Source organism: Agrobacterium sp. ST15.13.015 (assembly GCF_027871645.1).
Taxonomy (GTDB): Bacteria; Pseudomonadota; Alphaproteobacteria; order Rhizobiales; family Rhizobiaceae; genus Agrobacterium; species Agrobacterium leguminum.
Genome location: NZ_JAQAHF010000010.1, coordinates 1 through 56,966, shown reverse-complemented (window position 1 = coordinate 56,966; position 56,966 = coordinate 1). Strand labels below are relative to the sequence as shown.

Sequence of the window (56,966 nt, the reverse complement as noted above, 5' to 3'; positions counted from 1 at the left end):
TCGCTTCCTCCTCGTCGGCGACGATGCGCACTTCCTTCAGGTCGATGCCGGACATGGTGAGGACATCCGCGAGGTGGCCGATATTCTTGTCCTTGGTGCGGCCCGAAAGCAGTTCGTCGCCAATGGCAAGCATGGCGGCGGTCACGACGGATTGGGCGGAGGAGGGATTGGACATGGTTGCACTCGTCATCTGTTTCACCCGACGTTAACGCCGCGCCAGCGCGAATGCAAAGCGGTTTTGAAGAAACGCAAAAGGGGGATTGGTTGACGATGGCTCCGGGCGTTCACTCATCGTGAACAGTGCGTATGCCAATCCCCGGCTGGCGGCAGACCGATCCGTCCGCTACCTTTTTGTCATACGTTTTTTACGGGTCAAAGCCGATTATCATTGAGTTTTTAAAGAAGCTTGTCGCCGGTTCGCCGGAAACAGTTCCAGCAAAGGAAACGAAGAGAATGACGAAGGTTCTGGTACTTTATTACTCCTCTTACGGCCATATCGAGAAAATGGCCTATGCCGTTGCCGAGGGCGTGAAGTCCACCGGCGCAGAAGCCGTGGTGAAGCGCGTTCCCGAACTCGTTCCGGAAGAAGTTGCAAAGTCTTCCCATTTCAAGCTGGATCAGCCGGCTCCGGTGGCGACGGTGGACGAGCTGGCGGATTACGACGCCATCATCGTCGGCGCCGGCACGCGTTTCGGCACGGTCGCCTCGCAGATGCGCAATTTCTGGGACCAGACCGGCGGTCTGTGGTTCAGCGGCAAGCTGGTCGGCAAGGTCGGTTCAGCCTTCACCTCTTCCGCCACCCAGCATGGCGGTCAGGAATCTACCATCCTCGGTTTCATCCCCACCTTCCTGCACCATGGCATGGCGGTCGTCGGTCTGCCCTATGCTTTCCAGGGCCAGATGGGCGTCGATGAAATCAAGGGCGGCTCGCCCTATGGCGCCTCCACCATCACCGATGGCGACGGCTCGCGCCAGCCTTCCGAAATCGAACTGGAAGCCGCCCGTTTCCAGGGCGCGCATGTGGCGAAACTCGCCGCCAAGCTTTCAGCCTGATTGGATGATCTGTTGAAAAAAATGCGGCTCACAAGGCCGCATTTTTTAATACCGGAACGTCACGTCGCCGGTCGTGTCGAAGAAGAATTTTTGCCGTGGCTCAGATCGGTAGGTTGACCATGAAAAGGCAGCTTGCGACCACGAAGCCGAGCATCGAGATTTCGAGAAAACCGTTCAATCCGTCACGCATTCCGATCCTCCTCCTGTTGGGTGAAAAGAGAACGATCAGAGTTTATCGCGGTTCCATAACGAAAGAATGAAATTCAGGAAATTCCAATGTCCACTCGCCCCGTCTTCCGGCGGAGAGGATTTTGGCGCTTCACCCGGTGACGACGAAGGCCACCACGAGGTGGCCGAGAAGGCCGATCGCCAGGCAGGAGAGGAGAAAAATGAACAGGGCTTTTTTCATGTTTCCGGAAGTTTCCATCTGTTGCGATCCATCCCACGTCTTATCCTGAAAAGCTGACGCCGCAGGCGGCATTTTTTAGTCGACGGCCAGCTGGTGTTCCGCCGTCAGGCCTTGATATCGAGGCCGGCTTCGATTGCGGCTGCGATGAACGCCTTGCGCGCATCCTCGGGCTTTTTCCGGCCGGCATCGACGGCGGCGCAGATCAGCAGCGCCCTGTCCAGCGCATCGCCGTCTTCGATCGGCCAATCCTCGATCAGCGCCCAGGAGGCCGCCTGCGTGGTGTCGATGCTCGTATAGTCGCCCGGCGTTTCGAACGCGATCAGGACGGGTTTTTGCCAGCGCGTATTCATCGCCTATCCATTATGGTTGTTGCGCCCGGCTCTAAACCAAGCGGTCAGGATGCGCAATCCCGTTCCCGGCCCGTTTCGCGCCGTTGCGGTGCGGTCAGTCGTCGCGCCCGAACAACCATTCGAGGATGATGCGGCGGTCGATGAGTTCCAGCGAGCGGTCCGGCGCGATGCGGTAGGTTTCCACCGCCCGCGTGCTGCCGTCGATGCGGAATTCGTGGGTGAAGGTACTGCCGATCGGCGATTTCGTCAGTTTGGTGCGCGGCTGGCCCCTGTAGATGATGCTGCCGGGAATGGGTTCGACATAGGGCGCGGGGCCGACATAGGCGGCCGGTCCGGCCGTGGTGCATCCGGCAAGCGCCAGTGTAAGCGCGATAGCGGCCGATGATACGAGCGTTTTCATCCTGTCCTCCGAAGTGCGTCCGTGAAAACGATGTCGAGGCGCGGCGGTTCCCGGAGGGCAGGGGGCCGGAGACGATTTCCCCGACTATTTGCTCTTCGGATTCTGAATGTCGCGCGCGACCCAGCGAAAGAAAAAGTAGACGAGGAGGCCGAAGATGAAAAGCGGGATGAGGTTCGCAAAACCGGACATATGATTCTCGTTTCTCCCTCCCGGTCCGGGGTCTAGCCGGAGTGAAACCGGCAAGGCAAGGGGAACGAGAACACAGTCGGTAAAATATCCGTGTGCCTGCAAAGGAGAATTCGAGGAGCGTGGGGAGGGGCGGGAGAGATCTGGCGCACTGCCAGTGATGCCAGATCTCTCCGTCTCCCGCCAGTTTCAGGGTACGGGGGACTGGCGCTAATATGACGGACAACTGCCGATAGACATAGGCCGAGAAATTACCTCGAATAAATCGCTGCTTTGGTCGATCCCGGTGAAGGCCGGCCTGCCGCGGGCCTTCAGGGGCTTTTTGCGGCGATATAATTAGCCAGGGAATTACTTTCCCGAGACGGAGCAGCCAAGGCCGCATTCCCGAACTTCCAGTGTAACCCGTTGAAACGGAAGAGGATGCCTGTCCACCGTTATGCTGCCGGCTATACAGGAAGGGGAACTTTTTGCGCGTTTTATCGTTCAAACAGGCAGGACACATGCCAATAGTGGAGGGTTATACATGCTCGGCACCATCCTCGTCATCCTGCTCATTCTTTTCCTGATCGGCGCACTGCCAAGCTGGGGTTACCATAATTATGGTTATGGCCCGTCAGGCGGTCTCGGACTGGTTCTGGTCATCGTCCTGATCCTCGTTCTGCTTGGGCGGATCTGACCGGCTGGTACAGGAAATGCAGCATTGCCCGCAACGGCGCAAACGTGCCGGATGCGGGCTTTGTTTCTTCTGAAATATTAGGCAGATACAAAAAGCTTCGGAATCTTAAGTGCTTAAGCGGCTTGCCTTAGCGGTGTGCCGGTCCGATCCGAAAAAACACCACATTCGGAACGAACCCTCTTGCGCCCATAATGGATTCGTTCTAAATGCCCGCCATCGCTTGATTGATAAGCGTGTGAGGCCTCGTGGCGGAGTGGTGACGCAGAGGACTGCAAATCCTTGTACCCCGGTTCAATTCCGGGCGAGGCCTCCAAAAATTTCCACGAACGCAATGTTTTTTCGATATTTGACCCCGCTTCGCGGTCATTTGCTGTTCCGGAAATCTCCACTGTTTCGCTTTTTCCCACACATCCGGCTTAGCGCGCTTGAAAGCGTGCGCTTGGGCAATTATGAGATTATCCAAAGGCGAGGGGGAGCCCCTGCCGTTTTGAGCTTTTGGAGCCGAGGCTTCCCGACCGGCATCCGTGAAATTGAGGCGATACGATATGATGGATTTCGAAACCGCACGCGCCAATATGGTCGACAGCCAGTTGCGCACGACCGACGTGACGTCGCATTCCGTGCTGAAGGCGTTTTTGAGCGTGCCGCGCGAGGCATTCGTGCCGGCGGGCGTGCGGCAGATTGCCTATGTGGACGAGGACCTGCAGATCTGTCCCGCCCGCGATGGCCGTCCGGCCCGTTATGTCATGAAGACCTCGCCGCTGGCGAAGCTATTGCAGCTTTCGGCCGTGTCGAAGGAGGACGTGGTGCTGGAAGTCGGCGGCGGTGCAGGTTATGCAGCCGCCATCCTTTCGCAGCTTGCCGGTTCGGTGGTTTCGCTTGAAAGCGATGAGGCGCTGGCCGCACAGGCGACCGAGACGCTCGCCTCGCTCGGATATGACAATGTCGCCGTCGTAACCGGCGACCTCGAAAAGGGCTATGCGGGTGAAGCGCCCTATGACCTCATTTTCATCAACGGCTCGGTTGAGGAAGTGCCGGCGGCACTGACCGACCAGCTGCGTGACGGCGGCCGTCTGGTTGTCGTCGTCGGATATGGCGGCGCCGCGAAGGCCACCGTCTATCGCCGCGATGGCAACAGCACATCGGCCGCCACTTTCTTCAATGCTTCGGTCAAGCCGCTGCCGGGTTTTGCCAAGGCGGCCGAATTCGTTTTCTGATCGGCAAACGATCATCTTCTTTCTGACGCCGGGGTGGAGTTTCCGCCCCGGCGTTTTTATGTTCGGTTTGCCGGCGGAGCGCTTCCTTTCGGGTGGTTCTCACAAAGCTGTGCATCATCACGAAACTTGTCGAATCAGTGATTTAGTTCCTCGCTATGCTGACCTAAACTAAGGGTGATTCGGGGTGTGCGTATTTCTGCCCCGCATGATCCTGTGACAGGGACGGCGAAATGCTCAGGCGCTTGGCCGGCCATGTTTCAGAGCATCGGTGTGACGATCGATTTCGGTTGTCGAAAACGCGATGTGAAAATTGAACAGGTCAAGGAGCGCTCATCCGGTGTCCGAGGGATGCGGCAAGGGTGCTCGAAGAGTGGAAACCGGGGATTGATATGGCTCAGCCAAGCGTAGCGCGTGAACCGTCCATGGAAGAGATTCTGGCGTCTATCCGCCGGATCATCGAAAGCAACGAGACCGGACCTGCCGGTGCGTTTTCCGGGCAGTTGCCGCCGGTCTATGACGATGAAGACGAGGCTGCGAGAGAAGCAGCCTTCGTGGCGGAGCCCATCAGCCCGCCGGCGCGCGTTCCCCCCGCCGCAAACCAGGCTTTTGGCGCACGGCCTGCGCAGGATTTTTCGCCGATTTCTGAAGGGCCCATGGCTGAACGGCAGGAAAGCGCCGCCGAGAAGACCATGTCGCTTGCAGATGTCGCTGCCCGTGTACGTGCCGCCGCAGACCGTAACGCCGCCATGGGGCCGCAGGCTTTCGCCGCGCAGGCCCAGCGTGGCGCGGCCGAGACCGCGACGTCGGCTGCTGCCCCGACCGTATCGCAGCCTTTGTCCGCGCCGTCTTCCGAACGCGCCGCAACGCAGCGCCCGACGGATGTTCGGCCGCTGATGGCGGCTGCGGCCGCCGCGAGCGTGAGCGAGCAGCCGGCATCCAGCGTGAACGAGCAGCCGGTATCTTTTGCCGCCGAGGATCGCGCTGCCGCTGCCGCCATCGAAAGCGCGTCTTCGGCCGAAAACCGCTTCGATCAGCTTTCGCTGCGCGGCGCCCTCGAAACGCCGCTGACAGCGGAACGTTTCGACATAGCGGTGCTGGAACCTGTCGTTGAGAAACCGGGATTCGATCTGGCCGAGCCACAGGCAAAAGACGAGGCGGGTGTTGAGGGCGGTCTGTCGCTCAATCTTCTTTCCGCCGCTGCCGGTGCGCAGATCGCCCGTTCGTTCAGCGAGCTTGCAGAGGTTTTCGACGGTGTCGAGCGGCGCTCTATCGAGGATATGGCCGCCGAAATGCTGCGCCCGATGCTGCAGGATTGGCTGGAAGACAATCTGCCGACACTCGTGGAGCGTCTGGTGCGCGAGGAAATCGAGCGCGTGGCGCGCGGTTCGCGCCGCTAAGTTCCGCTCCGGCCGCATGTGCGATTGCGGCGGATGCGACGAAACAGGGGCCGCTCCGGCATCGGGGCGGCTTTTTTGTTGAAGATGAAGGTGTTATGGGGTCATAGTCACCCGTGGGTCCGCTCAATGGTTGGCTCGCGGGCGGGTTTCTGTTGACTCTCTCCCGTCCATCCTTATTTAAAAAAATCCACACAAGAACTCTAAAATTCAGGTCAGGAAATGCTCGAAAAGACCTACGATTCCGCATCCGTCGAACCGAAGATCGCCAAAGCCTGGGACGAGGCTAACGCTTTTCGTGCCGGCGCCAACGCCAAGCCGGGCGCGGAAACCTTCACCATCGTCATCCCGCCGCCGAATGTGACCGGCTCCCTGCATATGGGCCACGCGCTCAACAACACGCTGCAGGATATTCTGGTCCGCTTCGAGCGCATGCGCGGCAAGGACGTGCTGTGGCAGCCGGGCATGGACCATGCCGGCATCGCCACGCAGATGGTCGTCGAGCGCAAGCTGATGGAACAGCAGCTTCCGGGCCGCCGCGATATGGGCCGTGAGGCTTTCGTGGAAAAGGTCTGGGAGTGGAAGGCCGAATCCGGCGGTCTCATTTTCAACCAGCTGAAACGCCTTGGTGCCTCCTGTGACTGGTCGCGTGAGCGCTTCACCATGGATGAGGGGCTGTCGCAGGCGGTTCTCGAAGTTTTCGTCACGCTCTACAAGCAGGGCCTGATCTATAAGGACAAGCGCCTCGTCAACTGGGACCCGAAGCTGCAGACGGCGATTTCCGACATGGAAGTCGAACAGATCGAGGTGAAGGGCAACCTTTGGCACTTCCGTTATCCGCTGGAAAAGGGTGTCACCTATCAATATCCGGTCGCTTTCGACGAGGAGGGGAAGCCCACCGAGTTCGAAACGCGCGACTATATCGTCGTCGCCACGACGCGGCCCGAAACCATGCTCGGCGATACCGGCGTTGCGGTGAACCCGAAGGATGAACGGTACAAGGGCATCATCGGCAAGCATGTCATCCTGCCGATCGTCGGCCGCAAAATCCCGATCGTCGCCGATGACTATGCTGACCCGACAGCCGGCACGGGCGCGGTTAAGATCACGCCTGCGCATGACTTCAACGATTTCGAAGTCGGCAAGCGCTGCGGCCTGCGCGCCATCAACATCATGAATATCGACGGCACGATCTCCATCAAGGAAAACGAGGATTTCCTCGAGGGTCTCAGCCATCCCGCGGCGCTGCATGGCGCATGGGATCGTCTGGAAGGGCAGGACCGCTTTACCGCCCGCAAGATCATCGTCGAAATCTTCGAGGAAGCCGGCCTGCTCGACAAGATCGAGCCGCACAAGCACGTGGTGCCGCATGGCGACCGTGGCGGTGTGCCGATTGAGCCGCGCCTGACCGACCAGTGGTGGGTGGACAACAAGACGCTGGCCCAGCCGGCGATTGCCTCCGTTCGCGAAGGCCGCACCAATTTCGTGCCGAAGAACTGGGAAAACACCTACTTCCAGTGGATGGAGAACATCCAGCCCTGGTGTATCTCGCGGCAATTGTGGTGGGGTCACCAGATCCCGGCATGGTATGGCCCGGACGGACAGGTCTTCGTTGAGAAGACCGAAGAAGAGGCGCTTCAGGCGGCCATCCAGCACTACATCGCCCATGAAGGTCCGTGGAAGGCCTGGGTCGAGGAGAAGCTTGAGAACTTCAAGCCGGGTGAAATCCTGACCCGCGACGAAGACGTGCTCGACACCTGGTTCTCGTCGGCGCTCTGGCCGTTCTCGACGCTTGGCTGGCCCGAGCAGACACCGGAACTGGCGCGCTATTATCCGACCAACGTGCTGGTGACCGGTTTCGACATCATCCCGTTCTGGGTGGTGCGGATGATGCAGATGGGTCTGCATTTCATGAAGGACGATGCCGGCAACCCGGTCGAGCCTTTCAGCACGGTCTATATCCACGCGCTGGTTCGCGACAAGAACGGCCAGAAGATGTCGAAGTCCAAGGGCAACGTCATCGATCCGCTGGAACTGATCGACGAATATGGTGCGGATGCGCTGCGTTTCACGCTTGCCATCATGGCGGCGCAGGGCCGTGACGTGAAGCTCGATCCGGCGCGTATCGCCGGTTATCGCAACTTCGGCACCAAGCTCTGGAATGCGACGCGTTTTGCAGAGATGAACGGCGTGAAGCGCGATCCGCATTTCCTCGCCGAAACCGCGTCTCTGACCATCAATCGCTGGATTCTGACCGAGCTTGCCAATACGGCGCGCGACGTGACGGCGGCGCTTGAGAACTTCCGCTTCAACGATGCCTCCGGCATTCTTTACCGTTTCGTCTGGAACCAGTTCTGCGACTGGTATCTGGAACTGCTGAAGCCTGTCTTCAGCGGCGAAGACGAAAAGGCCAAGAGGGAATCGCAGGCCTGCGCGGCCTATGTTCTGGACGAGATCTACAAGCTCCTGCATCCCTTCATGCCCTTCATGACGGAAGAGCTGTGGGCGCATACGGCGGGCGAGGGTGAGGAGCGGGATAATCTGCTTTGCCTGACCGACTGGCCGGTGCCGGAATTCCGCGACGATGCCGCGGCGGCCGAAATCAACTGGCTGATCGATCTCGTCTCCGGCATTCGCTCCGCGCGCGCCGAGATGAATGTGCCGCCGGGCGCCACCGCTTCGCTGGTCGTTGTCGGCGCCAATACCTCCACCGAAGCGCGGCTCGACCGCCACGCCGCCGCCATCCGGCGCCTGGCGCGGGCGGATGAAATCCGCGCCGCCGATGTCGCACCGAAGGGCTCCGCGCAGATCATCGTCGGTGAGGCCACGGTCTGCCTGCCGCTCGGCAAGCTCATCGATCTGGCCGCCGAGGAAGCCCGTCTCGAAAAGGCGATCGGCAAGGTGGATGCGGAAATGGAACGCATCGACAAGAAGCTGTCGAACGAAAAATTCGTGGCCAATGCCGATCCGGAAGTGGTCGCCGCCGAGCGCGAGCGCAAGGCAGAGCTGGAAGTGCAGCTTGCAAGCCTGAGAACGGCGCTCACGCGGGTCAGCGAAGCGGGTTAATAGCTGCCTCCGGCTCTCTTCTGAAAACAAAACGCCCCGTTCGAAACGGGGCGTTTTTGTTTCTATGTAACAATTCGTATCGATTGATTGCTGCACTGCAACGGCGAATCATGGGCAGCCGAAAGAGCGATTATTTCACGCCATGCCCGGCCAAAAACCTCTGAAACAGCCAAAAAATCCAACAAAAACGGCCTGATAAGCGCGTTTCCTCGGGAAACCCGTGAGTGTGGTTATTTGGCGACAATTCCCGCCTCAAGTGGGAATTTGTTTCATTTTATGTCTGATTGCTTCAATTGGATTAGAAAAATAACCTAAAATGATTATGCAAGGGGATCGACATGAAATTCTTACGTAAAAAATGGAGAAGTGTCGCAGAACTGTGCCAGAGTGCGGCAGATTGTCATTTGCTGCGAAGCGCTTCACTCTTTTGATGATCACATTGCCTTGATTGGGGAGAGAGATGGCAAAAACTGCAATTTTTCGCGGCGCGGTATGTTTCGCAGTCAGCATCGCGGCGGTAACGCCCTCACTGGCCGGCGGCCTTGAGCGCGGCGGTTACAATATCGACCTGCTGTTCGATCCGTCCGATTATGTTCTCGACAGTTCTGCAACCTTCGTCGCGCCGCAGCGCAAGGTGGAAAATGCCCGGGACAATCCGCTGAAGAGCGGCCCGCTGCCTGCGGCCTGGTCAAGGAGCGCAGATGACTCTGAAAACTTCTGGTCGACCCGGATCGGCGCCAAAGCGGCAATCGGTGATTTCGGCGACTGCATGTTCGACTATTCGCAGCCCTGGGGCGCGCATCTTAATCCCGGTATCTGGCAGGGATCGAGCTACAATATCGAAACCAAGGTCAAGTCGCACAATTACGCCACCACCTGCCGGGTGAAGTTCGATCTTGGCAAGGGCGACTTCTCGATTATAGGCGGTGGTTTCTATCAGGAACTCAGCGGTTATAAATACCGTCAGGTTCTCGGGCCGGCCGTTCTGGGCCTCAATCCGGCCTGGTCCAGCTTCAGCGGCGTTGGCAAACTTGAGATGGAAGGTGACGGCTGGGGCTGGCGCGCCGGCATGGCATATGAGATTCCCGAGATCGCCTTCCGTGCAAGCCTCGTTTACAACAGCGCCGTTGATCACGACCTGACCGGTTTCGCCGACGTCAGGGCGATCCCGCAGACGCCGCCGTCCATTTCTCCGACGCTTGCGAAATACGGTGGCAAGCTCGTGCCGATCTATGGCTCTGTTTCCATGCCTGACAGTATCGAACTCAAGGTGCAATCTGGTATCGCGCCGGACTGGCTTGCTTTCGGTTCCGTGAAGTGGACGGACTGGAGCCAGATTCAGGTCATTCCTTTCTGCGCGGTCGGCACGTCGCCGTGCGTTCCGAGCGGAGCTGACACGCTCAACACGCTTGACCTGTTTTATCGCGACGGCTGGACGATTTCGGGTGGCGTCGGTCACAAGTTCAACGAACAGTGGAGCGGTGCTGTGAGCCTGACCTGGGATCGCGGTACGTCGACTGTCATCGGCACCCAGACCGACACCTGGACACTGGGCACGCAGATCGTCTACTCCCCGAACAAGAACATCGAGTTCAAGATTGCCGGCGCTCTCGGCCTCCTGACCTCCGGTAGCTCGTCCATCAATGGCGGACCGTGCGGTGCAGGCTTCACCTGCGGCAACGAGGCGGGCTACGACTTCGGCAACGACCTCGTCGCAGCCATCTCGACCGGTGTGAAGGTCAAGTTCTGACGTCATCCTTCCGTAGATGCTAAAATAAAGGTCCGGTTTACCAACCGGGCCTTTTTTCATGCGCGACTATGATTCCTGCTCGATAAAATTTTCTAGCCCGAAAGTTTTGTGACGATTTGGCAACACTTTTCTGCAAGCGTGTGGGCGCGTTGGAATGTGAGCATATCTGTCCATTTCCCGCCACAAACAAGGTGCTTGGCTTATGTTTAGAGGCGCGGGAATGAAAGAACATGCAGGCGTTTGATGTGGGCCTGCGGAGTTGCAGAAAGTGAAAACGGGTTTGGATTCAGCGTTTAAGCAAGTAATACGGGAATTTCGCCCGGCTTTCTTGTCTGGCGCTGACCGGCGGATGACGGAATGCCGTTATGTTGCCGGAAATTATGCCTATATCTGTCTCACTGGAAAATTAGGGCAATTGCCGCAAGAGACCACCGGTGGTGCGCTGGAAAGTGCTGCCGGAAAGACGCAGTGTGTTCGAAAAATCGCGACCCGGCGGGGTTCGGCTTTGCAGTATTCCGCAAGTATTGGCTATATGCCGGGAAGAGTTGAGAGAAGTTCGCTGAAATGCTGAAATGTGAAGCCAACGTTTTAAAGCCGCTCCTCATGGGCATGTTGCTTGCGTCGCTCGCAATGCCTGCTGCGGCTTTTGACATCAATGCGGGCGTGACCAAGGAATCCGGCCCCTTCGACCTGTTCAAGTTCGGCTTCAAGGCCTACAAGAACGGCAACAAGGGTGAAGCCGTCGAGGCCTATCGCTACGCGGCTGAAAAGGGCCATACCGGCTCGCGCTGGGCGCTTGCCAATATGTATGCCTATGGCGATGGCGTCGCCAAAAACGACTTCGAAGCTTTCAAGATCTACAGCGAAATCGCCAATCAGGGCGTGGAGCCGGGTTCGGAAGATACCGGCTTTTTCGTCAATGCGCTGCTTTCCCTTGCGGATTATTACCGTCACGGCATTCCCGGCAGCCCGGTGAAGATGGACCTGTCGCAGGCCCGCCAGCTTTATTTCCAGGTTGCTTCCACCTTTGGCGTCGCTGAGGCGCAGTTCCGTCTGGCTGAGATGATTCTCGCCGGCGAGGGCGGCCGCGCCGATGTGCAGCAGGCCAAGAAGTGGCTCAACCAGGCCCGCAAGCACGGCCATGCCGGCGCCATGTCGATTTTCGGCAACCTGATCTTCCAGGAAGGCCAGACGACGCAGGGGCTGGCCTTCATGACGGCGGCGCTCGACAAGTGCACGGCAGCGGACTGCACCTGGATACAGAACCTGCAGGAGCAGGCTTTTTCGCTCGCCGGTGAGAACGATCGCCGCGCCGCCATCGCCATGGCGCAGAACATGCAGTTCAACGATCCGGATTGAGGGTGCTGATCGGGGTGGTTTTATCCACCCGCCAGGAGTGGCTCAGCCGACCGGACTGAAATCGAAATAACCGCAGACCGGCACATGGTCGGACGGTTTTTCCCAGGCTCGCACATGTTTTTCGATGCTGACGGATTGCAGCCTGTCGGCCGCTTCCGCCGACAGCATCAGATGATCGATGCGGATGCCATTGTTTTTCGGCCATGCCCCGGCCTGATAATCCCAGAAGGAATAAAGTCCTGCTTCATCCGTCGTCGCACGCGCGGCATCGGTGAAACCCAGATTCTCCAGCTTGCGGAAGGCCGCACGTGTTTTCGGCAGGAACAATGCGTCGCCTTCCCACACGCGTGGGTCGTGGCAATCGAAGGGCTCGGGAATGACGTTGTAGTCGCCCGCGAGGATCAGCGGCTCCTCGAGCGCAAGGCGATCTTCGGCAAAATGCCGCAGCCGTTCCATCCAGGCAAGCTTATAGGGATATTTCACCGGATCGTCCGGCGGATTGCCGTTCGGTAGGTAAAGCGAGCAGACGCGGATGGCACCGCCATCGACGGAAAACACGCCTTCGATGAAACGCGCCTGTTCATCGGCATCGTCACCCGGCAGGCCGCGATTGACCTCGTCGGGCTTGACCTTCGACAGCAGGGCGACGCCGTTGAAGCCCTTCTGGCCATGGGTCTCTACGTGATAGCCGAGCGCCTCCAGCTCCAGCCGGGGAAAACCCTCGTCGACCGATTTGATTTCCTGAAGGCAGACGATGTCGGGCGAGGAATCCTTCAGCCACTGGCACAGGTTTTCGATACGCGCCTTGACGCCATTGATGTTCCAGGTGGCAATCTTCATCGGAGTTTCCCTTTTGCGGAGGTACTTTTACCCGATGGAAAAGCGAATGCCACCGTTTTTGAAAAACGGTGGCGAGGATGTGGTGGATAGAATCGTCAGATCGAGAAGCTGGTGCCACAGCCGCAGCTTGCCACAGCGTTCGGGTTCTTGATCTGGAAGGACTGGCCGAGCAGATTGTCGACGAAGTCGATTTCTGAGCCCGCCATATAGACAACTGACAGGCTGTCGATCAGCACCTTGGCGTCGCCGCGGGCAATCACGATGTCGTCATCGGCTTTGTCTTCGGCCAGATCGAACTTGTAGGAGAAGCCCGAGCAGCCGCCGCCTTCCACCGAGACGCGCAGCGCCTGTTTGCCGGTTTCGGCCGCGACGATCTGGGCGATTCGCTTCGCCGCAGCTTCAGAAAGGGTAATGTCGCTGTTTTCCATGTCGTTTCTCCTGCCGGGGTCAAGAACCGGAGAGCAATAATCTCGTTGTCACCATTATAAACCGGTCAAATTAACGGTCTATAGCCTGTGTGAAGGCGGTCTGCGCGGCGATGATGCTTTGCGCCGACCTCTGCGATAGGTATGAAGGGTGAATGAAAAGGTCAATGGCCGAGACCAAAAGGAAGTCCCGGCTGGAGAAGACAACAGGTGGATGCATGATCATAGACCAGCGCGCATTGGGTTTCGGAAGCGGCGAGAGGGCGGTTTTCGCCTCGGATCCATGGACCACGCGCGGGCGTCTTTTTCCCGAAACCGGAAGCCTGACGCGCTCGGAGTTCCAGCGCGACCGCGACCGCATCGTCCACACGACAGCCTTTCGCCGCCTGAAGCACAAGACGCAGGTGTTCATCAGCCCTGATGGCGACCATTATCGCACGCGGCTTACCCACACCATCGAGGTGGCGCAGATTGCCCGGGCGCTCGCCCGCGCGCTGAAGCTGGACGAGGATCTCGCCGAAGGCGTCGCGCTGGTGCATGATTTCGGCCACACGCCTTTCGGGCATACCGGCGAGGATGCGCTGGATGCGGTGCTGCTGCCCTATGGCGGCTTTGATCATAACGCCCAGTCGCTGCGCATCGTCACCAAGCTGGAGCGCCGTTATGCCGAATATGACGGCATCAACCTGACCTGGGAGACGCTCGAAGGGCTGGTCAAGCACAATGGACCGCTGGTGAATGCGAAGGGCGAGGGGATCAAGGGACCGGTTCCGCTGCCCATCCTCGAATATTGCGAGCTGCAGGATCTGGAAATCGGCAGCTATGCCAGTCTCGAGGCGCAGGTGGCGGCGATTGCCGATGACATCGCCTATAATACCCACGACATCGATGACGGGTTGCGCGCCGGTTATCTCACCTTCGAGATGCTGGAGGAGGTGCCGTTCCTCGGCGGCCTGATGGCCGAGGTGCGGGCGAAATATCCGGTCCTCGACAAGGAGCGTTTCGCCAATGAGATCATGCGTCGGCAGATCACCCATATGGTGGAAGACGTGATTGGCGTTGCGCAGCAGAATCTCGCCCGTCTGAAGCCGAAGAGTGCGGCGGATATCCGCGCTGCCGATTTCACCGTTGCGACCTTCTCGCCGGAAATGGCCGAGACCGACCGGCAGATCAAGAAACTGCTGTTCGGCCATATCTACCGGCATCCGGAAATCATGCGCATCCGCGCCGGCGCCACACAGATCGTCACCGATCTTTTCCACCGTTATATGGAAACGCCGGCGGAAATGCAGAGCCACTACTGGGTGGACAGCATTTCCGGCATGAGCGTGGCCGCAAAAGCCCGGCATGTGGGCGACTATCTGGCCGGCATGACCGACAGTTATGCACTGCGCGCCCACCAGCGGCTGTTTGACCACACCCCCGATTTGCGATAGGGCAGCGGGCGATCGCGAAGCCGACCCGGTTAAACGGCCGGATATAAACAGAAGCCCTTCGCGCAGGTTGGAACGATGAACATTTTTGCTGATTTCGATACCAGGATCAAAAACGCGCTCGAGACCCTCGATCTCGTGAAAGAGAACCGCGAAAAGGTCGATTTCAGTCGAATTACCGTCGAATCCCCGCGCGATCTGAGCCACGGCGATGTCGCAACCAATGCCGCCATGGTGCTGGCGAAGCCGCTCGGCACCAATCCGCGCGCGCTGGCCGAACTCATCGTGCCGGCTCTTCAGGCCGATGGCGATGTGGACAGCGTCAATGTCGCGGGTCCGGGCTTCATCAATCTCAAGGTTTCGGTCGGTTACTGGCAGCGTCTTCTCGCCGACATGATCGCGCAGGGCGTCGATTTCGGCCGCTCCACCATCGGTGCGGGCCAGAAAATTAACGTCGAATATGTTTCCGCCAATCCGACAGGCCCGATGCATGTCGGCCATTGCCGTGGCGCCGTCGTCGGCGACACGCTGGCGAACCTGCTCGCTTTTGCCGGTTATGGCGTTACCAAGGAATATTACATCAACGATGCCGGCTCGCAGATCGATGTGCTGGCCCGTTCGGTGTTCCTGCGTTACCGCGAGGCGCTCGGCGAAGATATCGGCACCATTCCGTCCGGCCTTTATCCCGGCGACTATCTCGTTCCCGTTGGCCAGGCGCTGGCGGATGAATATGGCATCAAGCTGCGCGCCATGCCCGAGGAAAAGTGGATGCCGATCGTCAAGGACAACGCGATCGACGCGATGATGGCGATGATCCGCGAGGATCTGGCGCTGCTCAACGTCCGGCACGACGTGTTCTTCTCGGAGCGCATGCTGCATGAGGGCAATGGCGGTCCGATCCTCTCGGCCATCAACGATCTCACCTTCAAGGGCCATGTCTACAAGGGCACCCTGCCGCCGCCGAAGGGCGAATTGCCGGAAGACTGGGAAGACCGCGAACAGACGCTGTTCCGCTCCACCGAGGTGGGCGACGACATGGACCGTGCGCTGATGAAGTCGGACGGTTCCTACACCTATTTCGCCGCCGACGTCGCTTATTTCAAGAACAAGTTCGACCGTGGTTTTTCCGAGATGATCTATGTGCTCGGCGCCGACCATGGCGGTTACGTGAAGCGGCTGGAAGCGGTTGCGCGCGCCGTCTCCGAAGGCAAGTCGAAACTGACGGTGCTTCTGTGCCAGCTCGTCAAGCTGTTCCGTGACGGCGAGCCAGTGAAGATGTCGAAGCGCTCCGGCGACTTCGTCACGCTGCGCGATGTTGTCGACGAAGTGGGTCGCGATCCGGTGCGATTCATGATGCTTTATCGGAAGAATTCCGAGCCGCTGGACTTTGATTTCGCGAAAGTGACCGAACAATCTAAGGATAATCCGGTTTTTTACGTGCAATATGCACATGCCCGTTCGATGTCGATCTTTCGGCAGGCGCAGGAAGCGTTTCCGGGGCTTTCTCCTTCAGCTGAGGAGATGGCGGCGTCCGTTGCTTTGATTAGCGATATCAATGAGTTGCAACTTGTTGCGAAGCTTGCGGAATATCCGCGCCTGATCGAATCGGCGGCCCTTTCGCACGAGCCGCACCGGCTTGCTTTTTACCTCTACGATCTCGCCAGTTCCTTCCATGGACACTGGAACAAGGGTAAAGACCAGCCGGAATTACGTTTTATTAACGATAAAAACCGAGAATTGAGCATTGCCAGACTTGGGCTGGTGAATGCTGTCGCAAATGTTTTGAGGTCCGGCCTTACGCTTTTAGGAGCGGACGCACCTGCTGAAATGCGATAACATATCACCATTATTTGCTCACAATACGCTGGCAAGAGCTGCAATGCGTAGATGGTGGAACACGTAATGGTCGAAAAAAATGTCGCGTATAACCGGGACGCCCGGTCCGAAGGGTTCGCTGACAACGATCCTCTGGCAGAACTGGCGCGTATCGTCGGCTTCGAAGATCGTCCTTCGCATGCGGGTTCCGAGGCTGCGCCGCGCGCCGCTTCGCCGGTGACCCGCCGCGAACCGGAATTCAACCTCGAGGACGAGCTTCTGCGGGAGTTCGAGGTTTACGACGCACCGCACGCCGATCCGGTCGTTCTTGATCCGGCAAACGATGTCCGTGCGGGCATCCACCCCAAAGATTTCATGCAGCGTGTCGAATCGGTTTTCGCCCGCCGCGAGCCCGAGCTTGCGCCGGCGGATGAACCCGCGCCGGTGGCCGCATCCGCACCGGAGGCGATCGAAGAGCCGCTTCCGGAAGTCGATCAGGCCTATATTCACAACTACGTCGAAACGACCACGCAGGACATTCGTGCGGATTTCCGCGACGATGCCTCCGCGGTGGCGGAAGTTTTCGATGTGCATTCGCGCCAGTCGCGTCCCGCCGAGCCGATGGTTTACCAGCCCGTCGCCCAGCAGGTGGCATGGGAAGAACCGCAGGCCGCAGAACCCGCAGAGCCGGAATGGCACACGATGCCGGAGCTTCCGGCCGATGTTTCGAGCAACATTCACGCCGATGTTCATTCCTATGCGCCGGAGCCGCAGGCTTTCGATCTCGCCGATGAGGTGGAAATAGCTGTCGCCGAGGAGGCGCCCGCACCGGTTTCCGTGCGTCCGCCATCGCATGGCGGCCGTTCTTCGCTGGAATTTTCCAGCCTGCGGCTGCCGCTCGCCAACTTCGGCGCGCGCCGGGATGTTTCGGCCGCCGATCCGAAGCGGGTCGAATCGCGTTCCGAGCAGCAGCCTGCCGCAGCCCGTATCGAGCCGCAGGTCGAAGCCGCGCCTGCCGTTGTGCAGGCGGAAGAGACCGCGCCGTCCTTTATGCCTCCGGTCGCCGAGACCTTTGCGCCTGCCGCAGAGCCTCTGGCGTTCGAGGCTGCCGGGAAGCCGGTAGCGAAACATCTCTCGCCGATGGACGAGCTGATTTACGACGTCGCGAAATATTCCATTCCCGGTCGCGGCGAAACACCGCTGGTGCAGGACGTTCCCGCTGCGCAGGCCGCGAAGGTGGAGCCGCCCGTGGTTGCCGCCGCGCCGGTGAAGGCAGCGCCGATTGTCGCTGCCGCGCCCGCAGCACCCGCTGAAGAACTTGATTTCACGGATTTCGCCGGCTTCAACGATGATGATTTCGAGCTTGCGCTCGACGATCTCGATCTTGATCTGGACCTGTCTGAAATTGCCGAGGCGGAAGTTGCGCCTGCGCCCGCACCGCAGCCCGTTCGTCAGCCGCCAGCCGCTCCGGTTGCCGCTGCTGCCGTTGCGCCGCAGCCGGTGAGGGAACAGCCAGCACCTCAGCCGCGCCCGGCTCCCGTTGCCGTTGTCGCACCCGTGGCCGCTGCTGCGGTTCAGCCGCGTCCGGCCGCCGCAGCACCGCAGCCGGCCGCGCCGCAGACGCTGGAAAGCCTGCCTTTCGATCCTTCGCAGATCGGCGAGACGGAAGAGCATCCGGAAAACATCATCGAGATGGACGTGCCGGAACTGCCGGTCGGGGTTTTCGAACCCAAGCCGACCGCGCGCCGCCACGAGGAAGATCTCGATATCGATACCGAGCTTGCGACGCTGTTTGCGCCTGCGGTTGCCGGCGGTCTCGACCGTCATAAGCACGCGGAAAACCGTGGCGCCGCCCAGGTGCGTCCCGCGCAGGCTCCGGAAGAGGCCGATGAATTCGAACGGGCGCTGGAAGAGGATTTCCGCCGCTCCATGCAGGAGGCTGCGGCTTCCCGTGGCAGCGCCCAGCGCGATGCCGAAAACACCTATGTCGACCATCAGGCGGCCTATCGTGAGGAAGATGAACGCGGCGGTCGCCGCTGGATCATGCCGGTTGCCGCTGCAATCGGTCTGGTGCTGATCGGTGGCGGCGTTTACGCGCTGGTCTCCGGCGGTTCGTCCAGCACCGGTTCCAATGGCGCGCCGGTCATCATCTCCGCCGATAACGATCCGATGAAGGTCGTTCCGGAAAATCCGGGCGGTCGCGTTGTGCCGAACCAGGACAAGGCGGTTTATGACCGCGTGGCCGGCGGCAGCGCCGCCGATCCGAAGCAGCCGGCGCTGATTTCCAGCAACGAGCAGCCGGTGGATGTGGTTCAGCGCACGCTGATCCCCGAACAGTTGCCGCTGGAAGGCGAAAACGACGCGGATGTGGAAGCCGCCAGCACGCCGGTTGGCGAAACGGAAGATCCGCGCCTGCTTTCGCCAGAAGAAAAGGCCGCGCAGACCGAAGGTTCGGCTGCAACCGGCGTTTCGCCGCGCAAGGTCCGCACCATGATCGTCAAGCCTGACGGCACGCTGGTTGCCCAGGAAGTCGAGGTACCGGCAGCCCAGCCGCCGAAGGCCGACAAGGTCGAGGAGCTTGCAGCACCGCAGACCGCAAAGCCGGGTGAGGGCGCGCCCGCCGTCATCGCCGCATCGCGGGTACCGGTTGCGCCGGAACAGGCTCAGCCGCAGGCCAACACGCCTGCCGCCGCCGCCAAGCCGGCAGCGCAGTCGGCAGCACCGCTTCCTGCGGCGCGTCCGTCTTCACAGCCCGCCAATGTGGTGGCAACGGTGACCAACCAGGGCAATGTCCGCCCTGCGACCGCTCCTGCGCAGCCGCAGGCCGCGCAGCAGCAGACGGCAGCCGCGACGCCTGCAGCGACCAGCACGCCGTCTGCCGGTGGCTATTACATCCAGATCGCCTCGCTGCCGAGCCAGGCGGAAGCCCAGAAGTCCTACCAGAACATGTCGGCCAAGTTCGGCTCGGTCATCGGTGGACGCGGCGTCGACATCAAGGCCGCCGAAATCGCCGGCAAGGGCACGTTCTACCGCGTCCGCATCCCGGCGGGCGACAAGAACGAAGCCGTGGCGCTGTGCGAAAAGTTCCGCTCGGCCGGCGGTAGCTGCCTCGTGGCGCGGTGATAGAGACGCCGGGGGTATAGTACCCCGGCGCTGTTGTCTAACGACAGTGACGGAGCACCTAACCTCCGTCATGCCGGACTTGATCCGGCATCCAGCCACGGCGCGTCTGCGCCGTGAGAGGAGTCTTTCGCGATCAAGGACTTGATCGCGCTGGACCCCGGCTCGGAGGCCGAGGTGACGGACGGTAAACGTCGCCGCCCCGGCATTGGCCGAGGATCAGGCAAAGTTCTTCCCATCTATTCTGTAACAGGCGTGACACCATGACCGATTGCAAAGCTATGATCCTCGGATGCAGCGGGCTTGCGCTGACTGCCGACGAGATTGCCCTTTACCGCGATGAGCAGCCCTGGGGCTTCATCCTGTTCGGGCGCAATATTGGCGAGCCGCAGCAGATCACCGATCTCGTCGCCGCCATGCGCGATGCTGTCGGGCGGCCAGATGCGCCGGTGCTGATCGATCAGGAGGGCGGGCGCGTGCAGCGTATCAAGCCGCCGATCCTGCAGGCCTATCCAAACGCCCGCATTCTCGGTGAAATCTATGAGCGTGACCGGGGGGCGGGTCTGCGCGCCGCCTGGCTGATGTCGCGCCTGCACGCGTTTGACCTGATGAAATTCGGCATAAATGTCGATTGCCTGCCGGTGCTTGATGTGCCGGTGGAAGGCGCCAGTAATGTCATCGGTAATCGCGCTTATGGCTACACGCCGACAATGGTGGCCGAGATGGGGCAGGCGGCGGCCGACGGGCTGAAGGCGGGCGGCATGCTGCCTGTCATGAAACATATGCCGGGCCATGGCCGCGGCATGGTGGATTCGCACCATGAACTGCCGGTCGTCGATGTGCCGCTCGATGAGCTGGACGCCCACGATTTCGTACCGTTCCGGGCGCTGAACCGCGAATTGATGGCGATGAGCGCGCATCTGGTGTTCAACGCCATCGACCGCGAGCGGCCGGCGACGACCTCGCCGAAGGTGATCGAGGAAATCATTCGCGGCCGCATCGGCTTTGACGGCCTGCTGATGTCCGACGACAGTTCCATGAATGCGCTGAAGGGCACGCTCGGTGAAAGAGCTGCGAATATTGTTGCGGGCGGCTGCGATATAGTCTTGCATTGCAACGGTGTGATGGGTGAAATGCTTCAGGTCGTGAAGGAGGTTCCCGTTCTTTCCGGCCGTTCGCTGGAACGGGTGCAGGCCGTGGAAGCGGGTTTCCCCGTTGCGGACCCTTCCGATGAAGCGGAGCTGAGAGCCGAATTCAACGCCATGTGGGCCGTTTCCTGACAGTCGGGCGGCGGCCCGTTACTCGGGACGACAGGCCGGACGCCCGGCGGATGGAACAATGGCCGCAGACAAGTCTCGCAATTCGACACCGATGGACAAGCTCTGGCAGGATGTGACGCCGGAGCGGTTGACGGGCGAGGCCGGGCTGGTCATCGATGTCGCGGGTTTCGAAGGCCCGCTCGATTTGCTGCTGCATCTTGCCCGCACGCAGAAGGTCGATCTTTCGCGCATTTCGGTGCTGGCGCTTGCCGAACAATATCTGCAATTCGTGGAAAGCGCGCGCCGCGTGCGTATCGAGCTTGCGGCCGATTATCTCGTGATGGCGGCGTGGCTCGCCTTCCTCAAATCCAAGCTCCTCATTCCGCAGCAATCGAAGGATGACGGTCCCTCGGGCGAGGAAATGGCCGCGACGCTGGCGTTCCGGCTGAAACGCCTGGAGGCGATGCGCGAGGCGGCGGAACGCCTCGTCAACCGCGCCCAGCTCGGCCGCGATGTTTTTGCCCGTGGCGCGCCGGAGCATATTCCCCATATCAACCGCTCGGCCTATGAGGCGAACCTCTACGATCTCCTGAGCGCCTATGCCAATCTGCGGCAGCGGCAGGCGATTACCCAGGTCACGATTGAAAAGCGGCAGGTCTGGTCGCTTGTCGAGGCGCGTGAGCTTCTGACCCATCTCCTCGGCGATGTCGGAGAATGGACCGTGCTCGATCAATATCTGCTGCAATATGTGCCTGATCCCGCCATGCGGGTGACGGCGATAGCCAGCGCCTTTGCCGCTTCGCTGGAGCTGGTGCGCGAGGGCTCGCTGCAAATCCGGCAGGAGGGCGCTTTCCAGCCCATTTATATGCGTAAGGGTGGACGAGACGACCGTGCGGTGAATGCCGAAAGGACTGACAATGATGAATGACGATGAGACCGCCGAGGCCACCATCGCGGCTGACGGGGCCGAGCCCGAACCCACGGTATTTTCCGAGCGCCAGTTGAAGGAGGCCGAGCGGATCGCCGAGGCCTTGGTCTTTGCCTCGTCCGAGCCGGTTTCCGTGGCCTTCATCGCCGAGCGCCTGCCGCGCGGCATGGATGTCGTCGCCATTCTGCAGCATCTCAAGGTTCTTTATGCGGAGCGGGGCGTCAATCTCGTGCAGGTGGGTGGGCAGTGGGCTTTTCGCACAGCCGGCGATCTTTCCTTCGTCATCCGCGCCGAGGAAAAGGAGCCGAAGAAGCTGTCGCGCGCGGCGCTGGAAGTTCTGGCGATTATCGCATATCATCAACCGGTGACACGCGCCGAAATCGAGGAAATTCGCGGCGTTCAGACCTCGCGCGGCACGCTTGACGTGCTGATGGAGGCGGGCTGGGTGAGGTTCCGTGGCCGCAGGCGCACACCCGGCAGGCCGGTGACGATCGGCACCACGGTGGAGTTTCTCGACCATTTCGGCCTTGAGGAATTGCGCGATCTGCCGGGCCTCGAGGAGCTGAAGGGGGCAGGGCTGCTTTCGGGCCGCATTCCCTCCAATTTCGGCGTTCCTCTGCCGATGATGAGCGACGAATTGCGTGAGGACGAAGACCCGATCACGCAGCTCGATCTCGAGGAACTGGGCCTGCTTGCGCCGGGCGGCGGTGATGGCGACGACTGATATCGCCATCCTGTTGGCAGGGCCACGAAAACTTTATGCGCACTCGCTGTTGAAGCGACGATTTGTCGTTTGAAAAAGCCTTTCAAACGTCTTACATCGTCTGAAAGCGAAATTCAGGAGTTTCAGTTATGGGTTCTTTTAGTGTGTGGCATTGGCTCATCGTGCTGGTGATCGTTCTCGTCCTCTTCGGACGCGGCAAGATCCCGGAATTGATGGGCGATGTCGCAAAGGGCATCAAGAGCTTCAAGAAGGGCATGGCTGACGAAGACCAGACGCCGCCGCCGGCCGATGCCAACACGAAGACCGTCGACCACAAGGCTGACGAGATCAAGTAAGCGGCCTGTCGCCGCTTGGTGTGGGACTGGCGCTAGAGCGTCGTGCGTTCTTTCGGACGCAAAAGGACGCTCTACCACTTGTATGTTGCGCATCGTTCCGGTCGAAAATCGATTCCGATTTTTGGGGCCGATGCGCTAGGGTCTCGGGAGCATATTGATGTTAGATATCGGCTGGAGCGAGCTTCTGGTGATTGCGGTCGTGTTGATCGTGGTCGTCGGGCCGAAGGACTTGCCGCCCATGATCCGCGCTTTCGGCAAGACGATGGCCGGCCTTCGCAAGATGGCGGGGGATTTCCGCACCCAGTTCGACGAGGCCCTCAAAGAGGCCGACATGGACGATGTGCGCCAGACCATCTCCGATGTCCGCAATCTCAACCCCACCAACTCGCTGCGCGATGCGATGAACCCGCTTCGCCAGCTTGGCAATGAGATCAAATCCGATCTGCAGAAGGCGACCACCCCGCCGGACGGTCTGTCTTCCACCCCTGCGCCCGTCACAAGCGAGCCGGTTGCGCCGCTGGTGAGCGTGCCCGAGCCGGAGATGAAGCTGCCGGATGTGCCGCCTGTTGTCGCCGCATCCGCCGCGCCGGTCGCCGCAGCCGTCGCTGCGGAGGAGAAGCCGAAGCGCGCACGGGCGAAATCGATTGCGACGGTGGAGGCGGAAGCGGTTGCCGCCAAGCCCAAACGCGCCGCCCGCAGCAAGGCCGCAGCGGCAACGCCCGAAACCGCCCCGGCGACGAAAACCGCCGCGAAAGCCAGTGAGCCTGCCGTTTCGAAGCCCGCTGTTTCCAATCCCACCGTGAAGGCCGTCGCCAAAAAGGCGGCCGTCAGGAAGTCGGCCGCAGACAAGGCGGTTGTGGCCGAGACCAAGCCGGCGAAAACGGCAAAAACCAAGGCCGCAAAGCCCAAAAAGGATGAAGCATGAGCGGGGATATCGAGGACAAGCCGCAGCCGCTTATCGAGCATCTCATGGAGTTGCGCACGCGGCTGATCTGGGCGCTCGGCGCGTTCTTCGTCGCCTTCATCGCCTGTTTCGCCGTTGCCAAGCACCTGTTCAACCTGCTCGTCATTCCTTACAAATGGGCGGTTCTGTGGGCGGGCCTCGATGTCACGAAATCGTCGCTGATCTACACCGCGCCGCAGGAATTCTTCTTCACGCAGATCAAGGTCGCCATGTTCGGCGCGATGGTGATCTCGTTTCCGGTGGTCGCCTCGCAGCTCTATAAATTCGTGGCGCCCGGTCTCTATAAGAACGAACGGGCGGCTTTCCTGCCGTTCCTCATCGCGTCGCCGATCCTTTTCCTCATCGGTGCGGCGCTCGTCTATTTCTTCTTCACGCCCATGGTCATGTGGTTCTTCCTCGCCATGCAGCAATTGCCCGAGGACGGCGAGGTGGCGATTTCGCTGATGCCGAAGGTATCGGAATATCTCAGCCTCATCATGACGCTGGTTCTCTCCTTCGGTCTGGTGTTCCAGCTGCCTGTCGTGACCACGCTTCTGGCGCGCGTTGGGCTTTTGACCAGCGACTGGCTGCGGGAAAAGCGTAAGTTCGCGATCGTCCTCGCCTTCGTGGTCGCCGCCGTGCTGACGCCGCCGGATCCCATGTCCCAGATCGGTCTTGCGCTGCCTGCGATCATTCTCTACGAGATTTCCATCTACATGGCTCGACTCGTGGAGAGGAAACGTGCGGCAGAATCCGCAAGCACGGAGCTGGAGGAGACCTGACATTCTTGAAGGTCTCGCCGCTCACGACATTTCCTCGCGCCGGGCTTATGCCCGGCGTTTTGCTGTAAAACGCGACGATGCAACAACGGTCTGGAACGACGATGCACGACATTAAATGGATACGCGAAAACCCCGAAGCTTTCGATGCGGCGCTTGCGCGCCGAGGTGCTGAGCCCGCCGCCAGCGGCCTGATCGCGCTCGATGAAAAGCGCCGTTCCGTCATCCAGTCCCTGCAGGATATGCAGTCGCGCCGCAATGCCGCCTCCAAGGAAATCGGCGCCGCCATGGCGCAGAAGAACATGGAGCTTGCAGAAAAGCTTAAAGCCGAAGTCGCCGATCTCAAGGAAAACATGCCGCGCGCGGAGGAGGAGGACCGTCAGGTCACCGCCGAGCTCAACGATGCCCTGTCGCGTCTGCCCAACATGCCCTTTGACGACGTGCCCGACGGCAATGACGAGCATGACAATGTGGTGGCCCGTGTGGTCGGCCAGAAGCCCGGCTGGAACCACGAGGCCAGGGAACACTTCGATATCGGCGAAGCGCTCGGCTATATGGATTTCGAGCGCGCCGCCAAGCTTTCCGGTGCACGTTTTACCGTGCTGACCAGCCAGCTCGCGCGTCTGGAACGGGCGCTCGGCCAGTTCATGATAGACCTGCACACGGGCGAACACGGTTATACCGAGGTGTCCTCGCCGTTGATGGTGCGCGACGAGGCGATGTTCGGCACCGGCCAATTGCCGAAATTCACCGAAGACCTGTTCAGGACCACGGATGGCCGCTGGCTGATCCCGACAGCGGAAGTGACGCTGACCAATCTCGTCTCCGGCGAAATTCTCGACCAGGAAAAGCTGCCGCTGCGCTTCACGGCGCTGACGCCGTCCTTCCGTTCGGAAGCGGGCTCGGCCGGTCGCGACACGCGCGGCATGCTGCGCCAGCACCAGTTCTGGAAGTGCGAGCTCGTCTCCATTACCGATGCGGAAAGCGCCGTTGCCGAACATGAGCGCATGACGGCCTGCGCCGAGGAAGTGCTGAAGCGCCTTGGCCTGCATTTCCGCACCATGACGCTCTGCACCGGCGATATGGGCTTCAGCGCCCGCAAGACCTACGATCTGGAAGTGTGGCTGCCCGGGCAGAACACCTATCGCGAAATTTCGTCCTGCTCGGTCTGCGGCGATTTCCAGGCGCGGCGCATGAATGCGCGTTATCGCGGCAAGGACGACAAGGCGACGAAGTTCGTGCACACGCTGAACGGCTCCGGCACGGCTGTCGGCCGCTGCCTGATCGCGGTTCTCGAAAATTATCTGAACGAGGACGGTTCCGTCACAATTCCAGACGTGCTGCTGCCCTATATGGGCGGTCTGAAGCGCATCGAGAAAGCGGCCTGATTGTTCGTCTTCTAAGGGCGCGGCCGTCATTCCGGCCTTGAGCCGGAATCCAGCCAGCCCAAGTCCTTGGGCTGAAAAAGACTCTTCCCGCCGCGCAGACGCGCGTCGACTGGATTCCGGCTCAAGGCCGGAATGACGGTCGTGGGGGTGCTTCTGTGAGAGAAATCATTGTGTCCTCATAGTGGGATACAGCAGCGGAGAGAGAAACATGCGGATTTTGCTGACCAATGACGACGGTATCCACGCCGAAGGTCTGGCGGTGCTGGAGCGTATCGCCCGCACGCTGTCCGACGATGTCTGGATCGTCGCGCCGGAGACCGACCAGAGCGGTCTTGCGCACTCGCTGACCCTGTCCGAACCGCTACGTCTGCGAAAAGTTTCCGACAAGCATTTCGCGCTGCGCGGCACGCCGACCGATTGCGTCATCATGGGCATTCGCGAAGTCCTGCCGGAAAAGCCCGATCTCGTGCTCTCCGGCGTCAATGCCGGCGCCAATATGGCCGATGACGTGACCTATTCCGGCACCATTGCCGGCGCCATCGAAGGCACGCTGCAGGGCGTGCGCTCCTTTGCGCTCAGCCAGGCCTTTAGCCACGTCGACGGCCGCGTCGTGCCGTGGGAAGTGGCCGAGACTTATGCGCCGGACCTCCTGCGCAAGCTGATGAATGTGGAACTGCCCGATGGCACCTTCCTCAATCTCAATTTCCCCAATTGTGCTCCCAAGGATGTGCAGGGCGTTTCCGTGACCGGACAGGGCAAGCTCGATTTCGGCCTGACCGTGGAAGAACGTCAGGATGGCCGCGGTTTTCCCTATTACTGGCTGCGCTTCGGCGAGCGTCTCGGCACCTTCCGCGAAGGCACCGATATCCACGCTTTGAAACATGGCAAGATTTCCGTCACGCCGCTTAAGCTTGACCTGACGGACTACACGGTGAAGGATCGGGTTGCGCAAGCACTTGGATTCGGAGTCGCCGATTGAAATCCGCAATGGTCGAAAAGGAAGGTTTTGCCGCTCTCGTTCTCCGCTTAAGGGGCGAGGGGATTTCCGATCTCGACCTTCTGACGGCGGTCGAGCAGACGCCGCGCTCCAAATTCGTGCCGCCGCAATTTGCGGCGGACGCCTATTCCAGCCGCACGATTCCGATCGACTGCGGCGCCTTCATGGAAGGCGCCGACATGGCGGTGAAAATCCTTGCCCGGCTGCAACTGAAACCCGGCCAGCGCGTGCTGGAAATCGGCACGGGCAGCGGTTTCATGACCGCGATCATCGCTCGCCGGGTAGAGCGCGTCTTTTCGCTGGAGCGTTACAAGACGCTGGTGCAGCAGGCGCAGAACTGTCTAGACGATCTTTCCATCCGCAATGTCGTCATCCGCCAGGCGGATGGCAGCAACGGTCTGGTGGGCGAGGGCACCTTCGACCGAATCGTTTCCACCGCCGCCTTCACCACCATGCCCCGCTTCTTTGCCGAGCAGATCGTTTCGGGCGGCATGATGATCGCGCCGATCATTCTCGAAGACGAGCGTTGCGTGATGACGCGCTTCTCCAAGACTGGCAGCCGCTTCGAGAAGGAAGAGCTGTTCGAGGCGCCTTACCTGCCGCTCAGCACTCATATTGCGCGTCATTTGTGACAAAATGAAAATTTTGGCGACATTCTATTTTTGTCTCCTAATGTTCTGAATTGCCGCAACTATCTGATTTTCAATATCATTATTGTATCAACATGACGCATCCGGTTTTCGTCATGGTTATCGAAGTGTCAAAAAAGCGCTGAACGGCTTAACGTTTTAACGGCGTGGTAACACTAACGCGCTTTAATCATAAACATCGACGCATGGTTTTCCCCACCTCGGGAAATGGGCCTTGCAAGAAGTGAAATTTGTGCCGGATCGGTCTCGATGCGGCGGGTTGGCGTCAGTGTAGATCGAGTCATGCGTATGAGACATTCGTCTAAAATCGGAAAATCAGTCGCAAAAATGTTCGCAGCGGCATTGCTGGCAAGCGTCGCAACGGGCTGTAGCTCGGATGCAACGCGGTTCAGCGGCCTCTTTTCCAGTGGACCGGATCAGATGACCACGGCGTCAATTCCTGCCCGTCAGGGCGGCGGTGCTTACGGGCAGGCCCCGGTTCCGCAGGGCGACATGAATGGCGGTTACGCCTCTGCCGCGCCGCAGGGTGGCTATGCCAACCAGAACATGGCGGGCAATTCCTATCCGCAATCGGGTGGTTATGGCGGCGTTCAGCCTTCCACGGCCCGCTCGGCTTCGGCCTCTCCGGTGCAGCGTTCCGAGCTGTCGGCGCCGACGGCCGTGGCAAGCCGCGATCCGTCGACCCGCAACGAAGCCATGGCCCAGCCTTTCCCGTCCGCTCAGCCCAAGGCCGCGCCGTCGCTTGCTGCGCCCGCCCGGCAGGCTGCCGCTCCCGTCGCCGACAATCTGACGACCGCAACCGTTCGTTCCGACAAGAACGGCTGGCACACCGATGGCGCTTCCTCCGTAACCCTGCGTCCCGGCGAAAGCATCGCGACCCTCTCCAACCGCTACGGCGTTCCGGAAAAGGAACTGCTGCGCGTCAACGGTCTGAAGACCGCTTCCGCCGCGCAGGCCGGCCAGTCGATCCTCATTCCGAAGTTCGGTCAGGTCCGCAATGCCGCCAAGGAAGCGGCCGGCGATATCGCTCTCAACCGCAATGGCGACCAGCCGACGCCGCTGCGTAGTCCTGAAGGGAACGTGGCCGTGCTGCCGTCGCAGGCCGCCGCCCGCGACAAGGTTTCCTCCGAAACCGGCAAGCTGACGCCTCCCGGCGGCAAGCCGCTGCCGCCCACCGGTGGCTACAAGGTTCAGCCGGGCGACAGCCTGGCGAAGATCGCCCGCGAAAACGGCGTGTCGGTCGCTGCCCTCAAGGCGGCAAACGGTCTCAGCAACGAAAGCATCCGCGTCGGCCAGACGCTCACCATGCCCGGCGCTTCAACGGATGCCATCAAGACGGCTTCCGTTCCCGCCAAGGAAGCGGCCAAGCCGGTCGAAACCGCATCGGCCAAGCCTGAGCCCTACAAGGCACCGGCTGCTGCCGCGGCTCCGGCTGCGCCTGCCACACCGGCCACCGCCAGTGTCAGCGACATCGAGAAAAAGGCCGACATGGCTTCCGTCGCACCGGAATCCACGGGCATCGGCAAATATCGCTGGCCGGTTCGCGGCGCGGTCATCAACAATTTCGGCGATAATGTCGAAGGCAGCCGCAACGATGGCATCAACATCTCCGTTCCGGAAGGCACGCCGATCAAGGCCGCCGAAAACGGCGTGGTCATCTATGCGGGCAACGGCCTGAAGCAGCTCGGCAACACGGTTCTCGTCCGCCATGACGACGGCAAGGTCACCGTTTACGGCAACGCCGCCAATCTCGACGTGCAGCGCGGACAGAAGGTTCAGCGCGGCCAGACCATCGCCACATCGGGCATGACCGGCAGCGCCAAGCGTCCGCAGGTTCACTTCGAAGTTCGCAAGGATGCGACGCCGGTGAACCCCTCCAGTTTCCTTGAATAGGTATTGCGTCTCAAGGAATGATGAAGCCGGGTGAAGAGCCCGGCTTTTTCATTTTTGGGGTGATGCGTGCGGAAAAGGTGCTGGAATGGGTGTGTCGGGCTTGGTGGGTATTGGTTTCTCGCGGTTTTCTCCTCCGTCTTGCCGGACCCGATCCGGCATCCAGTCGCCGCGCGTCTGCGCGGCGGAATGAGTCTCCTCAGCCCAAGGACTTGGGCTGGCTGGATACCGGCTCAAGGCCGGTATGACGGATGTGGGGATGCAGCCCAAGTCACGTCGAGCCGCTACGTGTCTAACCCCTGACCAGACCCACCGTCCTCTCGATGAAATCGGCAATGGCGCCGGTATCGTCGAGATCGAAAACCGGCAGCGCCGTGTCTGTCACCGCGTGATCGGCGGCAATGGCGACGATATGCGGATCGAGCGGCGCAAGCGGTTCGGTCTTGGCGGCCTCCAGCCGGCGTGCTTCGATCTTCGGCACGGGCTCGTATTTGTAGCCTTCGATCAGCACCAGATCGCAGGGGGCGAGGCGGGCGAGAATATCCTCGAAGGAGGGTTCCGGTTCGCCGCGCAATTCATGCATGATGGCGAAACGGGTGCCGGAAACGATGGTGACCTCATGTGCGCCGGCCTGCCTGTGACGCCAGCTATCCGCGCCGACCTTGTCGATATCGAAATCATGATGGGCGTGCTTGATGGTGGAGACACGGTAGCCGCGCGCCGTCAGCTCGGTGACGATACGGACCGCAAGGCCGGTCTTGCCCGAGTTCTTCCAGCCGGCGATGCCGAAGACCTTTTGTTCCGTCATGATTGCAGGTTCTCCAGATAGCTGCGCGCCAGCGCCAGTTCATCCGGCGTGTTGATGTTGAAGAACGGATCGAGGCTGCCCTTTGCCGTTTCCAGTGGTGGGAAGGCCACGCCGAGGGTGACATGGCGGGCGAGATAGGCGCGGATGCGCCGGTTCGCATCGTTCTTCAGCCACGCCTCGAGATCGTCGGCCAGCGCCAGCGGCCACAGCGCAAAAACCGGGTGAAGCTGGCCGCTGGAGGCGGCGATGACGATTGCATTGTCCGACAGGTGTTCGCAAAGCCGCGCCACGAGATCGTCCGGGAAAAACGGGCTGTCGGCGGGCGCCGTCAAAAAGTGGCTCGCCGCATCCCCGCGGTGCTGGAAATGGCGCATGCCGGCCAGAATACCCGCGAGCGGCCCGGCATGGCCGTTAAGCGTATCGGGCAGCAGCGGCAGGCCGAAACTCTCCGCCCAGCCATTGGCCGCGTTGATGGTGACATCCGAGACCTGCGGCGTGATGCGGCTGATGACATGCGAGATGAGGGGCGCATCGCCCAGTTGCACAATCGCCTTGTTGCTGCCCATGCGCCGCGAAAGCCCGCCGGCGAGCACGAGACCGGGTATTTCGAAAGGGGCCGTCATTCCCGCTTTTCCTGCAGCCTTACGATATAGGTGGTGAGGAGGGCGACAAGGCCGGTCGCCAGCATCACCAGAAGAAGCGGCCAGGTTCCGTCCTCTCTGGACAGGACCGAGGAGGCGAGCACCGAGAGCGCTGCGCCGCCGCCGATGGTCATCGCGCCGCCGAGGCCGGAGGCGGAGCCGGCCAGATGCGGCTGGACGCTGACCATCCCGGCATTGGCGCTTGGCAGTGTCACGCCGTTACCGACGCCGATCAAGGCGAGCGGCACGAAAAACGCATAGGCGCTTTCCGCCCCGGCGGAGATCAGCACCATGGTCGTGGCGATGCCCGCAATGGCGATGACATTGCCCGACAGCATCATGCGGGTAATGCCGATTTCGCTGGCATAACGGCCGGAGATGAAGTTGCCGAGCATGTAACCGCTGGCCATGAAGAAGAATTGCAGGCCGAGCATGGCCGGCGCAAGCCCGTAAAGCACGCTGCCGACAAAGGGCGCACCGCCGAGGAAGGAGAAGAACATGCCCGATGAGAAGGTCGAGGTCAGCGCGTAACCCCAGAACAGCGGCGAGCGCAGCAGTTCCGGCCAGGCGTGAAACTGCTGCGAAAAGCTCGCCGATTTATTGTGGTTGGTTTCGCCGAGATCGAACCAGGCGAGCACCAGAATGCCGACGCCGAGCAGGGAGAGGAGGGCGAAGCTCGACTGCCAACCGGAAATGTCGTTAAGCAGGCCGCCAACCGTCGGCCCCACCATCGGCACCACGGACATGCCCATGGTCACGTAACCGATCATCGAGGCCGCCTGTTCCATCGGCACCATGTCGCGCACGATGGCGCGCGCCAGTACGAAGCCGGAAACGACGGCCGCCTGCGCGACGCGCCCGATCATGAAGACGGTGATATTGGGCGCGAGCATGCAGACGAGCGTTGCGACGATCATGATGGCGATGCTCGCCAGCATGACCGGGCGGCGTCCGAAGAGATCGGAAAGCGGGCCGATGATGAGCTGCAGGCAGGCGGTGGCGGCAAGATAACCCGAAACAGCAAATTGCATCACCGCGTAGTCGGTCTCGAAATAAACCGCCATGGCCGCAAGCGAGGGCAGAAACACATTCATGCACAGCGCCGCGACGCCGGCGATGACGACCAGCGTGATGATGTGGGGCGGGGTGGTCCTGTCCAGAAAACGGCCGCTGTTCATGTCATTCTCCCGCCTCTTCCGTTACGGCAGTTTTCGTTACGGAAGCCGGCCGTACCGTGGTCGCGGCGGTGGGTGTGGCGGCTGCGCGCTTGGCCATCTGCGAGCGCTTGCGCAGGCTTTCGCGGTAGAAGGTATAAAGGCCGGAGCCGATGACGATTATGGCGCCGACGATAGTGTAATTGTCGATCTTTTCGTTGAAGAAGAACACGCCGATCATGAAACCCCAGAGCAGGCCGGTATAACGGAACGGCGCGACGAAGGAGATTTCGCCTGATCGCATCGACAGTATGATCGCCTGATAACCGACCAGCACCAGAATGGCCGAAGCCGCCAGATGCGACACGATCATGAAGTTCATCGGTTGCCAGCCGCCGAAGGGCACGATCAGCAGGCCGCCCACCGCCATGTTGACGAAGGCGGTGATGACGGTGATGGCGAGCGAGGGCACATCGGCATACATTTTCCGGGTCAGCAGATCGCGCGCAGCAGTGACGGCGAGCGATGCGACGACCAGAAGCGCACCCGGCGTGAAGCCTTCCGGGCCGGGCCTGATGATGACGAGCACGCCGATAAAACCGACGATGATCGCCACCCAGCGCCGCCAGCCCACGGGTTCGCGCAGGAACAGCGCCGCACCCAGCGTCACCACCAGGGGCAGGGACTGCAATATGGCCGAGGCATTGGAAAATTCGATAAGGCCGAGCGCCGTCAGATAGAGCACGGCCGCCGTCACCTCGCAGAGACAGCGCAGGATGATGATGGGGCGCAGGAGGGTTTTCAGCGGCCGAAGCGCGCCGAAATGGCGGGCGGCGATATAGATCAGCACCACCGTCATGATGCCGCGGACGAACATGATCTGGCCGGTGTTGATATAAGGGGTGACGGATTTCGTCAGGGCGTCATTGGCCGTGAAGCTTGCCATGGCGAGCGCCATCAACAGGGCGCCGCGCGTATTGTCCGTCAATGCCATTCCAAAATATCCCAGACCATGCACGGTTTTCCCGGCCGCCCTTTCGGGGCGGTTTGGGCCGCCTTTCCGGCGTGACCGCGCATTCCTCCATGTAAAGAGACGTGGCACGGCACAGCCGGCATTTCAACCGTTTATATGGGTGGGTGGACGAGAAACAGTTTCAGCCGTCGCTCAGCCGCCGGTCACGCTCATATGGCGAGAGACGGCAGGCCGGTTGTGGGTGCGGTCAATGATGAAATCATGCCCCTTCGGCTTGCGCAGAAGGGCTTCATCAATGGCGCTGGAAAGATAGGCGTCGCTGCCGGAGGCGCGCAGCGCGGTGCGCAGATCGGCGGCGTCATCCTGGCCCAGGCACATATAAAGCGTGCCGGTGCAGGTGAGGCGGACGCGGTTGCAGCTTTCGCAGAAATTATGCGTCATCGGCGTGATGAAGCCGAGCCGGCCTCCGGTTTCCTTCACCGTGACGTAACGGGCGGGGCCGCCGGTCTGGTAATCGCTGTCGATGAGCGTGAAGCTCTTTTCCAGATCGGCGCGCAACTGCGAAAGCGGCAGGTAGCGGTCGGTCCGGTCTTCCTCGATCTCGCCCATCGGCATGGTTTCGATCACGGTCAGGTCCATGCCGCGACCATGGGCGAAACGCATGAGGTCGGGAATCTCGGCGTCGTTGAAGTCCTTCAGCGCCACCGCGTTGAGCTTGATCTTGATGCCTGCGGCCTGGGCGGCGTCTAGCCCCTCCATGACGCGGTCACGATCGCCCCAGCGGGTGATGTGGCGGAATTTGTCGCGGTCGAGCGTATCGAGCGACACGTTGATGCGGCGCACGCCGCAATCGGCGAGTTCTGCGGCGAATTTCGCAAGCTGCGAGCCGTTGGTGGTCAGCGTCAGCTCGGTGAGGGCGCCTGTGCGCACATGCCGGCCGAGATTTCGCACCAGCGACATGATGTTCTTGCGCACCAGCGGCTCGCCACCGGTCAGCCTCAGCTTGCGCACGCCGCGCGTTATGAAGACGGAACAGAGCCGGTCGAGTTCTTCGAGCGTCAGAAGGTCCTTCTTCGGCAGGAAGGTCATGTGTTCGGACATGCAATAGGTGCAGCGGAAATCGCAGCGGTCGGTGACGGAAACGCGCAGATAGGTGATTGCGCGGCCGAAAGGGTCCACCATCGGTGTGCTGTTTTCCGTCAGGGTTTTCGCTTTTTCAAGCGAGCCGGAGAAACCGTTCACGTCTCATCCTCAATGCGCCTTGCGCCGGGCACACACGCCAAATGTGTACTCTATTAGCTGATGTAGTGGCTTGCCTATCGTGAGGCAAGTCCGTAATTCTGACGCATATGACGAGCTTGCGGAAGTGAAAAATGAGCGATGCCTGGCCGACCGAGCTGCTTGTGTCGAAAGACCGGCGCGAACTGACCGTTTCCTTCGATGATGGAAGCGTTTATCGCCTTCAGGCCGAGATGCTGCGCGTGCTTTCGCCCTCTGCCGAGGTGCAGGGCCATGGGCCGGGACAAAAGGTCACAGTGCCCGGCAAACGCGACGTTACCATCCGTTCCATGGTCGCCACCGGCAATTATGCGGTTCGCATCGTTTTCGACGATGGCCACGATAGCGGCATCTACACCTGGAAATATCTGAAGGAACTGGGTGAGACCGGGGACGCGCTGTTTGCGGATTATGAGCGGCAGCTCGCCGAAAAGGGCTTGAGCAGGGAACCGCGATACCGGTAGAGAAAACACCGAGGGAGACGCCCTCGTGAGAATGATGGCAAGGGGTTGAAGAACTGGTGCGTTTGGCAACGTTGTTGCATCCGCGCTTCGTCACCCCGGACTTGATCCTGGGTCCAGCGCGATCAAGTCCTTGATCGCGGTAGAGTCCTTTCACGGCGCAGACGCGCCGTGGCTGGATGCCGGATCAAGTCCGGCATGACGGAGGAAATGTTCTTGCGCGTTGCCGATAATCGGACGAGGGCAAAGCTCTTGTCTCACTATTTAAACGGGGTGGCGTGTGGCTGTAGAAGCGAACGGAAATGATCTGGCCCAGGTGGTCGTGTTGCTGGCGGCAGGCGTTGTCGCCGCGCCGATCTTCAAGCGTATCGGCCTCGGTTCGGTGCTCGGCTATCTGGCCGCCGGCCTGGTGATCGGGCCTTACGGTCTCGGTTTCTTCTCCGATTCGCAGGCCATTCTGCATATAGCGGAACTCGGCGTGGTGATGTTCCTGTTCATCATCGGCCTTGAAATGCAGCCGTCGCGGCTGTGGTCGATGCGGCAGGATATTTTCGGGCTGGGGGCGCTGCAGGTGCTGGTCTGCATGGCGGGCCTGACATTGATCGGGGTCGGTCTCGGTTTTCCCGTCATCATGTCCTTCGTCGCCGGCACCGGTTTCGTGCTGACATCGACGGCGATCGTCATGCAGATGCTGCAGGAGCGCAACAGCATGTCGAGCCTGAAAGGCCAGCGCATCATCGCCATCCTGCTGTTCGAGGATCTGGCCATCGTGCCGCTGCTGGCGCTTGTCGCTTTCCTCGGTTCGGGCGGCGAACATGTCACGGCGTCGGAGCGCTGGGCTTCCGTCGGCATCGCGCTTGCCGCCGTCGGTGCGCTCATCCTTGCCGGGCGTTATCTTCTCAACCCGTTCTTTCGCCTGCTCGCGGCTTCCGGCGCGCGGGAGGTGATGACGGCCGCGGCGCTGCTGGTGGTGCTGGGTTCGGCGCTTCTGATGCAGGTGAGCGGTCTTTCCATGGCCATGGGCGCCTTTCTCGCCGGCGTGCTGCTGTCGGAATCCTCCTTCCGCCATCAACTGGAGGCGGATATCGAGCCGTTTCGCGGCATTCTGCTCGGTCTGTTCTTCCTCGGCGTCGGCATGGCGATCGATCTTGCCGTCATCGCCTCCAACTGGCAGCTCGTGGTCATCAGCGTTGCGGGCTACATGCTGCTCAAGGCCTTCCTGATCTATGGCGTGGCGCGGGCGCTCGGCACCACCCGCCGCGAAAGCCTGGAACGGGCGGTGCTGATGGCGCAGGGCGGCGAATTCGCCTTCGTGCTTTATTCTGCCGCCGTCAGCGCCGGCATTCTCGACCGGGAGGCGAACGCCATACTGACGGCGACCATCATCATCTCCATGGTGCTGACGCCGCTGATGGTCATCCTGCATGACCGGCTGGTGCCGGCGGCGGTTCCCAATACCGACGATCTCGACGTGCCTGAAAATGTCGAGGGCAGCATTCTCCTCATCGGCTTCGGGCGTTTCGGCCAGATCGTCAGCCAGCCGCTTCTGGCGCGGGGCTATACGCTGTCGCTGATCGACAAGGATGCCGACTTCGTGCGCGATGCGGCGGAATTCGGTTTCAAGGTCTATTATGGCGACGGTTCGCGGGCGGAAATCCTGCATGCTGCCGGTGCGAGCACGGCGCGTGCCGTGCTTATCTGCGTCGACGACAAGGAGGCGGCCGTCAGGATCGCGGAGATCGTCAAGCACGAATTCCCGCTGGTGCCCGTTCTCGCCCGTGCTTACGACCGCGGCCATGCCATCGATCTGCTGAAGGCTGGCGTCGATTACCAGATCCGCGAAACGCTGGAATCGGCGCTGAATTTCAGCGAGGAAGTGCTCGGCGCCATGGGTGAGGAGCGGGAAGATGCCGCGCGTCTGGTGGAAGAATTCCGCGACCGCGACGAGGAACGTTTCGCCATGGAAGTCGTCGGCGGCATCTATGCCGGCCGTTCGCTGATCCGCGGCAATGCCCAGCCGGCCGATCTCGTTGCCGCCCGCACCGCCCGCGAGCGGGCCGAGCGGGAAAAGGCAGAAGCCGCAGAGGAATAGGACGCCCCGGTCTTTCGGCGGCGACAGAGGGAATTGGCAGGGATAGGTCATGACGATCATTCGCACGGTTGAGGAATTGAAGGCCATCTATGACAGCACGAGCGAGGCATCGATCGCCAAGGTGACAGCCACGCTGACGGCCGAATACCGGCTGATGATCGAGACTTCGCCGTTCCTGGCGCTGGCGACGGTCGGGCCGGAAGGCATGGACTGTTCGCCGCGCGGCGACAAGGGCGGCGTGGTGCGGGTGGCCGATGAGAGGACCGTGCTTCTGCCAGACTGGCGCGGCAATAACCGTGTGGATTCGCTTCTGAACATCGTGCGCGATCCGCGCGTGGCGCTGATGTTCCTGGTACCCGGCTCGAATACGACGATGCGCATCAACGGCCGTGCTGTGGTCTCCGTCGATCCCGACCTGCTGGAAAGCTTCGAGATGGACGGCAAACATCCGCGCACCGTCATTGTGGTGACAATCGATGAAGTCTATTTCCAGTGCGCCCGGGCGCTGATGCGCTCGGAACTATGGAACCCCGATAATTTCGTCGACCCGGCCTCGCTTCCGACACCCGGTCTTCTGCTCAAGGCGGCCAAGGCGGAATTCGATCAGGAGACCTATGACCGGGAATGGGCGGCGCGGGCGGCGAAGACCATGTGGTGAGGTGCAGTAACGACCGACCTTGGGCCGCTGAGGCAATCCTCGCAAGGCTTACGTCATTGGCGAAAGCGGAGCGTCTCACTCCGTCACCCCGGACTGGATCCGGGGTCTAGCGCGATCAAGTCCTTGATCGCAAGAGGCTTTTCTCACGGCGCAGACGCGCCGTGACTGGATGCCGGATCAAGTCCGGCATGACGGAGGAGATAGTGGTGCACACACCACCATCCTCACGTCCGATAAATCAGCCAGTTCTTGCCGGTATAGTTCTTCTGCATGCCGTCCTCGTAATAGACGGAGCGGTTCCGGCCGGTTTCCTTGGCATGGTAGAGCGCGGTGTCGGCGTGGCCGTAAAGTTCGCTCGGGTTGGTGGCCTGTGCGGCGGAAGCGAAGCCGAGGGAGATCGTCACCGTGCCGTAGTCGGCGCCCGATCTCGAATTGCGGAAGGGCGTGCTTTCCAGCGACAGGCGGATGCGCTCGCACATCACCATCACCTCTTCCGGCGTATTGCCGTCCAGAATGATGGCGAATTCCTCGCCGCCGCTTCTGGCGACAAAACCATCCTTGCGGACATTGGCGCGGATGACCGAGGCGACGGTGGCGAGAATCTTGTCGCCGACCGGATGGCCGAAAGTGTCGTTGATCCGCTTGAAATGATCGATATCGAGCAGGACGAGCGTGGTATATTGCAGGCCGATGGAGCTGTCATAGATGGATGCCAGCCGGTCGTCGAAGGCGCGCCGGTTGGACAGGCGCGTCAGCGAATCCGTATTGGCGATGCGCTTGTACTCATCCAGCTCCAGACGCACCTGATGCATTTCCTCGGCATGGCGGTTGACATCGTTGAAGGTCTTTTCGCCGTCGATGATCTTCGAGCCGGTGGCCTCGGCCAGCAGCGAAATCGCATTCCTCAGAATATTGCTGCTGGCGGCATTCTTGTCATCGATGCGCTGACGCGTTTCGCCGAGAATCCTGTTATAGTTTTCGATGGAGGATTGTTCGCGCCTCAGCGTGCCCAGGAGGCCCTCCAGTTCGCGCCTGAGCTTCTCATGCGCATCGTCGATGGACCGGGCGGGATTGCCTTCCCCGTAACGTGAGGACAGCTCGTCCAGATCCTCCTGCGTGACCCGGTTTCCAAGCGCGGCCAGATCCTTCGTCAGGGCAGGGTTCGAACCGATATAGGCTTCGTAAAAGAGGCTGTAGTTACGCGGGATCGGCGAAACACCCATGCTCCGCATGGCATAGGCAATCTGCCCGGCAATGTCGGGCCCCGTGGTTTTGGGCGTGGATGCCGTGTTCATCAAGAAACTCCAGTGAGTCTGCTTATCGACTATGATTATTATTATGAAGGTCGTTTTGGAAAGCTTAATTTAAGGGAAACTAATTTTTGTGCCCGGAAACTTCATTTTCGTCACTTTTTATCTTATTTAATTGATAAATATAAGTAATTTTCATTCTGAAGAATTCCGGAATTTTTTCCCTCTACTATTCGCCTTGGTGACAGCATCGCATTTATTCTGTCAATCCCAATAACGGGATTCGTGTGATTTATTTTGGCACAACAATATGTAGAAATAATTCCGCGGCGGAAAGCCATGGTGGTTTTTGAATTCGTGGAGATCCCGCCTATAGGCGGTTTTTTTTATCATTCGTGTCGGGATACAGGAATGTTACAGTCTTATCTTCCGTTCCCGTGCCATGCGGCACGCGGCGGTGCCGTTTTGTGACGGCGCGGCAACCGTTCGGTAAGGTTCAGGAAGAGGCCAGTTATGCTGCCGGCCGCAAGTTTGGCCGTATCGCCTGCGTGTCAGGATCTCAGCCTGATGACCGGGCATTCCGCCCCGGCCGCCGCCGCCGGCGCGTTTGGCGGGCGCACGATCAAGCCGTCGGAATGGGCCAATATCTTCATCATCGATGAATCCTGCTTCGCATGGGCTTCCGCCACCAGCAGGCCGTTTTCGTCCGTGCTGAAACGGGCGCGCAGATAATCCTGCCGATGATCATTCGCTTTCAACGGCGTGGCGGTGCGGGCGGTCGTCGTGCGTTGCAGCGGCGCGCGGCGGGCGATGCTGCGGAGCAGCGGTTCGAGGAACAGCAGGCCGCAGACGAGGCTGGCAACCGGGTTTCCGGGCAGGCCCAGAACCTGCATGGCGCCGATGGATCCGACCATCAGCGGTTTCCCCGGACGCATGGCGATGCGCCAGAAATCGAGCTGCATGCCTTCCGCCTTCAAGGCTGCCTGCACGAGGTCAAGGTCGCCGACGGAGGCGCCGCCGAGCGTCACCAGCACATCGACCTTCGCCGCGACCGCCTTGCCGATGGCGGCGCGGATCAGCCTGTCATCATCGGCAATGATACCGAGATCGAGAACCTCGGCACCCGCCTGCCGGGCGAGGGCTGCGACGCCGAAGGTGTTGGAGGCGATGATCTGCGCGGGCTGCGGCGCGCTTCCCGGCGGCAGCAACTCATCGCCGGTGGCGAGGATGGCGATGCGCGGCCTGCGATAGACGGTGAGCGCGGCATGGTTCATCGCCGCGGCGAGCGTCAGGTCGGTGAAACCGAGTTCCCGCCCGGCCTTCAGGGCCGCTTCGCCTTCGGTAAAATCCTGTCCGCGCGGGCGGATATGTCGCCCGGCGGTGACATCGAAGGCGGTGCGGATTTTTCCGCCCTCCAGCACTTCGGCATCTTCCTGAATGAGAACGGTGTCCGCACCCTGCGGCACGGGCGCGCCTGTGAAGATGCGCACGGCCTGGCCTTCATCCACCGTGCCGGTAAAAGCATGGCCGGCGGCCGCCTGACCGATGACGGTGAGGACCGAGCCAACTGCCGCTGCATCGGCGCTGCGCAGCGCATAACCGTCCATGGCCGAGGCATCGAAGGGGGGCTGGGTGAGGCGTGCAATGAGATCGGCCGAGAGAACCCGGCCATCGCATTCGGTAAGCGGCAGGGTTTCGCTTTCGGTCACCGGAGCCGCTGCTTCCAGAAGGCGTCTTATGGCCTCATCCATGGGCAGCAGCGGTTTCATTCACGTCTCCTGTCGCCGGAAATCGCCGGATTTGCCGCCGCTCTTTTCCAGAAGGCGGATATTGACGATTTCCATCGCCTTGTCGGCGGCCTTGGCCATGTCATAGATCGTCAGGCAGGCGATGGATACGGCGGTCAGCGCTTCCATCTCCACGCCGGTCTTGCCGGACAATTTCACCAGCGCTTCGACCCGCAGGCCGGGCAGGGCGGCGTCTTCGGTAATATCCACCGCCACCTTTGTCAGCATCAGCGGATGGCAAAGCGGGATGAGGTTTGCCGTCTGCTTGGCGGCCATGATGCCGGCGAGGCGTGCAGTGCCGATGACATCGCCCTTCTTGGCGTTGCCCTCGCGGATGAGCGCCAGCGTTTCCGGCTTCATTTTCACGAAGCCTTCGGCGACTGCAACACGGACGGTCTCGGCCTTGTCGCCGACATCGACCATATGCGCTTCGCCGCCGGCATCGATATGGGTGAGCTTTCCCGCCTCGCTCATCGGTGCATTATTCCGCTGCCAGAATGCCGGATTGGCCGGTCAGCAGCGCTTTGGTGGCCGCCGTCACATCGTCCTTGCGCATCAGGCTTTCGCCGACGAGGAAGGTACTGATGCCGCTTTTTTCGAGACGCTTACAATCCTCGAAGGTGAAGATGCCGCTCTCGCCGACCAGCAGCTTTTCCGCCGGCACGAGGCCTGCGAGCTTCTCGCTGGTTTCGAGGCTGACTTCGAAGGTGCGCAGGTTGCGGTTGTTGATGCCGAGAAGCGGCGAGGAAAGCTTCAGCGCCCGTTCCGTTTCTTCCTCATCGTGCACTTCCACCAGCACATCCATGCCGAGCGCGAAAGCCTCGTCTTCAAGGCGTTTCGCCTCGTCGTCGGACAGCGAGGCCATGATGAGGAGAATGCAGTCCGCGCCCCAGGCGCGGGCCTCATGCACCTGATAGGTCTCGAACATGAAATCCTTGCGCAGCGCCGGCAGGGCGCAGGCATTGCGGGCGGCGGTCAGGAATTCCGGGGCGCCCTGAAAGCTTGGGCTATCCGTCAGCACTGAAAGACAGGCGGCGCCACCGGCTTCATAGGCGGCGGCCAGCGCCGGCGGATCGAAATCCGGACGGATGAGGCCCTTGGAGGGGCTGGCCTTCTTGATTTCGGCGATCAGGCCGAACTTGCCTTCGGCCTGCTTTGCCCGGAGCGCCCTGTAGAAACCGCGCGGCGCGCTCTGGTCTGCGGCCATGGCCTTCAGGTCGGCCAGCGAAACCTTCGCCTTGGCGGCGGCGATTTCCTCGCGCTTGTAAATCTCGATCTTTTTCAGAATGTCGCTCATGATCTCGCTCTCATTCCTGAACCTCGTTGGACACGGCAACCAGACGGTCGAGCGCGGCTGCGGCCTTGCCGCTGTCCAGCGCCTCGCTGACGATCGCCATCGCCTCAGACAGTGTCTCCGCATTGCCGGCGATAACCAGTGCTGCGGCCGCATTGCACAGCGACACGTCACGATAGGCGTTGCGTTTGCCGGATAGAACCTCGCGCAGCGCCGCCGCATTGGCAATGCCGTCGCCGCCCTTCAGATCTTTCATGGACGCGGGCTCGACACAGAAATCCTTCGGCGTCAGGTCGAAGGTGCGAATCTTGCCATTTTCCAGTGCCGCGACATGGGTAACGCCCGTGGTCGTCACCTCGTCCATGCCGTCGCCATGGACGACCCAGATGCTTTCCGAACCCAGATCGCGCAGCACTTCCGCAAGCGGCACCAGCCAGCGCGGCGAAAAGACGCCAAGCAGTTGCCGTTTGGCGCCCGCCGGGTTGGAGAGGGGGCCGAGCAGGTTGAAGATGGTGCGCGTGCCGAGTTCGACGCGGCTTGGGCCGACATGGCGCATGGCCGAATGGTGAAGCTGCGCGAACATGAAACCGAGACCCGCCTCGCTGATGCAGCGGGCGATGAGTTCAGGACCGATATCGAGCTTCACGCCGAGCGCCGAGAGCGCATCCGCCGTGCCGGATTTGGAGCTCAGCGCCCGGTTGCCGTGCTTTGCGACCGGCAGGCCGGTGCCAGCGACGATGATCGAGGCGAGCGTCGAGATATTATAGGTGCCGATGCCGTCACCGCCGGTGCCGACGATATCGATGGCATTGGCGGGGGCCGAAACCGGCAGCATGCGGGAACGCATGGAGGAGACGGCGCCGACGATTTCGTCCACCGTTTCCCCGCGCACGCGCAGCGCCATCAGGAAGCCGCCGATCTGCGACGGCGTGGCTTCGCCCGACATCAGAATGTCGAAAGCCGCGCGCGATTCCTCGCGGTTCAGGCTTTCTCCATTGGCGACCTTGGCGATCAGCGGCTTCAGTTCGGCCATCTTGTCGCCCCCCCGGGTTAGAAGCCGACCATCGCCTGATCGGCGAGGGCCTGATTGATGGTGACACCATAGTCATTCTGCAGGCGGTTGACCATCTGGTCCAGCATGTCGTCGCCGGCCGCGCGGGCAATGGCGGCGAACTGCTGGTCGTCATTGGCGAGCGCGTCGGCAGGCGCATTGGTGTCGACCGAGGTGACCTTGAAGAGGATACGGCTGGAACCGTCGGCATCGGCCGCCGTGCCCACCTTGCCCTCCGCGCCGGAGAAGACCGCCGCGATGGTCTGCTGGCCGAAAATGGCGTCTTCGCTGTTGCGGCGCAGGCCGGACTTCTGTTCGACGGCAAGGCTCAGCTCACCGGCCACGGCTTCCAGCGTGTCGCCCTTTTCGACGCGCGCCTTCAGTTCCTCGGCCTTGGCGGCAAGCGCGTTGCGCTGCTGCTCCGCCGTCCAGTCAGCCACGACATCGTCGCGAACTTCGGCAAGTGTGCGGTCGCGGGCGGCGATGATCTGGTCGACATCGAACCAGATGTAGCCTTCACGGCCGAGATTGATCGGCAACGCTTCCGTGCCGGGTTCGGTCTTGAAGACCTCCTGCGCGAGCTGCGGGGAGGGCAGACCCTGAACCGCATCGCCCTTTTCATCGAGGCCGGAAGCGTCGATGGCGGCGATGGTGACGGGTTTCAGGTTCAGCTGCGTTGCCGCATCGGCGAGCGAAGAACCGCCGGCGCGCAGATCCTCGTAACGGTCGTGAACATTGGTGATTTCTTCCGCAGCGGCGGCGGTGGCGAGGTCCTTGCGGATATCTTCCTTCGCCTCTTCCAGCGTGCGTGTCGTTTCCGGCTTGATGCCGGTGACGCGCAGGAGAACCGGGCCGAAGGAACCCTGGACCACCGGCGACACACCGCCATCCTTCTGGATGGCGAAAGCCGCGTCGGCAATCGACTGGTCGGGGATGGTATCCCTGGTGAATTCGCCGAGGGTGACGTCGGAAGCGGTCTTGCCCTGATCCTTCACCACCTGGTCATAGGTGGTGTTGCCGAGGCGGATCTGCTCGGCGGCGGCCTCTGCCATTTCCTTTTCAGGGAAGGTCAGCTGCTCCACCGTGCGGCGGCCGGCGGTGCGGAAGCTGTCCTTGTGGCTGTTATAATAATCGGCGATCTGGGCGTCGGTGACGGCGGCCTGATCGGCGATATCGGACGGCTCAAGCTTCACATAGGTGAACTTGCGAAACTCGGGCGCACGATATTTCGTCTTGTTGGTTTCGAACCAGGGGGCAAGCACGTCGTCGCCCGGCGCCTTGACCGGCGGAATGACGGCGTTCGAAAGAATGACGTAATCGACGGCGCGCTGCTCGTTGCGATATTGCTTCAGCGCATCCACCAGCACCTGCGGCGCGGCAAAACCGTCGGAAACGGCTTCGACGATCTGGCTGCGGACGGCGACCTTACTGCGTTCCTTGATATAGTCATCCTCGCGGAAACCGGAATTGCGCAGGCGCTCGCTGAAGAGATTGCGGTCGAACTGGCCGTTGACCGCCTTGAAGGCCGGGTCTTCGGCGATGAGATTGGCGAGGCGGTTTTCCGAAAGGCCGAGATTCATCTTCGAGGCCAGCTCGTCAAGCGCTGCACCGGCCGCAAGCTGGCTGAACACCTGACGGTCGATGCCGAATGCCTTGGCCTGCTCGGTCGTCAGCCTTGTGCCGAACTGGCGGCTGAGATCGGAAATCTGGCGCTGATAGGCGAGGCGGAATTCCTCCGTGCTGACCGTCTGGTCGCCCACCGTCATGACGGCGTGGGAATTGGCGGTGACAAGCGATGCGGAAACGCCCCAGATGCCAAAAGAGACAACAAGCAGGAGAAGCAGCAGCTTGGCTGCCATGGTTCGAGAAGCATTTCTCAGGGAATCGAGCATCGTTATGCAAACCTCACAGGAACGTCGTCGCGGTCGCCGGCTCTCCGGCCCGCAACGTATCGGCGTTCCTTAAATCAATCCAAACGGAAATTGAAGGGAATTTGCCTTGGAAAAACGGGGTTTTGAAAACGCTTGTGTGATTGGAGGCGGGATTTCCCGCCATCGTCTTCGCCGCCTTGCCCCCGCGAAGCGCAAAATAAAACCGCCCGGAAGGTCTAGGCGGTTGAAAAGAATCACTTTTAAGCGGCCGTCTGCCCGGCTTGCCGCGCTCAGAAGGCGCGGTCGCGCCGGATCATCGCCTTGAATTCCTCGTCTTCACGTCGCATTTCGGCGACCACGGATATCATCGATGTCACGAACATAACGCTGATCAGGGCAAGAAGCATTGTCAGAAATGTGAACATGATATCGTCTCCGGGAGTTTCGAGAAAATTCTCTCCGTTATCAGTAGTAATTCATATACTGATAACGGGCGGTCAGCTGCGGATAGTCCGGGCCCAGTTTTTCAGGTTTCTGTTCATAAAGGCTAAACGTCGTTGCTACCATTGCGATAACCAGTACTGTCCAGGCGGTGCTGATGACGCTGATTTTCGCCGAAGTAGACTGTTTTTCTCTTACAAACATCTGTCCGTTCCTTTGGTTCTTTCTTAACGCGCCATGTCCAAACATGTTCCGCGTCAACCGTAAAAATCGATTAGCATCGCGCCTGTGAAACTTCCTTGAATGGTTCGTTCATCTGGCGTTCAGGAAACTGGCTAAGGCCGTCATTCGAGAAAAATATACTCGGCAGCGAATGAAGCGATGATCGAAAGGACGATCATGAAGGCCAGCATTTTCAATTCTCCGGATGCTTAACGAGTGAGGGGCGTTTCGGTTTCCCGATGCCGTGCATTTAGACAAAATAGCTGTGAAACCGCACTGAACGGCCCATTCATCCGCGGTTCACGCCGCAGCCACGCTTGTGAGGGGTTGGTTATAAAGTCTTGCGCCGCGTGCCTCTCCATGACAAAAGGCGGCACATATGCTGAAGCGTCGAGACGCGCCCACCATCTGAGAGCGATATGACGATTGCCTTTTATCCAGGATCCTTCGATCCGATGACCAACGGACATCTGGATGTGCTTATTCAGGCGCTGAACGTGGCGTCGAAAGTCATCGTTGCGGTCGGCATTCATCCCGGAAAAGCGCCGCTGTTCAGCTTCGAGGAGCGCGCAGGGCTGATAAAGCGGGCGCTTGCCGAACATCTGCCGGGCGAGGCGGCGCGCATGGAAGTCGTCTCCTTCGATAATCTCGTCGTCGATGCCGCCCGCCAGCACGGCGCGCGCCTTCTGCTGCGCGGCCTGCGCGACGGCACCGATCTCGATTATGAAATGCAGATGGCCGGGATGAACCGCCAGATGGCGCCCGATATCCAGACCGTATTCCTGCCCGCCGGCACCTCGTCGCGACCCATTACAGCCACATTGGTCCGGCAGATCGCCGCCATGGGCGGCAATGTCGACGCCTTCGTGCCGAAAGCCGTGCTTGAAGCCCTCAACGCCAAGCTGAAGCGCTAACTTCAGCCTTACATTCTGGAGCCAATCCGATGAAACTCGTTCGATTTGCCTTTGCCGGCGCCATGTTTGCAGGCGCTCTCGCCGCCAGCACCTTCGCTTCCGCCGCCGAACTCCTGACCGTGCAGCTGAAGGACGGCCCCGTTGTCATCGAACTGATGCCGGATGTCGCGCCCAAGCACGTGGCGCAGATCGAGGCGCTGGCCAAGAAGGGCGCTTATGACAATGTCGCCTTCCATCGCGTCATCGATGGCTTCATGGCGCAGACCGGCGACGTGCAGTATGGCAATATGGAGAAGGGCTTCAGCGCCCAGCGTGCGGGTACGGGCGGTTCCGACCTGCCGGATATTCCGGCCGAATTCTCCAAGGTTCCGTTCACGCGCGGGGTGGTCGGCATGGCCCGCTCACAGGATCCGAATTCCGCCAATTCGCAGTTCTTCATCATGTTTGCCGACGGTCCGTTCCTGAACGGCCAATATACCGTGGTCGGCAAGGTCGTGTCCGGCATGGAAGCCGTCGACAAGATCAAGCGCGGGCAGGGCAGCAACGGCGAAGTTTCCAACCCCGACCGGATGATCAAGGTCACCGTCGGCAAGAAGTAAGGTAGGGCAATAGAGCCCGAACAGAGGAGAATAGTCATGGCCGAGATCAAGGATCCGGAGAACACCATCATCATGGAAACGACGACCGGCAAGGTCGTGATCCAGCTGCTTCCGGAAGTTGCGCCTGGCCACGTTGCCCGCATCAAGGAACTCGTCTCGGAAGGCGCTTACGATGGCGTGGTTTTCCACCGCGTCATCGAAGACTTCATGGCCCAGACGGGCGACGTGAAGTTCGGCAAGAAGGGTTCGGAAAGCTTCAACCCGGCACGCGCCGGCATGGGCGGCTCCGACAAGCCGGACCTGAAGGCCGAGTTCTCCGCCATTCCGCACGTGCGCGGCACCTGCTCCATGGCCCGTTCGCAGAACCCGAACTCCGCCAACTCGCAGTTCTTCATCTGCTTCACGGATTCTCCGTGGCTCAACAAGCAGTACACCGTCTGGGGCCAGGTCATCGAAGGCATGGAGGCCATCGACAAGATCAAGCGCGGCGAGCCGGTGAAGGACCCCGATTCGATCGTTTCCATCAAGCTCGCTTCTGCGGCCTGAGGATAGCGTATAAAGTGTTTACCCGCTCCGCAGGAAACTGCGGGGCGTTTCACATTGATGACAAGGGTGCCAACCTCTCCGTCGTCATCCTCGGGCTTGTCCCGAGGATCTAACGATCCCCGACGGCTACGTGGTTAGATCCTCGGGACAAGCCCGAGGATGACGTCTCGTTAGACGAAGCCTTGTCACTACCCACCACCCGCCCCATTGAGGGCGGGTTTTGATATTTTCGAGAGCCCTTGCAATGCGTGTAGACCTGTTCGATTTCGATCTGCCCGAGGAGAATATCGCCCTGCGCCCCGCGAACCCGCGCGACAGCGCGCGCCTGTTGGTCGTCGATCCGAATGAGAACCGCATGGAAGACCATCGCGTCTTCGATCTGCCGTCCTTCCTGAAGCCTGGCGACGCGCTGGTGTTCAACGATACCCGTGTCATTCCCGCCCAGCTGGAAGGTGTGCGGCTGCGCGAAGGCGCGCCGGAGACAGCGGTTTCGGCCACGCTGCACATGCGCGCCGATCAATCCCGCTGGAAGGCCTTCGCGCGTCCCGGCAAGCGCATCAAGCAGGGCGACCGCATCCGTTTCGGTTACGAGCGCGACAATGCCTGCGGCCTTGCGCATCTGGAAGCCACCGTCGAGGAGAAGGGCGAGGAGGGCGAGATCACGCTGCTGTTCGACGTCTCCGGCCCGGTGCTGGATGAGGCGATTGCTTCCGTCGGCCATATTCCCCTGCCGCCCTACATCGCGGCCAAACGGCCGGAGGATGCGCAGGACCAGACCGATTACCAGACCATCTATGCCCGCGAAAAGGGAGCCGTTGCCGCCCCCACCGCCGGGCTGCATTTCACGCCCGATCTGTTTGCCGCGCTGGACAGGGTGGGCATCGAGCGGCATTTCGTGACGCTTCACGTTGGGGCAGGCACTTTCCTTCCCGTGAAGTCCGACGATACCGACGATCACAAGATGCATTTCGAGATCGGCCATGTGTCGCAGGAAACCGCCGACCGGCTGAATGCGGTAAAGGCGCGCGGCGGACGTATCGTTTGTGTCGGCACGACATCGCTGCGCCTGATCGAAAGTGCGGCCGATGAGAATGGCGTTATCCACCCATGGTCCGATGCCACCGGCATCTTCATCACGCCGGGATACCGCTTCCGCGCGGTCGATATTCTGATGACGAATTTCCACCTGCCGAAATCGACGCTGTTCATGCTCGTTTCGGCTTTCTGCGGTCTCGAAACGATGCGTGACGCTTATAAGCACGCCATCGAAACTGGATACCGCTTCTATTCCTATGGCGATTCCAGCCTGTTGTTCCGGAAAAACTGATGCACGACAAATTCACCTTCACCCTGAAAGCCACGAGCGGCGGCGCACGCCTCGGCGAAGTCGCCATGCCGCGCGGTATCATCCGCACGCCCGCCTTCATGCCGGTCGGCACCGTCGGCACCGTCAAGGCCATGTATCTCGATCAGGTGCGGGAGCTTGGGGCCGATGTCATTCTCGGCAATACCTATCACCTGATGCTGCGGCCGGGTCCGGAGCGAGTTGCCCGCCTTGGCGGCCTGCATGAGTTGATCCGCTGGCCGCATCCGATCCTTACCGACAGCGGCGGTTTTCAGGTGATGTCGCTTTCCGGTCTGCGCAAGCTGGACGAGCAGGGCGTGACCTTCAAGAGCCATGTGGACGGTTCGCTGCATCATATGTCGCCGGAACGCTCCATCGAAATCCAGGGCATGCTCGATTCGGATATCCAGATGCAGCTCGATGAATGCATCGCGCTGCCGGCCGAACGCAAGGAAATCGAGCGCGCCATGGAAATGTCGCTGCGCTGGGCCGAGCGCTGCCGCGTCGCCTTTGGCGAGCAGCCCGGCAAGGCCATGTTCGGCATCGTGCAGGGCGGCGACCAGCCGGATTTGCGTATTCGTTCCGCAGAGGGACTGAAGCAGCTCGATCTGAAGGGTTATGCGGTCGGCGGCCTTGCCGTTGGCGAGCCGCAGGATGTGATGCTCGGCATGCTCGATATCACCCTGCCGGTGCTGCCCACCGAAAAGCCGCGTTACCTGATGGGCGTCGGCACGCCCGATGACATCCTGAAATCGGTGGCGCGCGGCATCGACATGTTCGACTGCGTGATGCCGACCCGTTCCGGCCGCCATGGTCTCGCCTTTACCCGTCGCGGCAAGGTCAATATCCGCAATGCCCGCCATGCCGAGGATATGCGCCCGCTCGACGAACAATCCAACTGCCCGGCCTCGCGCGATTATTCCCGCGCCTATCTGCACCATCTCACCCGCGCCAACGAGGCGCTGGGCGGCATGCTGCTCTCCTGGCACAATCTTGCCTATTATCAGGAGCTGATGCAGGGTATCCGCAAGTCTATCGAGGAAGGCCGTTTTGCCGATTTTTATGCGGAAACCATCGAAATGTGGGCGCGGGGCGATATAGACCCCATCTGACTCTTCCCGACTTTTTCTCCTGTTTCGGACGCTTTCCTTGGCACACGCGCCTTACGTTCTTTTCCGGGATGACACGACCGGCACGGTGACAGCCTTCACCGAGCCGGAAGACATCATCGTCGCGGATGAACCGGCGTCGTTTTTTGCTGCGCTGAGGCGCATGGAAGAGCTGCGCCGGGCCGGGAAATACCTCGCCGGCTATATGTCCTATGAAGCGGGCTTCCTGTTCGAGCCGAAGCTTGCGCCTTTTGCGGATGAGCCTCGCAACGTGCCGTTTCTCAATTTCGGCGTCTTTTCCGGTCCGCAGCCGGATGAGGGTCGGTTCGCGCGCCCGGCAAATCTGCCGGATGCGGATGCGTTTCTGTCCGGTCCCGTGCCGGCATGGAGCCTTCAAGACTATTGCCAGCGTTTCGCGCGGCTGCACGGGCATCTGCGTCGCGGCGACTGTTACCAGGGCAATCTGACCATGCCCGTTCATGCCCGCTGGAGCGGCGATCCGCTGACGGCCTTCTGGTCGCTCATCGAACGGCAGCCGGTGAAATATGGCGCGCTTGTCGATCTCGGCGGCCCGGTCATCCTGTCGCGCTCGCCGGAACTGTTCTTCTCGGTTGACGGGCAAGGTTTCATCGAAACCCATCCGATGAAGGGAACGACACCGCGCGGAGCCGATGCGGAAGAAGACCGGGCGATTGTCGAGGCGATGCTGGCGGACGAAAAGACGCTCGCCGAAAACCGTATGATCGTCGATCTGCTGCGCAACGATATTTCCCGCATTACAGAAGTCGGCAGCCTTGATGTGCCGCGGCTGTTCGATATCGAGACCTATCCGACCGTGCACCAGATGGTGAGCCATGTGCGGGCGAAACTTCTGCCTGACGTGACGGTGGAAGATATTTTCGCCGCCCTGTTTCCCTGCGGCTCCGTTACCGGCGCACCGAAAATGTGGGCGATGAAAATCCTGCGCGAGTTGGAAGCGACGCCGCGCGACGCCTATTGCGGCGCAATCGGCTTCATGTCTCCAAATGGTGAGATGCGGTTCTCCGTGGCGATCCGTACGCTCAGCCTGTTTGACGACGGCCGTGCCGTCTTCAATGTCGGCGGCGGTATCGTGTTCGATTCCGTTGCCGAGGCGGAATATGACGAGTGTCTGTTGAAATCGAAATTCGCGGTGGGGGACAGGTTGCTTCGGGGTTAGTCGCCTCCCTCATTCCTGTGCTTGTCACAGGAATCCAGCCAGCCCAAGTCCTTGGGCTGAAAAGACTCCTCCCGCCGCACGGACGTGCGTCGACTGGATTTCTGTGACAAGCACAGGAATGAGGGAGGTTGGAGGAAGCTCCGAGGTAGGCAGCCAAATGTGTGCCCTTAGGAAAGCCGGCTACGGTTTTCGCTACCAAACGTCCTCAGCGCCCGATCACCTCAAACACTCCATTCTCCACCAGCACTTCCTTTGCCGCCGCATGGCTCAGAAAACCCGCTGGGCTGGCGCTGGCGCCATAGGCGCCTGATTGCAGGATGGCGAGGAGGTCGCCGGCCTTGAGCTTCGGTAGCGCCGCATTGCGGGCGAGTGTATCGAGCGGCGTACAGAGCGGGCCGACGATGGTTGCCGTCTCTTCATGCTCCGCCAGCATCATGGCCGGTGCGACGATGGGATAGTTGCGCTTGACGATCTGGCCGAGATTGCCGGAAGCGGCCAGGTGATGGTGCATGCCGCCATCCGTCACCACGAAGGTAGTGCCGCGCGAGGTCTTTACCGAATTCACCTCCGCCACATAGACGCCGCCGGGACCGGCGAGGAAACGGCCGGGTTCGACGATGACATGGGCGTCGGTTATCAGCGGATGCGCCTTTACGAGCGCCTTTAGATCGGGAATGGCGGCGCTGACTTTTTCAAGATCGAGCGGCATTTCGCCTGCGAAATAGGGAATGCCGAGACCGCCGCCGAGATCGATGGTTTCGAGCGGCCTGCCGAGCATCCCGGCCAAGCGCGCGGCAAGGGAAATGCCGTGTCTCCACTGGGAGACAAGCATGTCGGCATCGAGGATCTGTGTGCCGCCGTAAATATGGACGCCGACGAGATCGATATATCGGGCGTCCTTGAAGAGCGGCAGGACATTTTCCAGCTCTTCCTCATCGAAACCGAAGGCGGTGGCCTTGCCGCCCATGCGCATCGCGCCGGCCTGTGCATCCGGCACCGGATTGATGCGGATCGAGGCTTTGACCGACTTGCCGATCGCCTCGATGCGGGTAATTTCCTCGGCGCTTTCGATGTGGATTTCGCCGATGCCGCCCTCGATCACTTCGCACAGCTCGGCCATGCCTTTGCCGGGGCCGGCGAAGATGATATTTTGCGTTGCGACACCGGCCTTGATGGCGGCGCGATATTCGCCGACGGAAGCGATTTCCGCACCCGCACCTTCCTGCCGGAAAAGCGAGACGATGGCGGGCAGGGGATTGGCCTTCACCGAATAATAGATATCGGCAAAGCCGCCGAGCGCGGTTTCGAGATCGCGATAGGCGCGGCGCATGGCGGCGGCGTCATAGAGGAAGCAAGGCGTTCCGGTCCCGGCGACAATATCGCGCACCGGCAGTCCGCCGATCATCAGATCGTTCTCGCTTGTGTCGAATAACGCGGCTGCAAAAGCCGGGCCGTGGCTCTGGGGCTTATCCGTTGGCGCCATTGTCCGTCCGTTCGCGCACCAGCGCGCGGTAATCCACCTTGCCATTGGCCGTGACCGGCAGCCGTTCCACCAGTTCGATGGCGCGCGGGATCATGAAGGGGGCGAGCATTTCGGCGGCCTTCTTCAGAGCCGCCGTTACATCGATGTTCTGGTTGGCGGCAGTCGCCACGGCATGGACCTTTTCGCCCGCAAAGGGGTCCGGCAGGCCGATGACAGCGACCTGCTGGAAAAGCCCTGTCGACATCAGGCTTTCCTCAACCTCGGTCGGGCTGATGCGATAGCCCGACGATTTGATCATCGCATCGTTGCGGGCGACGAAACTGAAGAAACCATCCTCGTCCTCCACCGCCAGATCGCCGGAATAACACACGGTCTCGCCGCCCATCGCCGCCGGAATGAAGGGGTGAGGGCGCAGCACCTTTGCCGTCTCCTCCGGCCGGTTCCAGTAACCCAGCGAGACGGTCGGGCCGCGATGCACGAGAATGCCGGGCTCACCCGGCCTCGCCCTCTGTCCCTCGGCGGTGACGATGAAGATTTCGCATTCGGGAATGGCCTTGCCGATGGAGGTCGGGCGGCGGTCGATCTCATCGGGGGGCAGGAAGGTGGAGCGGAAGGCTTCCGTGAGGCCGTACATCAGGTAGATTTTCGTATCCGGCAGCTTCTCGCGCAGCGCTTTTACGGTTTCCTGCGGCACGCGTCCGCCGGAATTGGTGATGTAACGCAGATGCGGCAGAGGCGTCTTTGTGAGCGACGGGGCCGCTTTCGTCAGGATCGCCCAGATCGTCGGCACGCCGGCGAGACCCGTGATGGCATGGTCGCGCAGATCACGGACGATCTCATCGCCCAGCCGAAAGGTGGAGATGATCGTGGCCGCACCCTGTTCCACCGCCGTCAGCAGCTGGTTCAGGCCATAATCGAAGCTGAAGGGCAGGAGGGAGAGAATGCGGTCCTTGGCCGTAATCTCAAGATAGGTACGCACGATGCGCGCGCCGGCCAGAAGATTGCGGTGAGACAGCATCACGCCCTTCGGCGAGCCGGTGGAGCCGGAGGTATAAAGAATGGCGGCCAGGTCTTCGCCGATTGCCGCTGAAGGCCGGGCGAGTGTCTCGGCGCGGGCCTCTATCTCTTCCGCCAGCAGCACCGTGACCTCGGGAAGGTCTTCCAGTGCCGCTTTCAGCTCATCCATCATCGCCGCGCTGCTGATGACGATTTTCGCGCCACAATCGCTAACGATATGGCGGATCTGCTGCGCCTTCAGCAATGCGTTCACCGGCACGAAGACGCCGGACGCCATGCTCACGCCAAAGATCGACCAGCATTCCTCAATGCCGCGCGGCAGATAGATGACGACGCGGTCTCCGCGTTGCGCTCCGGCTTCCTGCAATGCCGCCGCGCAACGGGCCGCCGCTGCGGCAAATTCGCGATAATTCAGCGATCGGTCCTTGTGGACGAGGGCCTGATCGTCGCTCGCGGCGCGGGCGGCAAGCAGGTGGTGCAGCAGGAAATGGGGTGTCATCTCCTCCGTTCCCTGAGGACGAAGGCGATGAGATCGGCCGGCGTGCCGAGATTGTCGGGCGTGAAATGTTCGTCATCGAGAATGATGCCGAACCTTTCGCCGAGGAAAATCATCAGTTCCAGAAAGCCGAGCGAATCGATTACGCCGCCTTCGAGAAGCTGCGTATCGGCGGCAAAGGGGGCATAGGCGGGAAAACGGTCGGAGAGGTAGGAATAGATGGTATCGGCAACGTCGATTTCACTCTTTTTCGCTGCAAGCATGCTCGTTCTCCGATTTCCCGCGTCTTTCCCAATGACCTGCCCGGAACGGCGCTTTTTCTGTAAAGGCCAAGATTCCGTCAAGTCGCGCACGACTCACTAAAATACCTACGGTGGCAATAACACCAACTCTGAGTATGCTTCGTTAATAAATCGTGGGTTCCATGCGCCTTTTACTTGTATCGGTGCAGATTTATGTGCGGCAAGCCCGCCGGCCTTTCGCTCTGCGCCCATTGCCGCCATGGTCAGCGCAAGCCGGCCATGGCCAAGAAGGTGGCGGGCGATTGCGGATATGTGCCTTTGCGCGACCTGCCGGTCTTCGCAATGGATGAGGCGGGCGGATGGCAATCTTTTGGTCGTGGTTTTCAGGAAGACCAGAGGGTAATGGCGGTTCTCCGCCTCCATAACCGCCACGATGCAGCCGAGACGGGCGTGGTCTTCCAGCATGTCGCGCATTTCGGCGGAGAGTATTTCCGGTTTTATCTCGCCTGGCGGCCGCAGCCGTGCGCTTGCCGGGCGAAGCGCTGCAAAGGGCAGCGGATAAAAAAGCGTGCAATCGGTCACCGTCGCAAAGCCCAGCCTCTCATTCAGCTTGCAGGCTTCGGGAGAGGGGGTGAGATCGGTGAAGATTTCGTCCTCATTGGATGACGCCATCTGCAACATGCGCGGGGCGAACCAGCGGCAGGAAGGCTCCACATACCAGCTCGACAGGTTGACGACGATCCTGCCGGTCTGCGGCAGACGGCTTTTGATCGTCAGCAGCACACCTGCGGCATCGTCGCCCTTCATCAGCAATTGCCCGACCGGACCGAGTTCGCGCCGCTCGTGATGTTCGCTGACGAGCGACAAACCGCGCGACCAGAAGGCCGCGGTTTTTTCCGGGAAGCCTTTCGCCAGAAGAGCGACGGCGGCGACGCGGTTTCCGTTGTCGATCGGTACGATTTTCAGGGTCGCTCTCCGCAGGTCTGGCGTCGTTCTGGGCGGGGAGGGATTTTCAACTCCGCCGCGTAGTATCGGCTTACGACGATAGATTTACCGTCCCGTTAATCGCAATGGCTGCAGCGGGTTGGAGGCGATCACATTTCTATGAATGGCGGGCGCGCGCGGTTACGCGCGTCCGCCTGCGTCTTGTCCAATCAATAAACCACGACGCCGCGAATGCTTTCGCCCTTATGCATCAGGTCGAAGCCCTTGTTGATGTCTTCGAGCGGCATGGTGTGGGTGATCATCGGGTCGATCTGGATCTTGCCTTCCATGTACCAGTCGACGATCTTCGGCACATCCGTGCGGCCGCGTGCGCCGCCAAAGGCGGTGCCCATCCAGTTGCGGCCGGTGACGAGCTGGAACGGGCGCGTGGAGATTTCCTGGCCGGCACCGGCAACGCCGATGATGACCGACTTACCCCAGCCGCGATGCGAGGCTTCCAGCGCCTGGCGCATGACCTTGGTATTGCCGGTGCAATCGAATGTGTAATCGGCGCCGCCGATCAGGTCGCCATTGCGCTTCGTCATGTTGACGAGGTACGGCACGATGTCGTCGCCGACTTCCTTCGGGTTTACGAAGTGGGTCATGCCGAACTTCTCGCCCCAGGCCTTGCGGTCGGGGTTGATGTCCACGCCGATGATCATGTCCGCGCCGGCAAGGCGCAGGCCCTGCAGCACGTTGAGGCCGATGCCGCCGAGGCCGAAGACAATCGCCGTGGAGCCGATCTCGACCTTGGCGGTGTTGATGACCGCGCCGATACCGGTCGTCACGCCGCAGCCGATGTAGCAGACCTTGTCGAAGGGCGCGTCGGGATTGATCTTGGCGAGCGCGATCTCCGGCAGAACCGTATAGTTTGAGAAGGTCGAGCAGCCCATATAATGATGGATCTTGTCCTTGCCGATGGAGAAGCGCGACGTGCCGTCCGGCATCACGCCCTGACCCTGGGTGGCGCGGATGGAGGTGCACAGATTGGTCTTGCGCGAGGTGCAGGAATAGCATTCGCGGCATTCCGGCGTGTAGAGCGGAATGACATGGTCGCCCTTCTTGACCGAGGTGACGCCCGGTCCGACATCGACGACGACGCCCGCGCCCTCATGGCCGAGAATGGCCGGGAACAGGCCCTCCGGATCGGCACCCGACAGGGTGAAATCGTCTGTATGGCAGATGCCGGTCGCCTTGACCTCAACCAGCACTTCGCCGGCGCGCGGGCCTTCGAGTTGAACGGTCATGACCTCAAGCGGCTTTCCGGCCTGAATGGCAACTGCGGCGCGAACGTCCATATCTTATCTCCTGGCATTGTCTTGTGATTGAACAGGGCTGTTTTGCCCGAGCTTGGCTTGAGGGACAAGGGGCGAGCCCAAGTTTGTGTTTTCGGAAGAAACCGTGAAGGCAAACCCCACACTGCCGTTACGCGGTCATACGATTTTATTGTCGAACTCTAATTTACTAATAAATAAACTAAGCATATGAATTTGCTTCATATTTTTAGGTTCCGATTGAGTTTTGATTTACGGTTTGCGTGTTAATTGACCCCTGTATGATCTGAACCCTTCAAACTGGACCGTTTTTGGTTAGAGTTTTCCGGTGCATTTTCCTGGCTGGGAAAGGAACGGAAGACGATGAAAGCATCACAGTTTTCGGACGCACA

General features: G+C 60.7%; 53 protein-coding genes and 1 tRNA gene (1 of these 54 running past the window's edge). 31 read left to right on the top strand and 23 right to left on the bottom strand.

Annotated elements, in window-relative coordinates:
• Positions 1 to 175, bottom strand: the start of a protein-coding gene (locus PIB16_RS16490) for a competence/damage-inducible protein A (RefSeq protein WP_271046032.1). The gene continues 617 nt to the left of window position 1, outside the view; only the first 175 of its 792 coding nucleotides appear in the window; the start codon lies at positions 173 to 175; its stop codon lies off the left edge, out of view.
• A gap of 278 nt (positions 176 to 453) precedes the next feature.
• Between PIB16_RS16490 and wrbA the strand changes: the two genes are divergently transcribed.
• Positions 454 to 1,053, top strand: coding sequence for an NAD(P)H:quinone oxidoreductase type IV (gene wrbA, locus PIB16_RS16485; RefSeq protein ID WP_080857032.1), 600 nt, complete (start codon positions 454 to 456; stop codon positions 1,051 to 1,053).
• A gap of 513 nt (positions 1,054 to 1,566) precedes the next feature.
• On the opposite strand, the gene PIB16_RS16480 is transcribed toward wrbA, so the two are convergent.
• Both PIB16_RS16480 and PIB16_RS16475 read right to left on the bottom strand, forming a co-directional pair.
• Positions 1,567 to 1,812: a DUF982 domain-containing protein gene (locus tag PIB16_RS16480; RefSeq protein ID WP_065656008.1), complete on the bottom strand. Its 246-nt coding sequence runs from the start codon at positions 1,810 to 1,812 to the stop codon at positions 1,567 to 1,569.
• Positions 1,813 to 1,906: 94 nt separating this feature from the next.
• Positions 1,907 to 2,212 carry a hypothetical protein gene (locus PIB16_RS16475; protein WP_271045943.1) on the bottom strand — a complete coding sequence of 102 codons (306 nt, stop codon included), beginning with the start codon at positions 2,210 to 2,212 and terminating at the stop codon, positions 1,907 to 1,909.
• A 709-nt stretch (positions 2,213 to 2,921) separates the two neighbouring features.
• Between PIB16_RS16475 and PIB16_RS16470 the strand changes: the two genes are divergently transcribed.
• From PIB16_RS16470 to exoR, 8 genes are all read left to right on the top strand, one after another.
• Positions 2,922 to 3,074 carry a DUF3309 family protein gene (locus tag PIB16_RS16470; protein ID WP_003495626.1) on the top strand — a complete coding sequence of 51 codons (153 nt, stop codon included), beginning with the start codon at positions 2,922 to 2,924 and terminating at the stop codon, positions 3,072 to 3,074.
• 239 nt (positions 3,075 to 3,313) lie between these two features.
• Positions 3,314 to 3,387 (top strand) — tRNA-Cys (locus tag PIB16_RS16465).
• A gap of 232 nt (positions 3,388 to 3,619) precedes the next feature.
• Positions 3,620 to 4,291 carry a protein-L-isoaspartate O-methyltransferase family protein gene (locus PIB16_RS16460; protein WP_065656006.1) on the top strand — a complete coding sequence of 224 codons (672 nt, stop codon included), beginning with the start codon at positions 3,620 to 3,622 and terminating at the stop codon, positions 4,289 to 4,291.
• A gap of 389 nt (positions 4,292 to 4,680) precedes the next feature.
• Positions 4,681 to 5,688 (top strand): cell division protein PopZ, encoded by a 1,008-nt coding sequence (gene popZ / locus PIB16_RS16455; RefSeq protein ID WP_271045942.1) that lies wholly within the window; start codon positions 4,681 to 4,683, stop codon positions 5,686 to 5,688.
• Positions 5,689 to 5,907: 219 nt separating this feature from the next.
• Positions 5,908 to 8,751: a valine--tRNA ligase gene (locus PIB16_RS16450; protein ID WP_142845137.1), complete on the top strand. Its 2,844-nt coding sequence runs from the start codon at positions 5,908 to 5,910 to the stop codon at positions 8,749 to 8,751.
• 460 nt (positions 8,752 to 9,211) lie between these two features.
• Positions 9,212 to 10,501, top strand: a complete 1,290-nt coding sequence (locus PIB16_RS16445) for an outer membrane protein transport protein (RefSeq protein ID WP_065656003.1) — start codon at positions 9,212 to 9,214, stop codon at positions 10,499 to 10,501.
• 268 nt (positions 10,502 to 10,769) lie between these two features.
• Positions 10,770 to 11,072, top strand: a complete 303-nt coding sequence (locus PIB16_RS16440; protein WP_233282630.1) for a hypothetical protein — start codon at positions 10,770 to 10,772, stop codon at positions 11,070 to 11,072.
• Entirely contained in the window at positions 11,066 to 11,860 is a 795-nt protein-coding gene (gene exoR / locus PIB16_RS16435; protein WP_003509731.1) for an exopolysaccharide production regulator ExoR, read from the top strand. The genes PIB16_RS16440 and exoR overlap by 7 nt, the downstream gene beginning before the upstream one ends.
• Positions 11,861 to 11,902: 42 nt before the next feature.
• On the opposite strand, the gene xth is transcribed toward exoR, so the two are convergent.
• Positions 11,903 to 12,700 carry an exodeoxyribonuclease III gene (gene xth / locus PIB16_RS16430; protein WP_078053086.1) on the bottom strand — a complete coding sequence of 266 codons (798 nt, stop codon included), beginning with the start codon at positions 12,698 to 12,700 and terminating at the stop codon, positions 11,903 to 11,905.
• A 95-nt stretch (positions 12,701 to 12,795) separates the two neighbouring features.
• Positions 12,796 to 13,128 carry an iron-sulfur cluster insertion protein ErpA gene (gene erpA, locus PIB16_RS16425; RefSeq protein WP_065656001.1) on the bottom strand — a complete coding sequence of 111 codons (333 nt, stop codon included), beginning with the start codon at positions 13,126 to 13,128 and terminating at the stop codon, positions 12,796 to 12,798.
• Positions 13,129 to 13,343: 215 nt separating this feature from the next.
• On the opposite strand from erpA, the gene PIB16_RS16420 reads away from it, so the two are divergent.
• The 13 genes from PIB16_RS16420 (at position 13,344) to PIB16_RS16360 (ending at position 29,389) form a co-directional block, all read left to right on the top strand.
• Entirely contained in the window at positions 13,344 to 14,561 is a 1,218-nt protein-coding gene (locus PIB16_RS16420) for a deoxyguanosinetriphosphate triphosphohydrolase (protein ID WP_059760463.1), read from the top strand.
• 75 nt (positions 14,562 to 14,636) lie between these two features.
• Positions 14,637 to 16,394: an arginine--tRNA ligase gene (gene argS, locus PIB16_RS16415; protein WP_271045941.1), complete on the top strand. Its 1,758-nt coding sequence runs from the start codon at positions 14,637 to 14,639 to the stop codon at positions 16,392 to 16,394.
• A 66-nt stretch (positions 16,395 to 16,460) separates the two neighbouring features.
• Complete coding sequence (locus PIB16_RS16410; protein ID WP_271045940.1) at positions 16,461 to 19,496, top strand: SPOR domain-containing protein; 3,036 nt, start codon at positions 16,461 to 16,463, stop codon at positions 19,494 to 19,496.
• Positions 19,497 to 19,756: 260 nt separating this feature from the next.
• Positions 19,757 to 20,773 carry a beta-N-acetylhexosaminidase gene (gene nagZ, locus PIB16_RS16405; protein WP_271045939.1) on the top strand — a complete coding sequence of 339 codons (1,017 nt, stop codon included), beginning with the start codon at positions 19,757 to 19,759 and terminating at the stop codon, positions 20,771 to 20,773.
• A 58-nt stretch (positions 20,774 to 20,831) separates the two neighbouring features.
• Positions 20,832 to 21,680, top strand: coding sequence for a segregation and condensation protein A (locus PIB16_RS16400; RefSeq protein WP_003522723.1), 849 nt, complete (start codon positions 20,832 to 20,834; stop codon positions 21,678 to 21,680).
• Positions 21,670 to 22,404, top strand: coding sequence for an SMC-Scp complex subunit ScpB (gene scpB / locus PIB16_RS16395; RefSeq protein ID WP_121490410.1), 735 nt, complete (start codon positions 21,670 to 21,672; stop codon positions 22,402 to 22,404). The genes PIB16_RS16400 and scpB overlap by 11 nt, the downstream gene beginning before the upstream one ends.
• A 128-nt stretch (positions 22,405 to 22,532) precedes the next feature.
• On the top strand, positions 22,533 to 22,739 hold the full coding sequence (locus PIB16_RS16390) for a twin-arginine translocase TatA/TatE family subunit (RefSeq protein ID WP_003509722.1): 207 nt from the start codon (positions 22,533 to 22,535) through the stop codon (positions 22,737 to 22,739).
• 157 nt (positions 22,740 to 22,896) lie between these two features.
• Positions 22,897 to 23,664 (top strand): Sec-independent protein translocase protein TatB, encoded by a 768-nt coding sequence (gene tatB, locus PIB16_RS16385; protein WP_125146668.1) that lies wholly within the window; start codon positions 22,897 to 22,899, stop codon positions 23,662 to 23,664.
• Positions 23,661 to 24,464: a twin-arginine translocase subunit TatC gene (tatC, locus tag PIB16_RS16380; protein ID WP_065655994.1), complete on the top strand. Its 804-nt coding sequence runs from the start codon at positions 23,661 to 23,663 to the stop codon at positions 24,462 to 24,464. The genes tatB and tatC overlap by 4 nt, the downstream gene beginning before the upstream one ends.
• Positions 24,465 to 24,565: 101 nt before the next feature.
• A complete protein-coding gene (gene serS / locus PIB16_RS16375; RefSeq protein WP_078053082.1) occupies positions 24,566 to 25,849 on the top strand; it encodes a serine--tRNA ligase in 1,284 nt (427 codons plus the stop codon).
• 208 nt (positions 25,850 to 26,057) lie between these two features.
• On the top strand, positions 26,058 to 26,828 hold the full coding sequence (surE, locus tag PIB16_RS16370; RefSeq protein WP_065655992.1) for a 5'/3'-nucleotidase SurE: 771 nt from the start codon (positions 26,058 to 26,060) through the stop codon (positions 26,826 to 26,828).
• Positions 26,825 to 27,478: a protein-L-isoaspartate(D-aspartate) O-methyltransferase gene (locus PIB16_RS16365; RefSeq protein WP_003522731.1), complete on the top strand. Its 654-nt coding sequence runs from the start codon at positions 26,825 to 26,827 to the stop codon at positions 27,476 to 27,478. Before surE ends, PIB16_RS16365 begins: the two co-directional genes overlap by 4 nt.
• 345 nt (positions 27,479 to 27,823) lie before the next feature.
• Positions 27,824 to 29,389, top strand: a complete 1,566-nt coding sequence (locus tag PIB16_RS16360; RefSeq protein ID WP_271045938.1) for a peptidoglycan DD-metalloendopeptidase family protein — start codon at positions 27,824 to 27,826, stop codon at positions 29,387 to 29,389.
• Between the two features lie 289 nt (positions 29,390 to 29,678).
• Here the strand turns inward: PIB16_RS16360 and mobB are convergent, their stop codons facing one another.
• From mobB to moaA, 5 genes are all read right to left on the bottom strand, one after another.
• On the bottom strand, positions 29,679 to 30,194 hold the full coding sequence (gene mobB, locus PIB16_RS16355; RefSeq protein ID WP_271045937.1) for a molybdopterin-guanine dinucleotide biosynthesis protein B: 516 nt from the start codon (positions 30,192 to 30,194) through the stop codon (positions 29,679 to 29,681).
• Positions 30,191 to 30,817, bottom strand: a complete 627-nt coding sequence (mobA, locus tag PIB16_RS16350; RefSeq protein WP_271045936.1) for a molybdenum cofactor guanylyltransferase MobA — start codon at positions 30,815 to 30,817, stop codon at positions 30,191 to 30,193. The genes mobB and mobA overlap by 4 nt, the downstream gene beginning before the upstream one ends.
• The gene (locus PIB16_RS16345) at positions 30,814 to 32,013 is read right to left on the bottom strand and encodes a multidrug effflux MFS transporter (protein WP_271045935.1); all 1,200 of its coding nucleotides are present in this window, start codon (positions 32,011 to 32,013) and stop codon (positions 30,814 to 30,816) included. Before PIB16_RS16345 ends, mobA begins: the two co-directional genes overlap by 4 nt.
• 1 nt (position 32,014) lies before the next feature.
• Positions 32,015 to 32,983 (bottom strand): DMT family transporter, encoded by a 969-nt coding sequence (locus PIB16_RS16340; RefSeq protein ID WP_271045934.1) that lies wholly within the window; start codon positions 32,981 to 32,983, stop codon positions 32,015 to 32,017.
• A 171-nt stretch (positions 32,984 to 33,154) separates the two neighbouring features.
• Positions 33,155 to 34,204 carry a GTP 3',8-cyclase MoaA gene (gene moaA, locus PIB16_RS16335; protein WP_080856432.1) on the bottom strand — a complete coding sequence of 350 codons (1,050 nt, stop codon included), beginning with the start codon at positions 34,202 to 34,204 and terminating at the stop codon, positions 33,155 to 33,157.
• Positions 34,205 to 34,335: 131 nt separating this feature from the next.
• Here moaA and PIB16_RS16330 point away from each other — a divergent pair, with 131 nt between their 5' ends.
• The 3 genes from PIB16_RS16330 (at position 34,336) to PIB16_RS16320 (ending at position 37,451) form a co-directional block, all read left to right on the top strand.
• Entirely contained in the window at positions 34,336 to 34,704 is a 369-nt protein-coding gene (locus PIB16_RS16330) for a gamma-butyrobetaine hydroxylase-like domain-containing protein (protein WP_003522738.1), read from the top strand.
• A 277-nt stretch (positions 34,705 to 34,981) separates the two neighbouring features.
• Positions 34,982 to 36,793 carry a monovalent cation:proton antiporter-2 (CPA2) family protein gene (locus PIB16_RS16325; RefSeq protein WP_080816894.1) on the top strand — a complete coding sequence of 604 codons (1,812 nt, stop codon included), beginning with the start codon at positions 34,982 to 34,984 and terminating at the stop codon, positions 36,791 to 36,793.
• Positions 36,794 to 36,842: 49 nt separating this feature from the next.
• Positions 36,843 to 37,451, top strand: a complete 609-nt coding sequence (locus PIB16_RS16320; protein ID WP_271045933.1) for a pyridoxamine 5'-phosphate oxidase family protein — start codon at positions 36,843 to 36,845, stop codon at positions 37,449 to 37,451.
• Positions 37,452 to 37,675: 224 nt separating this feature from the next.
• Here PIB16_RS16320 and PIB16_RS16315 read toward each other — a convergent pair whose 3' ends face one another.
• The 8 genes from PIB16_RS16315 to PIB16_RS16280 all read right to left on the bottom strand — a co-directional run bounded on the left by PIB16_RS16315 (position 37,676) and on the right by PIB16_RS16280 (position 45,349).
• Positions 37,676 to 38,746, bottom strand: coding sequence for a GGDEF domain-containing protein (locus PIB16_RS16315; RefSeq protein WP_078053072.1), 1,071 nt, complete (start codon positions 38,744 to 38,746; stop codon positions 37,676 to 37,678).
• Positions 38,747 to 39,252: 506 nt separating this feature from the next.
• On the bottom strand, positions 39,253 to 40,470 hold the full coding sequence (locus tag PIB16_RS16310) for a molybdopterin molybdotransferase MoeA (RefSeq protein WP_271045932.1): 1,218 nt from the start codon (positions 40,468 to 40,470) through the stop codon (positions 39,253 to 39,255).
• Positions 40,471 to 40,962 carry a cyclic pyranopterin monophosphate synthase MoaC gene (moaC, locus tag PIB16_RS16305; RefSeq protein WP_065655981.1) on the bottom strand — a complete coding sequence of 164 codons (492 nt, stop codon included), beginning with the start codon at positions 40,960 to 40,962 and terminating at the stop codon, positions 40,471 to 40,473.
• Positions 40,963 to 40,969: 7 nt separating this feature from the next.
• On the bottom strand, positions 40,970 to 41,785 hold the full coding sequence (gene trpC, locus PIB16_RS16300; protein WP_271045931.1) for an indole-3-glycerol phosphate synthase TrpC: 816 nt from the start codon (positions 41,783 to 41,785) through the stop codon (positions 40,970 to 40,972).
• A gap of 10 nt (positions 41,786 to 41,795) precedes the next feature.
• Positions 41,796 to 42,815: an anthranilate phosphoribosyltransferase gene (gene trpD, locus PIB16_RS16295; RefSeq protein ID WP_271045930.1), complete on the bottom strand. Its 1,020-nt coding sequence runs from the start codon at positions 42,813 to 42,815 to the stop codon at positions 41,796 to 41,798.
• 17 nt (positions 42,816 to 42,832) lie between these two features.
• Positions 42,833 to 44,725 (bottom strand): peptidylprolyl isomerase, encoded by a 1,893-nt coding sequence (locus tag PIB16_RS16290; protein ID WP_271045929.1) that lies wholly within the window; start codon positions 44,723 to 44,725, stop codon positions 42,833 to 42,835.
• Between the two features lie 269 nt (positions 44,726 to 44,994).
• Complete coding sequence (locus PIB16_RS16285) at positions 44,995 to 45,129, bottom strand: hypothetical protein (RefSeq protein ID WP_256387174.1); 135 nt, start codon at positions 45,127 to 45,129, stop codon at positions 44,995 to 44,997.
• Positions 45,130 to 45,169: 40 nt separating this feature from the next.
• On the bottom strand, positions 45,170 to 45,349 hold the full coding sequence (locus PIB16_RS16280) for a hypothetical protein (RefSeq protein WP_004442101.1): 180 nt from the start codon (positions 45,347 to 45,349) through the stop codon (positions 45,170 to 45,172).
• A gap of 437 nt (positions 45,350 to 45,786) precedes the next feature.
• On the opposite strand from PIB16_RS16280, the gene coaD reads away from it, so the two are divergent.
• The 6 genes from coaD to PIB16_RS16250 all read left to right on the top strand — a co-directional run bounded on the left by coaD (position 45,787) and on the right by PIB16_RS16250 (position 51,078).
• Positions 45,787 to 46,281 (top strand): pantetheine-phosphate adenylyltransferase, encoded by a 495-nt coding sequence (gene coaD / locus PIB16_RS16275; RefSeq protein WP_059760169.1) that lies wholly within the window; start codon positions 45,787 to 45,789, stop codon positions 46,279 to 46,281.
• Between the two features lie 29 nt (positions 46,282 to 46,310).
• Positions 46,311 to 46,880 (top strand): peptidylprolyl isomerase, encoded by a 570-nt coding sequence (locus PIB16_RS16270; RefSeq protein ID WP_004442095.1) that lies wholly within the window; start codon positions 46,311 to 46,313, stop codon positions 46,878 to 46,880.
• Between the two features lie 36 nt (positions 46,881 to 46,916).
• Positions 46,917 to 47,426, top strand: a complete 510-nt coding sequence (locus tag PIB16_RS16265) for a peptidylprolyl isomerase (protein ID WP_065655977.1) — start codon at positions 46,917 to 46,919, stop codon at positions 47,424 to 47,426.
• A gap of 244 nt (positions 47,427 to 47,670) precedes the next feature.
• Positions 47,671 to 48,753 (top strand): tRNA preQ1(34) S-adenosylmethionine ribosyltransferase-isomerase QueA, encoded by a 1,083-nt coding sequence (gene queA / locus PIB16_RS16260; protein ID WP_271045928.1) that lies wholly within the window; start codon positions 47,671 to 47,673, stop codon positions 48,751 to 48,753.
• Positions 48,753 to 49,883, top strand: a complete 1,131-nt coding sequence (tgt, locus tag PIB16_RS16255) for a tRNA guanosine(34) transglycosylase Tgt (RefSeq protein WP_271045927.1) — start codon at positions 48,753 to 48,755, stop codon at positions 49,881 to 49,883. The genes queA and tgt overlap by 1 nt, the downstream gene beginning before the upstream one ends.
• A 37-nt stretch (positions 49,884 to 49,920) precedes the next feature.
• Positions 49,921 to 51,078 carry an aminodeoxychorismate synthase component I gene (locus PIB16_RS16250; RefSeq protein ID WP_271045926.1) on the top strand — a complete coding sequence of 386 codons (1,158 nt, stop codon included), beginning with the start codon at positions 49,921 to 49,923 and terminating at the stop codon, positions 51,076 to 51,078.
• A gap of 205 nt (positions 51,079 to 51,283) precedes the next feature.
• Here the strand turns inward: PIB16_RS16250 and PIB16_RS16245 are convergent, their stop codons facing one another.
• The 5 genes from PIB16_RS16245 to PIB16_RS16225 form a co-directional block, all read right to left on the bottom strand.
• Positions 51,284 to 52,561 (bottom strand): type III PLP-dependent enzyme, encoded by a 1,278-nt coding sequence (locus tag PIB16_RS16245; protein ID WP_271045925.1) that lies wholly within the window; start codon positions 52,559 to 52,561, stop codon positions 51,284 to 51,286.
• On the bottom strand, positions 52,545 to 54,077 hold the full coding sequence (locus tag PIB16_RS16240; protein WP_125146653.1) for an AMP-binding protein: 1,533 nt from the start codon (positions 54,075 to 54,077) through the stop codon (positions 52,545 to 52,547). The genes PIB16_RS16245 and PIB16_RS16240 overlap by 17 nt, the downstream gene beginning before the upstream one ends.
• Positions 54,074 to 54,337, bottom strand: coding sequence for an acyl carrier protein (locus PIB16_RS16235; protein WP_125146652.1), 264 nt, complete (start codon positions 54,335 to 54,337; stop codon positions 54,074 to 54,076). Before PIB16_RS16235 ends, PIB16_RS16240 begins: the two co-directional genes overlap by 4 nt.
• 105 nt (positions 54,338 to 54,442) lie before the next feature.
• Positions 54,443 to 55,183, bottom strand: a complete 741-nt coding sequence (locus PIB16_RS16230) for a hypothetical protein (RefSeq protein ID WP_271045924.1) — start codon at positions 55,181 to 55,183, stop codon at positions 54,443 to 54,445.
• A 287-nt stretch (positions 55,184 to 55,470) separates the two neighbouring features.
• Entirely contained in the window at positions 55,471 to 56,598 is a 1,128-nt protein-coding gene (locus tag PIB16_RS16225; RefSeq protein ID WP_003525152.1) for an S-(hydroxymethyl)glutathione dehydrogenase/class III alcohol dehydrogenase, read from the bottom strand.
• Positions 56,599 to 56,966: the final 368 nt, after the last annotated feature.

Coding starts and splice junctions, on each gene's coding strand:
- wrbA (WP_080857032.1), top strand. CDS start 454: ATGACGAAGGTTCTGGTACTTTATTACTCCTCTTACGGCCATATCGAG.
- PIB16_RS16480 (WP_065656008.1), bottom strand. CDS start 1,812: ATGAATACGCGCTGGCAAAAACCCGTCCTGATCGCGTTCGAAACGCCG.
- PIB16_RS16475 (WP_271045943.1), bottom strand. CDS start 2,212: ATGAAAACGCTCGTATCATCGGCCGCTATCGCGCTTACACTGGCGCTT.
- PIB16_RS16470 (WP_003495626.1), top strand. CDS start 2,922: ATGCTCGGCACCATCCTCGTCATCCTGCTCATTCTTTTCCTGATCGGC.
- PIB16_RS16460 (WP_065656006.1), top strand. CDS start 3,620: ATGATGGATTTCGAAACCGCACGCGCCAATATGGTCGACAGCCAGTTG.
- popZ (WP_271045942.1), top strand. CDS start 4,681: ATGGCTCAGCCAAGCGTAGCGCGTGAACCGTCCATGGAAGAGATTCTG.
- PIB16_RS16450 (WP_142845137.1), top strand. CDS start 5,908: ATGCTCGAAAAGACCTACGATTCCGCATCCGTCGAACCGAAGATCGCC.
- PIB16_RS16445 (WP_065656003.1), top strand. CDS start 9,212: ATGGCAAAAACTGCAATTTTTCGCGGCGCGGTATGTTTCGCAGTCAGC.
- exoR (WP_003509731.1), top strand. CDS start 11,066: ATGCTGAAATGTGAAGCCAACGTTTTAAAGCCGCTCCTCATGGGCATG.
- xth (WP_078053086.1), bottom strand. CDS start 12,700: ATGAAGATTGCCACCTGGAACATCAATGGCGTCAAGGCGCGTATCGAA.
- erpA (WP_065656001.1), bottom strand. CDS start 13,128: ATGGAAAACAGCGACATTACCCTTTCTGAAGCTGCGGCGAAGCGAATC.
- PIB16_RS16420 (WP_059760463.1), top strand. CDS start 13,344: ATGATCATAGACCAGCGCGCATTGGGTTTCGGAAGCGGCGAGAGGGCG.
- argS (WP_271045941.1), top strand. CDS start 14,637: ATGAACATTTTTGCTGATTTCGATACCAGGATCAAAAACGCGCTCGAG.
- PIB16_RS16410 (WP_271045940.1), top strand. CDS start 16,461: ATGGTCGAAAAAAATGTCGCGTATAACCGGGACGCCCGGTCCGAAGGG.
- nagZ (WP_271045939.1), top strand. CDS start 19,757: ATGACCGATTGCAAAGCTATGATCCTCGGATGCAGCGGGCTTGCGCTG.
- PIB16_RS16400 (WP_003522723.1), top strand. CDS start 20,832: ATGGCCGCAGACAAGTCTCGCAATTCGACACCGATGGACAAGCTCTGG.
- scpB (WP_121490410.1), top strand. CDS start 21,670: ATGATGAATGACGATGAGACCGCCGAGGCCACCATCGCGGCTGACGGG.
- PIB16_RS16390 (WP_003509722.1), top strand. CDS start 22,533: ATGGGTTCTTTTAGTGTGTGGCATTGGCTCATCGTGCTGGTGATCGTT.
- tatB (WP_125146668.1), top strand. CDS start 22,897: ATGTTAGATATCGGCTGGAGCGAGCTTCTGGTGATTGCGGTCGTGTTG.
- tatC (WP_065655994.1), top strand. CDS start 23,661: ATGAGCGGGGATATCGAGGACAAGCCGCAGCCGCTTATCGAGCATCTC.
- serS (WP_078053082.1), top strand. CDS start 24,566: ATGCACGACATTAAATGGATACGCGAAAACCCCGAAGCTTTCGATGCG.
- surE (WP_065655992.1), top strand. CDS start 26,058: ATGCGGATTTTGCTGACCAATGACGACGGTATCCACGCCGAAGGTCTG.
- PIB16_RS16360 (WP_271045938.1), top strand. CDS start 27,824: ATGTTCGCAGCGGCATTGCTGGCAAGCGTCGCAACGGGCTGTAGCTCG.
- mobB (WP_271045937.1), bottom strand. CDS start 30,194: ATGACGGAACAAAAGGTCTTCGGCATCGCCGGCTGGAAGAACTCGGGC.
- mobA (WP_271045936.1), bottom strand. CDS start 30,817: ATGACGGCCCCTTTCGAAATACCCGGTCTCGTGCTCGCCGGCGGGCTT.
- PIB16_RS16345 (WP_271045935.1), bottom strand. CDS start 32,013: ATGAACAGCGGCCGTTTTCTGGACAGGACCACCCCGCCCCACATCATC.
- PIB16_RS16340 (WP_271045934.1), bottom strand. CDS start 32,983: ATGGCATTGACGGACAATACGCGCGGCGCCCTGTTGATGGCGCTCGCC.
- PIB16_RS16330 (WP_003522738.1), top strand. CDS start 34,336: ATGAGCGATGCCTGGCCGACCGAGCTGCTTGTGTCGAAAGACCGGCGC.
- PIB16_RS16320 (WP_271045933.1), top strand. CDS start 36,843: ATGACGATCATTCGCACGGTTGAGGAATTGAAGGCCATCTATGACAGC.
- PIB16_RS16315 (WP_078053072.1), bottom strand. CDS start 38,746: ATGAACACGGCATCCACGCCCAAAACCACGGGGCCCGACATTGCCGGG.
- PIB16_RS16310 (WP_271045932.1), bottom strand. CDS start 40,470: ATGAAACCGCTGCTGCCCATGGATGAGGCCATAAGACGCCTTCTGGAA.
- moaC (WP_065655981.1), bottom strand. CDS start 40,962: ATGAGCGAGGCGGGAAAGCTCACCCATATCGATGCCGGCGGCGAAGCG.
- trpC (WP_271045931.1), bottom strand. CDS start 41,785: ATGAGCGACATTCTGAAAAAGATCGAGATTTACAAGCGCGAGGAAATC.
- trpD (WP_271045930.1), bottom strand. CDS start 42,815: ATGGCCGAACTGAAGCCGCTGATCGCCAAGGTCGCCAATGGAGAAAGC.
- PIB16_RS16290 (WP_271045929.1), bottom strand. CDS start 44,725: ATGCTCGATTCCCTGAGAAATGCTTCTCGAACCATGGCAGCCAAGCTG.
- PIB16_RS16285 (WP_256387174.1), bottom strand. CDS start 45,129: ATGTTCACATTTCTGACAATGCTTCTTGCCCTGATCAGCGTTATGTTC.
- PIB16_RS16280 (WP_004442101.1), bottom strand. CDS start 45,349: ATGTTTGTAAGAGAAAAACAGTCTACTTCGGCGAAAATCAGCGTCATC.
- coaD (WP_059760169.1), top strand. CDS start 45,787: ATGACGATTGCCTTTTATCCAGGATCCTTCGATCCGATGACCAACGGA.
- PIB16_RS16270 (WP_004442095.1), top strand. CDS start 46,311: ATGAAACTCGTTCGATTTGCCTTTGCCGGCGCCATGTTTGCAGGCGCT.
- PIB16_RS16265 (WP_065655977.1), top strand. CDS start 46,917: ATGGCCGAGATCAAGGATCCGGAGAACACCATCATCATGGAAACGACG.
- queA (WP_271045928.1), top strand. CDS start 47,671: ATGCGTGTAGACCTGTTCGATTTCGATCTGCCCGAGGAGAATATCGCC.
- tgt (WP_271045927.1), top strand. CDS start 48,753: ATGCACGACAAATTCACCTTCACCCTGAAAGCCACGAGCGGCGGCGCA.
- PIB16_RS16245 (WP_271045925.1), bottom strand. CDS start 52,561: ATGGCGCCAACGGATAAGCCCCAGAGCCACGGCCCGGCTTTTGCAGCC.
- PIB16_RS16240 (WP_125146653.1), bottom strand. CDS start 54,077: ATGACACCCCATTTCCTGCTGCACCACCTGCTTGCCGCCCGCGCCGCG.
- PIB16_RS16235 (WP_125146652.1), bottom strand. CDS start 54,337: ATGCTTGCAGCGAAAAAGAGTGAAATCGACGTTGCCGATACCATCTAT.
- PIB16_RS16225 (WP_003525152.1), bottom strand. CDS start 56,598: ATGGACGTTCGCGCCGCAGTTGCCATTCAGGCCGGAAAGCCGCTTGAG.